This window comes from Roseibium algicola, from assembly GCF_001999245.1.
Taxonomy (GTDB): Bacteria; Pseudomonadota; Alphaproteobacteria; order Rhizobiales; family Stappiaceae; genus Roseibium; species Roseibium algicola.
Window position 1 is genome coordinate 3,315,001 of sequence record NZ_CP019630.1, and the last position, 57,671, is coordinate 3,372,671.

The 57,671-nt window shown below is 59.1% G+C and carries 47 protein-coding genes, 1 tRNA gene and 2 rRNA genes (2 of these 50 only partly in view); 33 read left to right on the top strand and 17 right to left on the bottom strand.

Annotated elements, in window-relative coordinates:
* The 3 genes from B0E33_RS15445 to B0E33_RS15455 all read left to right on the top strand — a co-directional run.
* Positions 1 to 1,481, top strand: a 23S ribosomal RNA gene (locus B0E33_RS15445) (it extends 1,242 nt beyond the left edge of the window).
* Between the two features lie 201 nt (positions 1,482 to 1,682).
* A 5S ribosomal RNA gene (gene rrf, locus B0E33_RS15450) occupies positions 1,683 to 1,797 on the top strand.
* A 249-nt stretch (positions 1,798 to 2,046) separates the two neighbouring features.
* Positions 2,047 to 2,123 (top strand) — tRNA-Met (locus B0E33_RS15455).
* 327 nt (positions 2,124 to 2,450) lie between these two features.
* Here B0E33_RS15455 and B0E33_RS15460 read toward each other — a convergent pair.
* The 11 genes from B0E33_RS15460 to B0E33_RS15510 all read right to left on the bottom strand — a co-directional run bounded on the left by B0E33_RS15460 (position 2,451) and on the right by B0E33_RS15510 (position 11,991).
* On the bottom strand, positions 2,451 to 2,798 hold the full coding sequence (locus tag B0E33_RS15460) for a cupin domain-containing protein (RefSeq protein ID WP_075284062.1): 348 nt from the start codon (positions 2,796 to 2,798) through the stop codon (positions 2,451 to 2,453).
* A 12-nt stretch (positions 2,799 to 2,810) separates the two neighbouring features.
* Entirely contained in the window at positions 2,811 to 3,815 is a 1,005-nt protein-coding gene (locus B0E33_RS15465; protein WP_077291685.1) for a quinone oxidoreductase family protein, read from the bottom strand.
* Between the two features lie 39 nt (positions 3,816 to 3,854).
* On the bottom strand, positions 3,855 to 4,733 hold the full coding sequence (locus B0E33_RS15470; RefSeq protein WP_077291686.1) for a beta-keto acid cleavage family enzyme: 879 nt from the start codon (positions 4,731 to 4,733) through the stop codon (positions 3,855 to 3,857).
* Positions 4,734 to 4,736: 3 nt separating this feature from the next.
* Positions 4,737 to 5,483 carry an SDR family NAD(P)-dependent oxidoreductase gene (locus tag B0E33_RS15475; RefSeq protein ID WP_077291687.1) on the bottom strand — a complete coding sequence of 249 codons (747 nt, stop codon included), beginning with the start codon at positions 5,481 to 5,483 and terminating at the stop codon, positions 4,737 to 4,739.
* On the bottom strand, positions 5,480 to 6,406 hold the full coding sequence (locus B0E33_RS15480; RefSeq protein WP_055661117.1) for a dioxygenase family protein: 927 nt from the start codon (positions 6,404 to 6,406) through the stop codon (positions 5,480 to 5,482). Before B0E33_RS15480 ends, B0E33_RS15475 begins: the two co-directional genes overlap by 4 nt.
* Positions 6,407 to 6,415: 9 nt before the next feature.
* Positions 6,416 to 7,210, bottom strand: coding sequence for a glutathione S-transferase family protein (locus B0E33_RS15485; protein ID WP_062486893.1), 795 nt, complete (start codon positions 7,208 to 7,210; stop codon positions 6,416 to 6,418).
* 17 nt (positions 7,211 to 7,227) lie between these two features.
* Positions 7,228 to 8,265 carry a branched-chain amino acid ABC transporter permease gene (locus tag B0E33_RS15490; protein ID WP_062486895.1) on the bottom strand — a complete coding sequence of 346 codons (1,038 nt, stop codon included), beginning with the start codon at positions 8,263 to 8,265 and terminating at the stop codon, positions 7,228 to 7,230.
* Positions 8,265 to 9,143 (bottom strand): branched-chain amino acid ABC transporter permease, encoded by an 879-nt coding sequence (locus B0E33_RS15495; protein WP_023003762.1) that lies wholly within the window; start codon positions 9,141 to 9,143, stop codon positions 8,265 to 8,267. The genes B0E33_RS15490 and B0E33_RS15495 overlap by 1 nt, the downstream gene beginning before the upstream one ends.
* 11 nt (positions 9,144 to 9,154) lie before the next feature.
* Positions 9,155 to 9,883 (bottom strand): ABC transporter ATP-binding protein, encoded by a 729-nt coding sequence (locus tag B0E33_RS15500; RefSeq protein ID WP_055661121.1) that lies wholly within the window; start codon positions 9,881 to 9,883, stop codon positions 9,155 to 9,157.
* On the bottom strand, positions 9,883 to 10,626 hold the full coding sequence (locus tag B0E33_RS15505; RefSeq protein WP_023003760.1) for an ABC transporter ATP-binding protein: 744 nt from the start codon (positions 10,624 to 10,626) through the stop codon (positions 9,883 to 9,885). The genes B0E33_RS15500 and B0E33_RS15505 overlap by 1 nt, the downstream gene beginning before the upstream one ends.
* 72 nt (positions 10,627 to 10,698) lie before the next feature.
* Positions 10,699 to 11,991 carry an amino acid ABC transporter substrate-binding protein gene (locus B0E33_RS15510; RefSeq protein WP_023003759.1) on the bottom strand — a complete coding sequence of 431 codons (1,293 nt, stop codon included), beginning with the start codon at positions 11,989 to 11,991 and terminating at the stop codon, positions 10,699 to 10,701.
* Positions 11,992 to 12,570: 579 nt separating this feature from the next.
* Between B0E33_RS15510 and B0E33_RS15515 the strand changes: the two genes are divergently transcribed.
* The 10 genes from B0E33_RS15515 (at position 12,571) to B0E33_RS15560 (ending at position 22,665) form a co-directional block, all read left to right on the top strand.
* Positions 12,571 to 13,602: a LacI family DNA-binding transcriptional regulator gene (locus tag B0E33_RS15515; RefSeq protein ID WP_023003758.1), complete on the top strand. Its 1,032-nt coding sequence runs from the start codon at positions 12,571 to 12,573 to the stop codon at positions 13,600 to 13,602.
* A 630-nt stretch (positions 13,603 to 14,232) separates the two neighbouring features.
* Positions 14,233 to 15,690 carry an NAD-dependent succinate-semialdehyde dehydrogenase gene (locus B0E33_RS15520; RefSeq protein ID WP_077291688.1) on the top strand — a complete coding sequence of 486 codons (1,458 nt, stop codon included), beginning with the start codon at positions 14,233 to 14,235 and terminating at the stop codon, positions 15,688 to 15,690.
* Between the two features lies 1 nt (position 15,691).
* Positions 15,692 to 16,570 carry a fumarylacetoacetate hydrolase family protein gene (locus B0E33_RS15525; protein ID WP_077293353.1) on the top strand — a complete coding sequence of 293 codons (879 nt, stop codon included), beginning with the start codon at positions 15,692 to 15,694 and terminating at the stop codon, positions 16,568 to 16,570.
* Complete coding sequence (gene hpaH / locus B0E33_RS15530) at positions 16,564 to 17,364, top strand: 2-oxo-hept-4-ene-1,7-dioate hydratase (protein ID WP_077291689.1); 801 nt, start codon at positions 16,564 to 16,566, stop codon at positions 17,362 to 17,364. Before B0E33_RS15525 ends, hpaH begins: the two co-directional genes overlap by 7 nt.
* A gap of 5 nt (positions 17,365 to 17,369) precedes the next feature.
* Positions 17,370 to 18,131 carry an aldolase/citrate lyase family protein gene (locus B0E33_RS15535; protein WP_077293355.1) on the top strand — a complete coding sequence of 254 codons (762 nt, stop codon included), beginning with the start codon at positions 17,370 to 17,372 and terminating at the stop codon, positions 18,129 to 18,131.
* 223 nt (positions 18,132 to 18,354) lie between these two features.
* Positions 18,355 to 19,242, top strand: coding sequence for a methylisocitrate lyase (gene prpB / locus B0E33_RS15540; protein ID WP_023003744.1), 888 nt, complete (start codon positions 18,355 to 18,357; stop codon positions 19,240 to 19,242).
* A 20-nt stretch (positions 19,243 to 19,262) separates the two neighbouring features.
* Entirely contained in the window at positions 19,263 to 20,234 is a 972-nt protein-coding gene (locus tag B0E33_RS15545) for a Bug family tripartite tricarboxylate transporter substrate binding protein (RefSeq protein WP_023003742.1), read from the top strand.
* A 76-nt stretch (positions 20,235 to 20,310) separates the two neighbouring features.
* Complete coding sequence (locus B0E33_RS15550; RefSeq protein ID WP_077291690.1) at positions 20,311 to 20,697, top strand: 5-carboxymethyl-2-hydroxymuconate Delta-isomerase; 387 nt, start codon at positions 20,311 to 20,313, stop codon at positions 20,695 to 20,697.
* A gap of 19 nt (positions 20,698 to 20,716) precedes the next feature.
* Positions 20,717 to 21,157 (top strand): tripartite tricarboxylate transporter TctB family protein, encoded by a 441-nt coding sequence (locus B0E33_RS15555; protein WP_075284051.1) that lies wholly within the window; start codon positions 20,717 to 20,719, stop codon positions 21,155 to 21,157.
* Between the two features lie 2 nt (positions 21,158 to 21,159).
* On the top strand, positions 21,160 to 22,665 hold the full coding sequence (locus tag B0E33_RS15560; protein WP_145903903.1) for a tripartite tricarboxylate transporter permease: 1,506 nt from the start codon (positions 21,160 to 21,162) through the stop codon (positions 22,663 to 22,665).
* A 31-nt stretch (positions 22,666 to 22,696) separates the two neighbouring features.
* On the opposite strand, the gene B0E33_RS15565 is transcribed toward B0E33_RS15560, so the two are convergent.
* Positions 22,697 to 23,467: an IclR family transcriptional regulator gene (locus B0E33_RS15565; protein WP_023003734.1), complete on the bottom strand. Its 771-nt coding sequence runs from the start codon at positions 23,465 to 23,467 to the stop codon at positions 22,697 to 22,699.
* A 257-nt stretch (positions 23,468 to 23,724) separates the two neighbouring features.
* Positions 23,725 to 26,484, bottom strand: a complete 2,760-nt coding sequence (locus B0E33_RS15570) for an AAA family ATPase (protein ID WP_077291691.1) — start codon at positions 26,482 to 26,484, stop codon at positions 23,725 to 23,727.
* 350 nt (positions 26,485 to 26,834) lie between these two features.
* Between B0E33_RS15570 and B0E33_RS15575 the strand changes: the two genes are divergently transcribed.
* The 6 genes from B0E33_RS15575 (at position 26,835) to B0E33_RS15600 (ending at position 37,205) form a co-directional block, all read left to right on the top strand.
* A complete protein-coding gene (locus tag B0E33_RS15575) occupies positions 26,835 to 27,977 on the top strand; it encodes a serine hydrolase domain-containing protein (RefSeq protein ID WP_077291692.1) in 1,143 nt (380 codons plus the stop codon).
* A gap of 14 nt (positions 27,978 to 27,991) precedes the next feature.
* A complete protein-coding gene (locus tag B0E33_RS15580) occupies positions 27,992 to 29,713 on the top strand; it encodes a ShlB/FhaC/HecB family hemolysin secretion/activation protein (protein WP_167579547.1) in 1,722 nt (573 codons plus the stop codon).
* 93 nt (positions 29,714 to 29,806) lie between these two features.
* The gene (locus tag B0E33_RS15585) at positions 29,807 to 31,369 is read left to right on the top strand and encodes a serine hydrolase domain-containing protein (protein ID WP_077291694.1); all 1,563 of its coding nucleotides are present in this window, start codon (positions 29,807 to 29,809) and stop codon (positions 31,367 to 31,369) included.
* 290 nt (positions 31,370 to 31,659) lie between these two features.
* Positions 31,660 to 33,048, top strand: coding sequence for a sigma-54-dependent transcriptional regulator (locus B0E33_RS15590; protein ID WP_077291695.1), 1,389 nt, complete (start codon positions 31,660 to 31,662; stop codon positions 33,046 to 33,048).
* On the top strand, positions 33,041 to 35,062 hold the full coding sequence (locus B0E33_RS15595; protein WP_077291696.1) for a sensor histidine kinase: 2,022 nt from the start codon (positions 33,041 to 33,043) through the stop codon (positions 35,060 to 35,062). Before B0E33_RS15590 ends, B0E33_RS15595 begins: the two co-directional genes overlap by 8 nt.
* A 403-nt stretch (positions 35,063 to 35,465) precedes the next feature.
* Entirely contained in the window at positions 35,466 to 37,205 is a 1,740-nt protein-coding gene (locus B0E33_RS15600) for an OFA family MFS transporter (protein WP_062491339.1), read from the top strand.
* 272 nt (positions 37,206 to 37,477) lie between these two features.
* Here the strand turns inward: B0E33_RS15600 and B0E33_RS15605 are convergent, their stop codons facing one another.
* Positions 37,478 to 37,747 (bottom strand): hypothetical protein, encoded by a 270-nt coding sequence (locus tag B0E33_RS15605; protein ID WP_077291697.1) that lies wholly within the window; start codon positions 37,745 to 37,747, stop codon positions 37,478 to 37,480.
* Here B0E33_RS15605 and B0E33_RS15610 point away from each other — a divergent pair.
* From B0E33_RS15610 to B0E33_RS15650, 9 genes are all read left to right on the top strand, one after another.
* Positions 37,746 to 38,762: a substrate-binding domain-containing protein gene (locus tag B0E33_RS15610; RefSeq protein WP_075284046.1), complete on the top strand. Its 1,017-nt coding sequence runs from the start codon at positions 37,746 to 37,748 to the stop codon at positions 38,760 to 38,762. The two genes, B0E33_RS15605 and B0E33_RS15610, sit on opposite strands and share 2 nt — an antisense overlap.
* A 115-nt stretch (positions 38,763 to 38,877) precedes the next feature.
* Entirely contained in the window at positions 38,878 to 40,395 is a 1,518-nt protein-coding gene (locus B0E33_RS15615; protein WP_077291698.1) for a sugar ABC transporter ATP-binding protein, read from the top strand.
* Positions 40,396 to 40,466: 71 nt separating this feature from the next.
* Entirely contained in the window at positions 40,467 to 41,411 is a 945-nt protein-coding gene (locus B0E33_RS15620; RefSeq protein WP_077293357.1) for an ABC transporter permease, read from the top strand.
* Positions 41,412 to 41,437: 26 nt separating this feature from the next.
* The gene (locus B0E33_RS15625) at positions 41,438 to 42,418 is read left to right on the top strand and encodes a sugar-binding transcriptional regulator (protein WP_077291699.1); all 981 of its coding nucleotides are present in this window, start codon (positions 41,438 to 41,440) and stop codon (positions 42,416 to 42,418) included.
* Positions 42,408 to 43,403 carry an aldo/keto reductase gene (locus B0E33_RS15630; protein WP_077291700.1) on the top strand — a complete coding sequence of 332 codons (996 nt, stop codon included), beginning with the start codon at positions 42,408 to 42,410 and terminating at the stop codon, positions 43,401 to 43,403. Before B0E33_RS15625 ends, B0E33_RS15630 begins: the two co-directional genes overlap by 11 nt.
* A 60-nt stretch (positions 43,404 to 43,463) precedes the next feature.
* On the top strand, positions 43,464 to 45,191 hold the full coding sequence (locus B0E33_RS15635; protein WP_077293359.1) for a glycerol-3-phosphate dehydrogenase/oxidase: 1,728 nt from the start codon (positions 43,464 to 43,466) through the stop codon (positions 45,189 to 45,191).
* Entirely contained in the window at positions 45,182 to 46,024 is an 843-nt protein-coding gene (locus B0E33_RS15640) for a class I fructose-bisphosphate aldolase (RefSeq protein WP_031270580.1), read from the top strand. The genes B0E33_RS15635 and B0E33_RS15640 overlap by 10 nt, the downstream gene beginning before the upstream one ends.
* Positions 46,017 to 47,528 carry an FGGY-family carbohydrate kinase gene (locus B0E33_RS15645; RefSeq protein WP_156912419.1) on the top strand — a complete coding sequence of 504 codons (1,512 nt, stop codon included), beginning with the start codon at positions 46,017 to 46,019 and terminating at the stop codon, positions 47,526 to 47,528. Before B0E33_RS15640 ends, B0E33_RS15645 begins: the two co-directional genes overlap by 8 nt.
* Positions 47,529 to 47,786: 258 nt before the next feature.
* Entirely contained in the window at positions 47,787 to 49,406 is a 1,620-nt protein-coding gene (locus B0E33_RS15650) for a GMC family oxidoreductase (protein ID WP_077291701.1), read from the top strand.
* A gap of 270 nt (positions 49,407 to 49,676) precedes the next feature.
* Here B0E33_RS15650 and B0E33_RS15655 read toward each other — a convergent pair whose 3' ends face one another.
* Complete coding sequence (locus B0E33_RS15655) at positions 49,677 to 51,116, bottom strand: helix-turn-helix domain-containing protein (RefSeq protein ID WP_023003698.1); 1,440 nt, start codon at positions 51,114 to 51,116, stop codon at positions 49,677 to 49,679.
* Positions 51,117 to 51,247: 131 nt separating this feature from the next.
* Here B0E33_RS15655 and B0E33_RS15660 point away from each other — a divergent pair, with 131 nt between their 5' ends.
* On the top strand, positions 51,248 to 51,550 hold the full coding sequence (locus B0E33_RS15660) for a helix-turn-helix domain-containing protein (protein ID WP_077291702.1): 303 nt from the start codon (positions 51,248 to 51,250) through the stop codon (positions 51,548 to 51,550).
* Between the two features lie 276 nt (positions 51,551 to 51,826).
* Here B0E33_RS15660 and B0E33_RS15665 read toward each other — a convergent pair whose 3' ends face one another.
* Positions 51,827 to 52,765, bottom strand: coding sequence for a LysR substrate-binding domain-containing protein (locus B0E33_RS15665; protein WP_031270575.1), 939 nt, complete (start codon positions 52,763 to 52,765; stop codon positions 51,827 to 51,829).
* Positions 52,766 to 52,993: 228 nt separating this feature from the next.
* The gene (locus tag B0E33_RS15670; RefSeq protein WP_077291703.1) at positions 52,994 to 53,797 is read right to left on the bottom strand and encodes a creatininase family protein; all 804 of its coding nucleotides are present in this window, start codon (positions 53,795 to 53,797) and stop codon (positions 52,994 to 52,996) included.
* A 172-nt stretch (positions 53,798 to 53,969) separates the two neighbouring features.
* Here B0E33_RS15670 and B0E33_RS15675 point away from each other — a divergent pair, with 172 nt between their 5' ends.
* The 4 genes from B0E33_RS15675 to B0E33_RS15690 all read left to right on the top strand — a co-directional run.
* Positions 53,970 to 54,965 (top strand): putative metalloprotease CJM1_0395 family protein, encoded by a 996-nt coding sequence (locus B0E33_RS15675; protein ID WP_077291704.1) that lies wholly within the window; start codon positions 53,970 to 53,972, stop codon positions 54,963 to 54,965.
* 178 nt (positions 54,966 to 55,143) lie between these two features.
* Positions 55,144 to 56,304: an MFS transporter gene (locus tag B0E33_RS15680; RefSeq protein ID WP_077291705.1), complete on the top strand. Its 1,161-nt coding sequence runs from the start codon at positions 55,144 to 55,146 to the stop codon at positions 56,302 to 56,304.
* A gap of 49 nt (positions 56,305 to 56,353) precedes the next feature.
* Positions 56,354 to 57,142 carry an ABC transporter ATP-binding protein gene (locus B0E33_RS15685; protein WP_062486936.1) on the top strand — a complete coding sequence of 263 codons (789 nt, stop codon included), beginning with the start codon at positions 56,354 to 56,356 and terminating at the stop codon, positions 57,140 to 57,142.
* Between the two features lie 224 nt (positions 57,143 to 57,366).
* Positions 57,367 to 57,671, top strand: partial view of a MarR family winged helix-turn-helix transcriptional regulator gene (locus tag B0E33_RS15690; protein ID WP_077291706.1) — the 5' portion only. The gene runs 238 nt beyond the window's last position; only the first 305 of its 543 coding nucleotides appear in the window; the start codon lies at positions 57,367 to 57,369; its stop codon lies beyond the right edge, outside the window.

Genomic DNA, 57,671 nt, shown 5'->3' on the forward strand with positions numbered 1-57,671 from the left:
AAGCGGGTGAGAGACCCGCTCGCCGAAAGTCCAAGGGTTCCTGCGCAACGCTAATCGGCGCAGGGTTAGCCGGCCCCTAAGGCGAGGCCGAAAGGCGTAGTCGATGGGAATGCAGTTAATATTCTGCAGCTTGGTGGTAGTGACGGATGCCGTGTGTTGTATCTCCTTATTGGATTGGGGGTGCAGCGAAGGTGTTCCAGGAAATAGCTCCACCGTATAAACCGTACCCGAAACCGACACAGGTGGACTGGTAGAGAATACCAAGGCGCTTGAGAGAACTATGCTGAAGGAACTCGGCAAAATGCTCCCGTAAGTTCGCGAGAAGGGAGACCTCACGACGGGCAACCGTTGTGGGGTGGCACAGACCAGGGGGTGGCGACTGTTTATCAAAAACACAGGGCTCTGCGAAGCCGTAAGGCGACGTATAGGGTCTGACGCCTGCCCGGTGCTGGAAGGTTAAGAGGAGGTGTGCAAGCACCGAATTGAAGCCCCAGTAAACGGCGGCCGTAACTATAACGGTCCTAAGGTAGCGAAATTCCTTGTCGGGTAAGTTCCGACCTGCACGAATGGCGTAACGACTTCCCCGCTGTCTCCAGCATAGACTCAGTGAAATTGAATTCCCCGTGAAGATGCGGGGTTCCTGCGGTCAGACGGAAAGACCCCGTGCACCTTTACTACAGCTTCACACTGGTATTCGTCACGACATGTGTAGGATAGGTGGTAGACGTTGAAGCAGGAGCGCCAGCTCTTGTGGAGTCACCCTTGAAATACCACCCTTGTCGTCATGGATATCTAACCGCGGTACAACAATATCCGGGACCGTGTGTGGCGGGTAGTTTGACTGGGGCGGTCGCCTCCCAAATGGTAACGGAGGCGCGCGAAGGTGGGCTCAGAGCGGTCGGAAATCGCTCGTTGAGTGCAATGGCATAAGCCTGCCTGACTGCGAGACTGACAAGTCGAGCAGAGTCGAAAGACGGCCATAGTGATCCGGTGGTCCCTCGTGGAAGGGCCATCGCTCAACGGATAAAAGGTACGCCGGGGATAACAGGCTGATGATGCCCAAGAGTCCATATCGACGGCATTGTTTGGCACCTCGATGTCGACTCATCACATCCTGGGGCTGGAGCAGGTCCCAAGGGTTTGGCTGTTCGCCAATTAAAGTGGTACGTGAGTTGGGTTCAGAACGTCGCGAGACAGTTCGGTCCCTATCTGCCGTGGGTGTAGGAGAATTGAGAGGATCTGTCCCTAGTACGAGAGGACCGGGATGGACGTACCTCTGGTGGACCTGTTGTGGCGCCAGCCGCATTGCAGGGTAGCTATGTACGGAAGGGATAACCGCTGAAAGCATCTAAGCGGGAAACCCACCTCAAAACCAGTTCTCCCTGAAGAGCCGTGGAAGACCACCACGTCGATAGGAAGCGTGTGGAAGTGCGGCAACGCATGAAGCTTAGCTTTACTAATAGCTCGTTCGGCTTGATCCTCTCATTAGTCAATGTTCATCTTTTGGATGCGCCCCTGGCGCATCAAAAAGATCATTTTAAGTGCGCTACCGCCCTTCGGGCTGCTTGAGCGCGTTTGAAATGATCCATACGGCCAACGTCCTGGAACCTTCGTCCCAGGCGAGGCCGACAAAAACATCAAAAAAATATATAGACCAGTTCACGCAAATTGCGCTTCGCCGGCCTGGTGGCCCTAGCGGGGAGCCCCCACCCGATCCCATCCCGAACTCGGCCGTGAAACTCCCCAGCGCCAATGGTACTGCATCTTAAGGTGTGGGAGAGTAGGTCGCCGCCAGGCCTGCCAATCGCAATTTGAAACATCTTCAACTTGTTTGCCGCTCACGCGCGCACCGCCCTAAAGGGCTGCGCTCCGCGCGGGCGGCCTGACCGGCCGGCGGCCACTCGGCCTTGCCTCCGCTGCGCTCCGGATCTCTTATCCCATATCAGCGCAGTCTTCCGGTCAAACCGAAACATAAGGGTATGCCCAAAAGGCACCAAACCCAGTTTGACCAAACGCCCAGCGCGCCAAGGACAAACAAAAAAACAACGCGGGATGGAGCAGCCCGGTAGCTCGTCAGGCTCATAACCTGAAGGTCGCAGGTTCAAATCCTGCTCCCGCAACCAAATAAAACCCCGTCAGATATCCTGGCGGGGTTTTTTGTTGCTAACCGATACTGATTTTAAACTCACCAGCGCTCCCACAAAAAGCGCTATGCCCGACGCACCGGCACAAAAACGCTCAAAGCAAACTACCGAAACAATATCAAACCCCGCCAGATATCCTGACCGGGGTCTTTTGTTATGTATGACGGGGGCTGGGCGGAAGACCCACGCAGCGGGGTAGAAAACTCTCAAATCCGGCGACGAGCCCAAACAAAAAGCCTGTTCACACAGACACCAACCTGACGGACCACTGAAACAAGAGCCACGACCGGTTAACCCAAAGGCCTTCTAGAGACTTTGGGCTGTTTCCTCCATCGCCAGAAGGATGGTGGCCGGTTGGTTTGTCCTGTTTTCGAGAGCTCTTGGTTCATTTGGAGATAGAACGCAGGAATCCAGTGGTCCAAGGGTCACCACTTCATTTCCATTTGTGATCGTGACCTGGCCGGAAATGACCACATAGATCTTCTCTTGTGGGGACGCCTTGAGAGATGTGTGGCCTCCAGGAAGAAGATGGGACAGGCCTACCCACATAGAGTGCGTTGACGTTGCTTCCTTTCCCTGAAGACGAAGGCACGCCATCGCGTCGTGTTCCGGCGCCTCATATTGCTGCGCGCTGTCAATGCGGGTTACCTGCATGTGCGTTTCCTTCTAAGGCTTGAGGATAACCCGCTCAGGCGTTGCCCGCAGAACTGAAGCGTAGGCCTTGGCAGCGTCGTCAAATCCGTAGACAGTTTCCGGATTAATCGGGAAGGGCTTCAGAACACCGGCCTCGAACTTCGGCTTGAGCACGTCGAAGATCTTCGCGCCGTACACACTGTCGAGCGCCAAGGTATCGATACCGATGAACTTGTGGCGCCCGCGAAAAAACGCGAAGATGTCGAAGTCTACCGCCCTGTCGAACGTGGAGATGAAGACCTGACGCCCCTGTTTTGCAAGCGTCTTGTTGGCCATTTCGAAATAGGGGCTTCCGACGGTGTTGAAGACGATATCAGCGCCCCGCCCCCCGGTCTTCTCGCGAACCAGTTCAGCGACGTCCTGAGAAGAGCTGTCGAACATTTCGATGGGTTGTGCACTATGGCCAAGAAATTCCATGGGCTTGTATTCGACACCGAACACTGTTGCACCAGCCATCGTTGCAAGCTGGATTGCAGCCTGTCCAACCTTGCCGTTGGCCCCACAAACCAGGACATTGTCCCATGGCTGGACGCCGCCAGCTTCCCGCAGACCTTCAAAGGCGGTTATGAAGGGAACGCCGATCGAACCGGCTTCTTCCATGCTGAAGTTGACCGGTTTTTCGCGGACGGCGGCCTGTGGCAAGGCCATATACTTGGCGTGAGAACCGTTTTGAGTGATGCCGAGTTCTCCGCCTCCTCCCCAGATTTCCTTGCCGATCAGATGTGCTGGTCCATCAACTACAACGCCTGCAAAATCGCGACCGGGAACTCTTGGCCAAACCGCATGGGGCATATGGCCGAGAGACGCCTTCACGTCTGAAGGATTTACACCAGCTGCCTTGATTTCAACCAGGACCTGACCCGGCCCGTGCTGTGGTATTGCCGGTTCGATCACGTCGATCAGAAGATTATCCAGATCCGGCGACTTCTCCGTCACCCAAAGGGCCTTGCCGGTGACTGTCTTGCTTTGAACGTTCATGGCTCTTGTCCCCGTCCTTTTCACTTTGTTGCGGCGCGCTTACTGCTGGAGGCCAAGCATTTGCCTGGCTTCGCCTGCAGTGGCGATTTCGCCTCCCAGTTTCTCTATGAAGTCACGGGCTCTGGCGGTCAGTTCGCCATTGCCCTTTGTCCGTTTGCCCTTGCCGATATAGACGGTGTCCTCCATGCCAATGCGCACGTGGCCACCCAGCAGCCAGGCTTGCACCAGCATCGGAAAAGCCCATCGGCCGACACCGAAGCCGGTCCACACCGTGCCCGGCTGCAACATTCGCGAAGCCATGGACATGGCATCCGGAGTTGAAGGCAGGCCGTATTTCACGCCCGTTACAAGCGAACACATGGTGGGACCTTCGATATGTCCGGCCTTCAGAAAATCGTTGGCCATGACGATGTCGCCGGTGTCGAACAGTTCCAGTTCCGGTTTCACACCGCAGTCGCGGATGACTTCAGCCATCACGCGCACATTCCGAGGTGTATTGATCACCACCTGCGCACCCGAGTTCATGGTGTTGAAATCCAGTGTGCAGATATCCGGACGGATCCTTGCGATATGTTCCACCCGTTTTTCTGGAGGCAGGATCGTCGTTCCCGGGCCGGCGACCGAAGGATCATGATCGGAGGGGACGAAGCGGCCGCCTGGACCGGTCGTCAGGTTGAGGATCAGATCAGTGTTCTTTTGCCGGATCAGCCTGACAACGTCTTCATACAGGCCGATCTCCATCGATGGCTTGGCCGTCTCCGGATCCCGCACGTGAATGTGGGCAATTGCGGCGCCGGCTTCGGCAGCCTCAAGGCACGCATCGGCAATCTCCTGAGGCGTTGCCGGCAGGTCAGGGTGCTGGTCACGGGTGGTCAGGTTTCCAGTCACGGCGCAGGTGATGATGGTTTTATGCGCCATGGTTCAAAGCCCCCGCCCGGCATCGACCACGATGCGCGTGCCTGTGGAGTGGGTGAGGTAGGCAACGGACGCAAAGATCGCCTTGCCGACGTCCTCGGCTTCGACAACCTTTTGCAATGGGGTCGCTGCACCAGCCTTTTCGACCTGTTCCCGTGTTCTGCCTGGAACAAAATCCGTCGCAACCATTCCCGGAGACACGGAGAGGATCCGGACTTCCGGTCCAAGTGCCAGGCCAAGCGTATGGGTCATCGAATCGAGTGCCGCCTTTGCGCCGCAGTAGGCGATGGAAGAACCGAACCCCTTGAAGGCTGCGATCGAGGACACGTTGATGATCGCACCATCGCCGCTCGCCTTGAGCAGGGGAGCAAAGGCGCGAATGGACGCGAACACCCCCCGGAAATTGGACGCGAAGACCTCGTCGATGATGGCGTCCGTCAGTCCATCCAGATCCTTGTGAGCGACCGGCGTCGTGGTGCCCGCCGAATTCACGAGAATGTCGACCCGCCCAAGTCTGCTCGCGATTTCCTCCTTGAAGGCCTCAATGCTTGGCGTGTCGATGACATCGACTTTCAGCGCAAGATGGCCGTCGCCATCGAGTGCCGTGACGACTGCCTGCGCCTTGTCTTCGCTGGAGCGATATCCGACGACGACACGCGCGCCCGCCTCTGCGAACAGTTTGGCAGATGCTGCGCCTATTCCGCCGGAGCCGCCAATGACAACGGCGACTTTCCCTTTCAATGACTGGCTCAAGACACTTTCCCCTTGATCGGCGGTTCGGGGAAACGGGGTTCGCCTGGCTTCAGGATGAAGTCGTAGGTGCAGGTGTAGAAGGGGGCGGCAACGTCGGGATATTCGGCTGAAGGTGTTTCCCGGAGTTCCAGATCACCCGCGATCTGTTCCTTCGCACCGAACACAACGTCGTTCACCATCGCTTCGTCCGTATCGGCGAAAATCTGGGTGATGAGTGTCTTGTGCTCCGGGGCGGACACTATGAAATGGACATGCGCCGGACGCATGGGTGTCCGTTTCTGTGCCCTCAACAGGTCTCCCGTGGTGGTGTGAACGGGGACCGGATAACCGGCCGGTTTCACCGTGCGGATGAGGTAGTTGCCGTTTTCGTCCGAAACAAATTTGCCACGCAGATTGAAGTCGGCCTGGTCCTTGTCCTGGTTCTCGTAAAGTCCATCCGGGGATGCCTGCCAAACATCAAGCGTTGCCCCGGCAATGGGTTCACCATTCACGTCCAGTACACGGCCCTTCAGAACCAGCGGGTCTCCCGACGTGGTCGACCGTGCGATGGTGTCGCCAAACTCGCAGTCAGGTGCAGATCCCCGATAGAAGGGGCCAAGCAAGGCTGACATCGTCTCGCCCTGCATGCCGTCATTGTTGATGAGATCGATCAGTGTCGAGGCGCCGAGAACGTCGCAGATGAGAACCGCCTCGTTGTGAGCGTTGTCGGTCTGCTGGCCTATGGCATTGAGGATCTGCAGGCCTTTTTCATATTCGGCTTCGGTCGGGCGAACCTCCCGCAGGAAGGCATGCAGGTGCCGGACGAGAGAGGTGATGATTTCCTTGAAACGCGGATCCGATGTCGCCTCCATGGCCGCCAGAACGGCAGGGGTAACATCCTCTTCCTTGCTGATCAGTCTTGTAGTCGTAACGTAGCTGTCCATGACGTTCCCTCAGGCGGACGCCGCTGTCGCATGTAAGGCCTGGTCGGCCCTGGCTGCTTTCAGGTGCGGATATTTTTCGGTGAGCAAGGAGCCGTGGTAATAGGTGGCCCTGAAGGCGGGCTCCTTGCGAATGTTGTCCAGCCATGCCGAGATCATGGGCTTGTCTGCCCAGGCATCGCCCAGGTTGATGTCGTCCATGCGCACAATGACCGGCATGATGGCGATATCGGCATAGGTGAGGGTCTGTCCCATGATCCAGGGGCCACCTCCTTCCAGAAGCCACTGGTTCATCCGGTCCACGCCCCGGTCCAGGCGTCCCTGCGCCTCGTCCATGTCAGCCTTCGGAAAACCGGTGCGGCCCATTTTCATGAGAAACTCGCGGCGCAACGGCTTGCTGTCGCAAAGTGCCTGAAATTCTTCTGCGCTCATGGCCTGAAAATGCGGCAGGAAGGCAAGATTATAGGATGGTACGCGGATCGCCGGTGTCGGCACTTCATCGATGAAGCGCAACATCGCCCGCATCCTTGCACACTCATGAGGAGCAGACGGCCGCATCGGGGCGGTGTCCGGCAATATGTCTTCCAGATACTCCATGATGACGGCGCTGTCGGTCACGGGAACCCCATCATGCACGAGGGTCGGAACCACGCCATTGGGGTTGATCGCCAGATAATCCGGCTTGAGCTGGTCGCCACTGAAGAGGTCCAGCTTTCTTTCTTCAAATGCCTGTCCCTTTGCGTGAAGGCAGAAGCGCACACGCTGCGAGCAGGTGGATTGAGGCGCGTTGTAAAGTACGAAACCCATCGGTTGAGCCCTTTCTCTCAGTCCCAGTTCAGGAAGCGGGGCAGGCGGTGTTTCGCTGCCAGGGTTCCAACGATGCCAAGGGGAAAGAATATCAGCGCCAGCGCCATGATCAGGCCGGTTGCCAGGATGTTGAATTCCGAAGAGCCAAGAGTTGCGACGAAGATCTCGTTGAAGGCGACAATCAGGATTGCGCCGATGACCGGGCCCGCGATCGTGCCCTTGCCGCCGAGAATGCACATCAGAACCATGTTCACGCTGACAAGAATGATCAGGAAGATGTTCGGACGGATGTAGGTGAGATATTCACCCCAGATAGCGCCTGCCATGCCGACAAAGGCTGCCGAGATGGCGAAGGCGAGCGTCTTGTAGGTGCGAGTATCGATCCCTGCGCTCTCGGCCTTGATCTCGTCCTTCGAAATGGCGCGCAGCCCGAGCCCGAATTTCGAATGCTTGATCTTGTAGCTGATGAAGACGGTCAGCGCCGCCAGGACGACGAAGGCGTAGTAGTACGGCAGCTTGGCCCATTCCACACTGAGGTCGTTGGCAGGTAGGGCGACGCCATTGGCCCCACCGACAAAGTGCCAGTTGTCAAACAGGATGCGGGCAATCATCACCAGCGCCAGCGAGGAAATGATGAAGCTCGGGCCGCGCGTTTTGAGCGTGATACGACCGATCAGATAGCCGACAGCAGCGCAAACGAGGCCTGCCAGAGGTGCCGTCAAAAGCGTCGAAATGCCGAAGCGTGCCAGCAGCATTCCGGCAAAGTAGCCGCCAATGCAGAAGAAGACGTTGTGTCCCAGCGAGATGTAACCCGTGAAACCGCCAAGAATGTTCCAGCCAGATGCCATGACCGCATAGCAGGCCGTGAACAGGATGAGGTGGATCACATAGTTGAAGTTGCCGACAAATTGCAGTGCCGGAACCGCCAGCAAGAGGGCCAGAAGGACGATCGGAAACCAGGTGGCCCGTGTCCTGTCGGCGCGCCGTGCAAGCTTTTCGTTGTGCTCGGCCCGGGCCTGCAGAACGTTGGACGTCTCGTTGAAAGCAAGGGACATTATGCAAGCTCCGGTTTTTCACCGAACAGCCCCTGGGGCCGAACGAGAAGGATGAGAAACAGGGCGAGAAAGAAGGTCATGGTCGACCATGTCGCTCCGACATAGGTGCCGACGAAGGCGGCAATCACGCTCAACAGGAAGGATGCGACGACCGTGCCGAGCAACGAGCCCATGCCGCCGAGAACCACCAGGGACATGAGGACCGCGATCCACTCCCAGTGTTTTGCCGGAAAGAACGAGAAGACGAAGGAGACAAGGCAGCCAGCAGCCCCGGCGAGACCAATGCCGATTGCGAAGCTGACAAGGGCAACGCGGTTGACATTCACCCCCAGCAGTTCAGCCGCTTCGCGGTTCTGGGTGGTTGCGCGGATGGCGTAGCCGAAACTGGAATACTTCAGGAAAAGCGCCAGCACGGAAATGATGATCAGCGACAGAATGCCCGCATAAAGCTGGCCGGTCGGAATGAAGACATCACCGATAAAGATCGCATCGGTCGCGTAATCCGGAGACGTCACACGCTGGGTGTTCGAGAAGAACCCTCCCAGTGCCCCTTCGACAACCATCGCGATTGCGAAGGTGAGCAGGACCGTCATTTCCGAATATTTGGCCGAGCGTGCTTCCCGTTCGAAAACCAGCTTGTAAAGCACCACACCTATGGCGGCCAGAATGACGATCGCCACGGGCAGCATCATCAAGGGGTCGATGCCGTACAGCCGGAAACCCCAGTAGGCGACGTAAGCGCCGGCGATGATCAGCACCGGATGCGCCAGGTTTACGATGCGCATGACACCGAATACGAGACTGAGCCCGGATCCCATGAGGGCGAACACACCACCAAGAGCAAGGCCCAGAATGAGAGTTTGAATAATATCAGCCATGGTTGCCCTCCTCAGGCTGCCTTCTTGCCGCCGAGATAAAGGTCCTGTATCCGCGGGTCGCGCAGGACGTCGTCCGCAGGACCGGAAAACAGGGTGCGTCCCAGATCCAGAACGACGCCCTGGTCGGAATTCTTCAATCCCATCAAGGCGTTCTGTTCAACAAGAAGGATCGTGATGCCTTCTGCGGCCATCATCTTCATGATTGAAAACATTTCCTGGACGATCTTTGGCGCCAGTCCGAGCGACGGTTCATCCAGCATGACAATGTCCGGCTTCAGGATCATGGTGCGGGCCATGGCCAGGGTCTGTTGCTGACCTCCAGACATCGTGCCTGCGTGCTGGTCGCGGCGCTCCTTCAGGATCGGGAAGAGCTCCTCGATCTCGTCGATGCGTTTTTCCAGACCGGATTTGTCGCTCATGGAAAAGCCGCCCATGCGCATGTTTTCCCGCACGGTCATTTTCGGGAACAGCGCGCGCTCCTGGGGAACGAAACAAATTCCCTTTCGAAGCACCTGGTCCGGGCGAAGGCCCTTCAGGCTTTCGCCCTTATAGAGAACGTCGCCGTTGCGCACCTTGAGCATGCCGCAGATGGCCTTCAGCAAGGTGGACTTGCCGGCGCCGTTCGGACCGATGATGCAGTGGACCTTGCCGGGTTCGACACGAAGCTCGGCTCCGTCCAGAATTGCCGGGCCGTCGCCGTAACCGGCGGTCACATTGGAAACGTGGAGAAGTTCGCTCATCACGCAGCCTCCTCCAGGACGCCACCAAGATAGGCGTCGAGAACAGCAGGATTTTCGCGGACTTCTTCGGGCTTGCCATCAGCAATGACCTTGCCCTGGGCCATCACCACGATCTTGTGGGACAAGCGCATGATGAGGTCCATGTTGTGCTCCACGATGAGCACCGTCAGGCCCTGTTCGTTCAGCTTTTGTATGTGGCCGATGATTTCCTCAAGCAGCGTCGGATTAACCCCGCCAGCAGGTTCATCGAGCAGAATGATCTTGGGGTCGCTCATCAGGAGCGCTGCCAGATCCATCAGTTTCTTCTGGCCGTAGGACAGGTTGGAGCCGTCCTCGTAGGCGATCCGCGTAATGCCGAGGAAGTCGAGGATTTCCATCGCCTTTTCGACTTCTTCCGCACCAAGGGCGGGTTTGAAAAGATCCCGCCAGCCGCCGATCCTGGATTGGCAGATGACGTTTTCCAGAACCGTCATGTCCGCCAGGTTTCGGCTGATCTGGAACGTGCGGCTCAGGCCCATGCGGGTGATCTTGTGCGGCCGCAGATGTTCGATGCGTTGGCCCTCAAGAAGAACCTTGCCGGCCGAGGGTTCGGTTGTCCGGCTTATGCAGTTGAAGGCGGTGGTCTTGCCTGCGCCATTCGGGCCGATCAGGGCCGTGATGCTGCCTTTGGGAACGGTGAACGAACAGCCGTCGACTGCGCGGATCCCGCCAAAATGCTTGGACAGGTTATCTATTTCGAGCATGGGAACTCGCTTTGCGCTTGGAATGTCAGGAGAGCTACCCGGGCGCCACGCGCCCGGGACCGGTTCGATCCGTCAGAACGAACCCTTCGGGTAGGTGAGGGCGCTGACGCCTTCAAACTCGTCCGTCGGATAGACAAACTGCAGTTCGCCATCGTTCCACTGGGTCATCAGGAACGGCTTGTCTGCAGGCAGCCCCAGTTCATCCCAGTTGAACCGACCGAGGATCGTGCGAACCGGCTCGTCCCTGGTGCGTTCCGACAACCATTTGCCCATGGCTTCATTGTCGGTTGAACCGGCACCGAGAATTGCTTGCTCGATGCCTTGGCAGACAGCGAAGGGAATGGCAGCGTCCTCATCGGGAACCGCCCCGAATTTTTCCTGATAGGAGGCGACGAAGTCGCTGTTGGAAAACGGTTCGCCGGCCAGTGTCGACTGAAACGGCGCATCTTTGTGCCAGGAGGTGTGAACCAGGACGCCTTCTGCACTTGAACCGGTGCCTTCCAGGTATTCAGCCTGTGTTCCCTGGCTGAAATAGACGAGTTTCGGCTCCGCCCGGACTGTCTTGAGTGCGCGTGTCAGCTGGACCGCCTCTTCCGCGGAAGCTGTCAGTCCGATGATCAGTTCCGCTCCGGAGCGTTTCACCTGATTGGCAAGGTTGAGCCAGTCGCTGAAACCTTCTTCAGGCCAACGCTCGGAAAAGACGACTTCGATGTTGTTTTCAGCAAGGTATCCCGGTGCGAGGTCGCGCACGAGTGAACCGTCCGCCGGGTCCATGACCTTCTCGCCCATCAGACCGGACCAGACACCGTTTGCGAAGAAGTCGTCCGCGGATATCACGGCCGCAGTCTTGGGCGTTTCACCCTCGGGGATCAGGTCCTTGATGATGCCTGCGAGGGAAGCGCCGACATATTCGGCGGCATTCGGCTGGAAATAGAAGATGTTCTTGTGACCCTGCGTATAGATGCGCAGGGCGCCACCGGCCGGCAACGGGTGAACCATGTTGTTCTTTGCCAGAATGCTGGCGACAGGGAAGGACAGACGCGAGGAGAAGGTTCCGTACACCGCCTCCACGCCGTCGACATTGATGAAGCGTTCGTACTGGTTGATGGCGGTTGCCGGGTCGGATCTGTTATCGGAAACAAGCAGCTCGACCTGGCGACCCATGATGCCGCCGCGCTCGTTAATGAGATCGACACACAGTTCATAGCCTTGCTGGTGTTTTTGTCCGGCAATCGAAAAACCACCGGTCAAGGGCAGGCTGGCGCCGATCTTGAGCGGATCAGCCGCCTGAGCCATTCCGGTATAGCCAGATGCAAGCATGCTGGCAGACACAAGAGCTGCCACCGTCCAATTAATGCGTTTCATCTTTTTCCTCCCTGAAGATGAGATCAGATCCTTTTCGGTAGATCTGCGGTGGAGCCCTCCCAAGCCCTTGCACCATACCGTAGCCATTCGTCGTGCCCCTTGCTCACGTTCGAGATCGGGGCGGCATTCACATCACCTCATGCATTTCAGCAATCGAACGTAATCGTGCAATCGATTGCACAGATATTCGCAATAATATGCGCGACGAAAATCGTCACGCTCTGATCCGGATGTGCCGGACAGGAAAAGTCTGACTCCCTCCCAAATCATCGATAGCGCCCGAAACACGTGTCGTGTTTCAGAGCGTTGGGCCGACGCCTCTCCCAAGGCTGACAGTCCCAAATCGAAGCACAGATCTTTCGCTCGTCCAACCCGCTTTGGGTTTGCCCTCGCCACAATGAACGAACCGCACGTACCGGTGCGGTGCCCATTTCAGGCAAGTCGCAGAACGCGAAATCCAAATCTCTGCAATCGATTGCATAATCGGTAACACGATCACAAACGAGGTGTCAACAGTTTTATGCAATCGATTGCGAAGAGGGCTCCATCCGGCTATATGGAGGGTGGGAGGACGCAAAGATGAGCCGACGGCCGACACTGAAGGATATAGCCCGGGAAACAGGTGTTCATGTTTCCACGGTTTCCCGTGCGCTTGATCCGCAAAAGCGCAGTTCGCTGACCGAAGAAATTGTCGTGAAGATCCGTCAAGCGGCCGACAGGCTGGGGTATCGGCCCAACCGGATTGCCTTCAGCTTGCGCAAGCAGAAGTCGATGACGGTCGGGGTGATGATCCCGGATATCACCAACATGATTTTCCCGCCGATCGTTCGCGGCATCGAAAGTGTGATGGAGCCGCTGGGTTATGCTTCCATCATCGTCAACACTGATGGTGACAGTGACCGGGAGCGCCGATTAACGGAGACGCTTCAGGAGCGCGGCGTGGATGGCATAATCCATACGGCTGTGTTGCGCAGCGATCCCAATATCGTGGAAGCGGCGCGCCAGGGTCTTCCGGTTGTCACGCTGAACCGAAAGGTCGAAGAAGCCGAGATCCCATATGTGATCAACGACGAGGAAGCCGGAATCCGCATGATTTTTGATCATCTTCATGATCATGGTCACCGGCGAATTGCGCATCTTGCCGGACCTCGGGACTTGTCGACCGGGCTGCTGCGCCGTGAAGCGTTCTGCTCGGTTGCCCGGGACTACGGACTTTCAGCCGATGCACTTGTCATCGAGGAAGCCTGCCGTTTCGAGGAGGAGGAAGGCCGCCGTTGTGCGAAAGAGATATTGAGCCGGTCACCAGAGACAACCGCAATTCTGTGCGCCAATGACAGGCTGGCCCTCGGGGCCATGGATTATTGCGCCAGAAACGGGCATCCGTGCCCCGACAAGATTTCCATCACCGGCTTCAACGACATGCCGTTCCTGGATCTCATTCCGCCTGGCCTCACAACAGTGCGCATAGAACAGTTTGATGCAGGGGCCACCGCTGCCCGGCTGCTGGTTCAGATGATTGACGGCTGTGACGGCAAGGTTCCAAGGGAAACAGTTCTTCCGGTCAGCCTGAAATGCCGAAACAGCGTCCTTCGGATAGAAACCGACCATTAGAGAGCGCCTGACCTCTGCTGGCCGGGCGATTTTTGCGCAGCAGCCTCGAGTGCGCCGTCATCCGGCCCTGGGGTGAAGAACAGTCACCCCAAAAGACTACTGACCAGGCACATCGTTCCCCTGGGACGACACTCGTGACAACGCCTGTCAGCTTCAGTTTGGACGATCGGGGTGCCTTGATCGCGAGCCTGGTTTGCTTGAGCCCGCATTTCACTGTTGGCTCCTTCCATTTGGTGAGCCCGATCGACGAGTTCAGAATGTGGTCGGTGAGCCAGATCGTTGATGTTCTTTCGGTTCTTTCGCCTTCGTTGCCGGACCGTACAGCCGCGTAAACGTTCAGTGCCCGGCTAGTGGCACTCATTCATTCGTCTTTTCAGATACTTACGAAAGTGACCGATCCGGCAAGCTGATGGTTGCTGGGTCGTCCTGCTTCTTTCAAACGCTCGGTTCGAGCCGCGGTTGGGCAGCCGCAGCTTCTGCTCTCGGCGACAAGGCTTCCCAAAAACACTGTAGTCAAGCGTCCCTTGAACAAATTAGTTCATAATGTGATTGTGATTATTGGATTTGTTGAATATATATCCACAATATGAACTTTTTGAATTAGGTGTCTGAGCAGGGGGAGATGCATCAGTGTTAAAAGACAGGAGCCTTCTCTGCGAAAGCGTCCGTATTGGTGAAGGCAACTACGAAGCGGGTATTGAGGGCCTTACCGTCACGAACCCGGCGACCAGCGCGTGCCTCGGCAATGTTCCCAACCTTGGGGGCGCCGAGACAGAGTTGGCCATCAGACATGCCAGAGAGGCACAGGCCGATTGGGCCGCACAGCCTGCGAAGGCACGGGCCGAGGTGCTTCAGCGCTGGTTTGCGTTGATTGTCGAGAATGCTGACGATCTGGCGCGCATCATCACCCTGGAACAGGGCAAGCCTTTGAAAGAGGCGAAAGGGGAAGTCCTCTACGGTGCCTCCTATGTCGAATGGTTTGCCCAGGAAGCGCGCCGCATATACGGCGAGACGATACCTGCGACGTCCCGGGACAAGCGCCTCCTGGTGATCAGGCAGCCTGTTGGTGTGGTTGCGGCGATCACCCCCTGGAACTTTCCGAATGCGATGATCACAAGAAAGGTTGCACCGGCATTGGCTGCCGGGTGCGCAATCATCGTCAAGCCCGCCGAGCAAACGCCTTTTTCAGCCCTTGCGCTGGCGACGCTCGCCGAGCGTGCAGGTGTTCCGCCTGGTCTCTTCACGGTTATCACGGGGGACGCGCGCAGGATTGGCGCAGCGATGACCTCCAGTCCCTTCGTGCGCAAGCTGTCCTTTACCGGCTCAACGGACGTCGGCAAGTTGCTGATGCGGCAGTGCGCAGACACCGTCAAGAAGATCTCGCTGGAACTCGGCGGCAATGCGCCTTTCATCGTCTTCGATGATGCCGATGTGGAAGCCGCCGTCGAAGGGGCTGTGGCCGCCAAATTCCGCAACAGCGGCCAGACCTGCGTTTGCGCCAATCGCATCTATGTGCAGTCGGGTGTTCACGACGCATTCGTTGCCGCCCTGGTGAAGCGGATGCGGACCATGAAGGTCGGCGACGGGCAGGCTGGTGATACGGACCTTGGTCCGCTGATTGACGTTTTAGCCACAGACAAGGTCCAGGCGCATATCTCGGATGCCATTGCCAATGGTGCCAGGATTGAACTGGGCGGAACGCATCATTCCCTTGGTGGCACCTTTTTTCAGCCGACCGTTCTGACAGGTGTGCACCATGAGATGCGCATCGCACGTGAAGAGACCTTCGGGCCTGTGGCGCCAGTCTTCCGTTTCGACACGGAAGAAGAAGTGATCACGCTTGCCAACGACAGCGAGTACGGGCTCGCAGCCTACTTCTTTACACGCGACCTCGCGCGCAGTTGGCGGGTCGGCGAGCGTCTCGAGTACGGCATGGTCGGCATAAACACGGGCCTGATCTCCACTGCCGAAGCACCGTTCGGCGGCATCAAGCAATCCGGCCTGGGACGGGAGGGATCCCGCCTCGGCCTGGATGAATACCTGGAAGCCAAATACCTGTGTGTTGGCGGAATCGATGAAGGAAATTGACATGACGGCATATGAGCCAGCCATTGCAGCGTTTCGGGCAGAAGGCGCCCTGCGTTATGGCGTCCTGACAGGCGATGATCTGGTGGACGTGACCGACAATCTGGAAGCCCGGTTCAGCAATCTTCTGGACGTTGTTGCCGCCGGCGCCCTGCCGGAACTGGTCAAGGCCGGCGAGGGGCGTCCGGTGAGCTATCGCGCGGCAGATGTCGCCTTCCAGATTCCGATCGCCGCTCCCCAGAAGATCATCTGCGTCGGGGTGAACTACCCGGACAGGAACGCAGAGTACAAGGATGGCCAGGCACAACAGATGCGGCCGTCTCTTTTTCCGCGGTTTGCGAGCGGGTTCACCGGTCATGGCCAGCCACTGATCCGGCCACCGGAAAGCGATCAGCTTGATTATGAAGGCGAGATTGCGATCGTCATCGGAAAAGCCGGCCGTCGCATTCCGCGCGAGACGGCATTCGACCATATTGCCGCGATTACCCTTTGCAACGAGGGAACGATCCGCGACTGGACGCGCCATGCGAAATTCAACGTGACGCAGGGCAAGAACTGGGAAAGGACCGGCAGCATCGGCCCGGCTCTCGTCCCGCTGCATTCCCCGGCCCAATTGCAGGATGTTGCTCTTGTAACCCGGGTCAACGGTGAGGTTCGCCAGCAGGACAGGACGTCGAGAATGATTTTCGACTTCCCCTATATCGTCAATTACGTCTCGACATTTGCACAGCTGATGCCTGGCGACATTCTGGTCTGTGGCACTCCGACAGGTGCCGGCGCAAGGATGGAGCCCCCTTGCTGGTTGAAGCCGGGTGATATTGTGGAAGTCGAAGCCGAAGGCATCGGTATCCTGCGCAACGGCATTGAGGACGAAAAATGCTGAGTGCCGCGCAGGTGCAGGACGTGGCGGCCGAACTTCTGGAAGCGGAAGCGACCCGGCAACAGACTGGCCTTCTCAGCGTGCGTTACCCGGACATCTCGCTGGATGATGCCTATGCCATACAGGGGGCGCAACTTGCGACCAAACTGGCAGTCGGGCGGCGCATCCTGGGGTGGAAAATCGGCCTGACATCCAAGGTTATGCAGAACGCACTCGGTATCGATACGCCGGATTCGGGCGTGCTTTATGACGACATGCTGTTCCCTGATGGCGGGCAGGTGCCACGCGGCCGATTTATCGAACCGCGCGTGGAAGCCGAGATAGCGTTTGTGATGAAGGCGCCAATCGATGGCAACGTGTCCCGTGAAGATGTGATCGCGGCGACGGATTATGTCAGCCCCGCGCTTGAAATCCTGGACACCCGCATCTTGCGTGCTGATCCGGAGACGGGAACGCGCCGGCGCATCTTCGACACCGTGGCGGACAATGCCGCCAATGCGGGCGTGGTTCTGGGAGCTCAACGGCATGACCCCGGCGACGTGGATCTTCGCTGGGTTGGGGCTATCGTCGAACAGGATGGTGAGGTCATGGCCACCGGTCTTGGTGCGGCTGTCTTGAACGACCCCGTGATGGGGCTCGTCTGGCTTGCCCGGCGGATGGCGAGCTACGGCCACCGCATCGAACCCGGCCAGATCGTCCTGACGGGATCGTTTATCGGCCCCATCGAATGTCCACCCGGCACGGCGATCCGGGCCGACTTCGGACCGTTTGGCGCCGTCTCCACCAGATTTGCGTGATCGTGATGACCTTAGCGAAAAACCTCTTCAAGGCGCGGCTTGCAAAGCCGGAGACCCAGATTGGCCTTTGGATGGCGCTGGCACATCCCGGCGCCGCGGAAATTTGCGCAGGCGCTGGCTTTGACTGGCTCGTCATCGATGCCGAACACGGACCGAACGGGCTTGCCGAAATCATGGCGCAGCTGCGGGTTCTCTCCGGCAGCAGCCATCCGGTGGTTCGCGTCCGTGAGAATGACCGTGCCCTGATCAAGCAGATGCTGGATATAGGGGCGCAGACAATTCTGGTGCCGATGATCGAAACGGCGGCGGAGGCGCAGGAAGCCGTGGGTTCGGTCCGTTATCCGCCGGAGGGCGCGCGCGGTGTCGGCGCGGCCCTGGCAAGGGCGTCGGACTATGGTCGCATCACCGACTATCTGCACACGGCAAACAAGCAGGTGTGTCTGCTTGTGCAGGTCGAAAGCTGCAAGGGCATCGATGCGCTGGACGAGATACTGGCGGTTGAAGGTGTCGATGGCGTCTTTGTCGGGCCAGCGGATCTGGCCGCGGACATGGGCTATGTCGGCAAGCCCGACGCGGCTCCGGTACAGGCGGTCGTGGTTGAGGCCCTTTCGCGGATCAGGGCCGCGGGAAAGCCTGCCGGTATCCTGACGTCCAATCGTGAACTTGCGCATCGTTATGCGCTCATGGGTGTCGAGTTTCTGGCCGTTGGGGCTGATGTTGGTGTCTTTGCCCGCGGTCTTGCGGAGTTGAGGCAGGCGTTTCCCTGATCATTTCCCGGTTACGGCCGGGTGTGTCCATATTATGAACACGCAGGCCCGTTGCGCGGAAGCGCGGCGGGCCTTTGTTTTTGGCTGTTTTCTGCGGCTGAGGCGGCTCGAAATCATCGGGAAATAACGTATTGACTTTGAAAAAAGCCATAATATGATCTTTATCAAATAAAGACTTCAAAAAATGATCATATTATGATCAGTCAAAAATGAGAGGTTCATAATGACGACACTTTCGGCAGGCGCACGGTTCCGGCAGGCCTTGAAGGAAGAAAATCCGCTTCAGGTCATGGGGTCGATCAATGCCTACACGGCGATGATGGCAGAGCGCGTGGGCTACAAGGCTCTTTATCTTGCCGGTGCAGGCGTTGCGAACGCATCCTACGGGCTTCCCGATCTCGGCATCACGAACCTGAGTGACGTGCTGACGGATCTCCGCCGCGTTACGGATGCAAGCAGTCTGCCGGTACTGGTTGATGTCGATACCGGCTTCGGGGGTGCCTTCACCATCGCGCGCCTTGTGCGCGGCCTGATCAAGGACGGCGCCGGTGCCATGCACATGGAAGATCAGGTTCAGCTCAAGCGGTGCGGTCACCGTCCGGGCAAGGAGATCGTTTCCAAGCAGGAGATGGTTGACCGCGTCAAGGCCGCCGTGGATGCAAAGACCGACGATCAGTTCTTCATTGTTGCCCGCACGGATGCGCTGGCCATCGAGGGCCTGAACGGTGCGATCGACCGGGCCTGTGCCTACGTCGAGGCTGGCGCCGACATGATCTTCGCAGAAGCCTGCACGGAGTTGTCGCAGTACAAGGCTTTCGTCGATGCGCTCGACACGCCCTATCCGGTTCTCGCCAACATTACCGAGTTTTCCAAGACGCCGAACTTCACTCTGGACGAGCTGCGCAGCGTCGGTGTTTCAGCGGCGCTCTACCCCTTGTCTGCGAATCGCGCAATGAACGCGGCAGCCCTGAAGGTTTACAAGCATATTCGTGAGGTCGGATCGGCGACCGGTGTGCTGGATATCATGCAGAAGCGCGAGGAACTCTACGACTTCCTGAACTACCACGACTACGAAAGGAAGATCGACGAGTTGTTCCAAAGTCGGAAGTAATTGAGCAAAGGGAGGAAAGAATGCTCACCAAGAGAACTTTGTTGTCAATCGCAGCGGGCGCCTTGGCGCTCACAGTGGCGGCTCCGGTTATCGCGCAGGACGCGTTTCCGGAGAAGCCGGTCCGCCTGATTGTGCCGTATTCGCCTGGAGGGGGGACAGACACTACGGCCCGGATTGTTGCCGACAACATGAAGGAGTACCTGGGGCAGCCTGTCGTCGTCGAAAACCGTCCGGGTGCGTCCGGAACGGTCGGCACGCTTCTGGCGAAACAGGCAGAGGCTGACGGGTATACCATTCTGTTCGGTATCCAGGCGACGCTTGCGCTGAACCCGTCGCTTTTCAAGTCGGCGACCTACAACTCGAAAGAAGACTTCTCGGGGATCGCGGTGATCTCCGAGTCGCCCTATGTGGTCACGGTGCCGGGGGATTCCGAAATCTCCGACTATGAAGGCTTTGCCGCGGCCGCCACGGAAAACCTGACCATGGCAAACGGAGGCAGCGCGGCGCTTCTGGCAGCGCGTTTGCTGGCCCGGCAGGCGGATCTCAGCTTCACCAATATTCCCTACTCAGGGTCCGGAGATGCAATTTCCGATATCCTGGCCGGCCGTGTGAATGCGATGATCAGCAGTCCTGTTTCGGTCCTGCCGCATGTTGAGAGCGGTGCCCTGAAGCCGATCCTCGTCACGAGCACGGACCGTTACGCCGCGCTGCCCGACACACCAACGGCAGACGAACTCGGCTTCGACGGTTTCAACGTGGTTGGGTGGTACAGTGTCGTTGCTCCGGCTGGTGTCCCCCAGGAGCGTCTGGACGTTCTGAGCGATGCCTTCAACAAGACCATTGCCAATCCGGACGTGCAGGCGAAACTCGAAAGCATCGGTGTAACGCCGTCCCGGCGTGGCCTGGATTCTGCGGCGACGACAGAATTCATCGCCTCCGAGGTCGACCTGTGGGGCCAGGAAATCAAGGACGCCGGCATCGAGCCGAAGTGACCTTTCCCTGAGCTTCCATTTCGCAACAATTGAACCTACCGGGCGAGCTTCGGCTCGCCCTTTCAAGGATGGAACCATGCCGCACGCCTGGATCGAATACTCCGGTAATATTGCAGATCAGACCGAGGTCGAAACTTTCGGTCGCTGTGTCCACGCCGCCATGACGGAAGCCGGTATCTTCCCGATCGCGGGTATCCGCATCCGCATCACCCGCATTGACGATTGCCTGGTCGGTGACATGAACCCGGACAACGGGTTCGTCCACTTGTCCCTTCGTATCGGTGAAGGCAGGGATGCGCAGACCAAACAGGAGGCGGCAGACTTGATCTTTGATCGGACTTCGTCGCATCTGAAGCCTCTCGCTGACCGTGCCCGGGTTGCATACGCAATGGAAATGCAAGAGATCCCGAGTGCTTACAGTTACAAGATGAACAACCTGCACAAACACTTGAAAGCCAGCTGACGGTTTTCTGGAGGATGGGATGAAGGCTCTCTTCAAGGCTCAGGACGGGCTGCTGGTCGCGCTCGTAGGCGCAATTTTCCTCTACGCTTCCCGCGATCTCGACATGGGCGTGCCGCGCAACATGGGGCCGGGAATGTTCCCGGTCGTCTTGAGTGCCTTGACGATTGTCTTCGGATTGCTGATCGCGGTCGTCAACGTCGTTCGTGACGTCACCCTTCCAAGGCAATTCCCCTGGCTCGGTCTCTGCGGGGTCGTTGCCTCCATCGCACTCTACGCTCTGCTGATCGAACGGCTCGGCATCGCACTCACCACCTTGTGTGCGATTTCGGTGCTGGCGCTCGTCATTCCGCGCATGAAATGGCTGGAAACGGTGCTGCTCTCCATCGGCGTTTCTGCCTTCCTGTGGCTCACATTCGTTCTGGGCCTCGGCATGCCTCTCAGGCTTTTCCCCGGGTTCTGATCATGATGGATTTCCTCTCAGGGTTTACGGTCGCACTGCATCCGGTAAATCTCTTTTATTGTTTCGCAGGTGTTCTGCTGGGCAATATCGTCGGTGTTCTTCCAGGTATCGGCGCGATCGCGGCGATCTCGATCCTGCTGCCGGTCACCTTCTATCTGGAGCCGACGACCGCGGTCATCATGCTGGCCGGTGTCTATTACGGAGCCGAATATGGTGGCTCCATCGCATCGATCCTTCTAAATCTGCCGGGCACGGCTTCCAATGCGATCACAACGCTGGACGGTTACCCGATGGCGAAAAGGGGCGAGGCTGGTCTTGCCCTGCTGACAGCGCAGATCTCCTCGCTGAGTGGCGGCACTTTCGGCATTCTGGCCATGGTCTTCCTGTCGCCGTTGATCGTGAAGTTCTCGCTCTCCTTCGGACCGGCTGAGTATTTCGCGACCTTGCTGCTGGGGCTCGTTGCCGGATCGGTTGCAGTGGGCGGCTCGGCGCTCAAGGGCGTTGCGATGGTCTTCATCGGCATGCTGCTGGGCAGCATCGGCCTTGACCTCAACAGCGGTGTTGCCCGGTTCGACATGGGCTATGCAAACCTTCTCGACGGGCTGTCGATCGTCGCCGTTGCCATGGGCCTGTTCGGCATCCCGGAGGTCATCAACAAGCTGAGGGATGACCAGGGTGACAGGAAACCGATCGCCATTTCCGCCCGCTCCATGTTTCTCGCATTCGGCAAACTCAAGAGCATCAAGTTCTCGATCCTTCGCGGAGCCTCCGTTGGTGGCATCCTGGGGCCATTGCCCGGTGCAGGGCCCACGATTTCCTCTTTTCTGGCCTATTCGCTGGAACGGTCCGTGGGGGGCAAGAAGGAAGAATTCGGCACTGGACGGATCAACGGGATCGCCGCACCTGAGGCTGCCAACAACGCTGCCGCCCAGACGGCCTTCATTCCGACCATGACGCTCGGTATTCCCGGAACGCCCACGATGGCGATCATCCTGGGCGCCTTGATGATCCACGGCATCGCACCCGGACCACAGCTGGTGGTCGATCACCCGGACCTGTTCTGGGGTCTGGTCGCCAGTTTCTGGATCGGCAACGTGTTGCTGCTGGTGTTGAACGTACCGCTGATCGGGGTCTGGGCGCGACTGGTTGCCGTGCCGAGACGGTTCCTGTTTCCCGTGATCATTGCACTGATCTGCACTGGCGTCTTCGGCGTGGCAAATTCCACCTTCGACGTCTGGGCCGTGTTGTTGATGGGGGTTATCGGGGCGATCCTGCGATTTTACGACTATTCCCCCGCACCGCTGCTCATCGGGTTCGTTCTGGGGCCGATGCTCGAGGAGCACCTGCGCCGCGCCTTGATGATTTCAGGAGGAGACTTCGGTTATCTTCTCGGATCCAGCACGGCCATCGCGATCCACTGCATCACGATCCTGATCATCGTGCTGCCGCTGCTCAACCTGCTCTGGTCGCGGATCAAGCGTAAAACCGAAAATCCCGTTGCCGATTAACAGCCTCGGTCAATCGGAAGGCGCGGCCGGATCAGGCTCTTCCTATCGGTCGCATCTTCGACAGCTTGGCGCTGATCTTCGCGACTTCCTCCCCCATGATGGCGAGTACCGATTGCAGGTGCTCGCCGGTCATGCGCGCCATGATGCTGGAAACGCTGATTGACGCAAAGGGTGTGCCGGCACTGTCGCGGATTGCCATGGCGACGGTTCTGACGCCAACGTCCGACACCCTGTCGATGTAGCCGGTCTCTCTTGCCAGTTCGACCATTTCACGGATTTTCGTGACGCCACCGGAGAACTCCTTGAGGTCGCCGGTGTTTCTGTCCAGAATCGCTTCGGCTTTTGCAGGCGGAAGGGCGGCAAGGACAGCCATGCCACCGGCGCCCAGCCCGATCGGGCGATGAACCCCGACGTCCAGAACAAAGGCCTTCACGGGAAACGCGCCGCTTTCCCGGGCAATGCAGGTCATCTTGTCACCGACGACACGATTGAGGAAAACGGTGTCGCCCGTTACCTCGACCAGACGTTCGAGTTCCGGTTTGCAAACATCTTGCAGGTCATAGGCTGGGAAGACCAGCAGACCCAGTTCGTAAATTCTGGAGCCGAGGAAAAAGCGGCGGTTTTCCGCATCCTGGTCGACGAAGCCATGTTCGATAAGCGCTTGCAGTACCCGCCGGGCGGTCGGCCGGGTCAGGCCGGACTTTGCGAGTATGTCCGCAAAGGGAACACCGTCGGGATGTCCACCCGCGACAAGATCGAGCAGCATCGCTGCGCGGTCGATGCTTTGTGTTCCTGCAGTCATCCTCGTAAGTCTCTATAATCGTATGTGTTTAAAATCTAATTCGACCGAATGTCCTAGTAGAGTGGTATTGCATGAGGGCACACGGGTCCATTGAAATGAAGGGCATTCGGGAATTTATTGGCATGGCTAAAGGCCTCGTTTCCGGATCCGATGTTGCCACTGTGTCTCCAAGTCGGAATGGGGTGACCTAGAAGCCTGTTGAACGGCTGGAGATGCGGGCTGAAGTCCTATCCGGACGCGGGTTGGAGGAGTGCTTCTCAGGTCAGTTGACCTGCAATCCGGTCCAGAAGGTCTTGCGCACGTTTTTCGTAAGTCACGGCGTTTTGGGTTCGTGCAAACCTGATTGCACGGCGAAGTGCAGATGAAGCGTTTCGGGTTCGGCCGGTCTGAACCGAGAGCAAGGCCCACAGGCGGTGGAGCTCCGCTTCATGCCAGCGTTCGCCGGTACGCCTGATGATCTTGAACGCCGACGCAAGTGCCTTCAGCCCTTCGACCGGGTTACCGCAGCGGCCGGTCGCTTCTGCGTAGAGTGCCAATCCGTAAGGACGGGTCAGCGTCACGTTCATTGCCGCCTGTGCGTTCAGACCTTCGTGAATTTGCTGAAGGCCGGAAGCGTTCCCAAGCACGACCTGCGCCCACCCGGCCAGCAGGTCGCCATAGGGGCGCCAGAATGGAATTGCGGCTGCTTCGCAGGTTTCGATCAGGGCTGTCGCCCGTTCCAGCACACGCACCGGGTCTTCACGTTCACGAGCGATCAGAGCTCCTGCCCAAAGCATCTGCGCTCGACCGAAAGGCTGCTCCAATGTGTCCGTCAACGTCATGCCTTCGGCATAAAGGCGTTCGGCATGTTCGCTTTGGCCGAGCAACTGATGAACGCAAGCGGCATACTGGCGGCAGACGATGCCGGGGTCCTCGCCGAAGAGAACGGATGCCTCTGCGCCGTGGTTCGTGTCGGAGGCGCTGCAAACAGCGTTGATATGAGGCAGACAGGCGGCAAAATCACCACGGAAGAACCGTGTTTGCCCGACAGCATTGTGGGCCACCATTGCATAAAGCGCTGGTGCATCCTCTGCCAGGTCATCGAGACCCTTGGCAAGTTCGTCGGCGGCTGCAAGGTCTGCCTTGGTCAGGTGGTGGTTCCAGAGCCCCGCAAGTGCGGGCACAATTGTCGTCGGGTCATTGGTTCGGCCTGCAAGTGCCGCGGCGCGTTCGTAAACGTCCCGAAGTTCGTCTGTGGTGAAGTGATCCCCGACGATAAGTGCCGCTCCCAGACCCAGTAGCGTGCGGCATTCCGCCGTGTGCGTTTCGGGGTCAGGCTCGCAGGCGGCGAAGGAGACAAGCGCCTGCCGGAACTGGGCGGCCGCATCGGTGATTGCGCCGCGTTCCAGCGCGGTCAGGCCCGCAAGCCCTCGATGGACGGCAGCACGTTTCCAATCGGCGGCACGCTCGAAATGATCGGCGAGTGTGGACGCGATTTCGCCAGTGCGGGATTTGAACGCGGTTTCAAGCCGGCTGCCGATGCGTTGGTGAAGTCCTTGCCGATTTGCTGCCGGAATAGCGTCGTAAAGAGCCTCCTGATAAAGCGCGTGCCGGAAGACGTAGCGTGTTGCCTGCGTGCCGTCCGGCCAGACCATGACGCCGGCCCGTTGAATAAAGCGCCTGACGCTTGCAAGGCGGTCGAGAACCGCTTCGCCTTTTTCCACCTCGAACCGATCATCGCTCAACATGGCAGCGGAAAAGCGAATTCCGGCAACGCTGGCAATGTCGAGTAACTGCCGCTCATATGGGTCCAGCCAGCCGATTTCGCCCGCGATGAATTTTCCGGCTCCGCGTGAGATTGCCGAAACGATTTCAGTGATGTCCTGTTCGGGTGGCTGCCGATTTTCGGAACTCTCCAGGACCCCGTCCCGATGCCACTGGTCGATGATCGCATCGACCAGGATGGCATGCCCTTCCGTTCTTCGCCTCAACTCGCCGGCAAGGGTGGCAGGCAGTCTGTGGTCCGGAAAGCGTCGCTTGAGAAGGTCCGCCACGGCTGTTTCGTCGAGGCCGTCCAGCGTGATCGGGCTAAAGTCCTGAACACGTTGAAGGTAATGCAATGTCGTTTGAAGATCTCCGGACTTGTCCAGTTCATCAAACCTGTAGGTTCCAACCACAAGGGTTCTGGCAGGAGCGCGGCGTTGAGCCCAGGAAAGAAGCCATGCCAGCGTGCTCTGATCGGCCCAGTGCAGGTCTTCCAGAATGATGACACCGGGCTGCTGCTGAGAGAGACGCTCCATGAGTGCGGTCAGCTCCCGCAACATTGAGTCCGGGTGCGTGTCCGTCAATCTTGTGGGCAGGGGAGCGGGCTCCCGGCCAGAACGAAGCTGCGGCAGCAGGTCTCGCCAGGACGGTGCGACATCCTCAAGAAGCCGCAAGACCCGTTTTCGTGACGCACCTTCGGCGAGCTGTGTCACGATCTCGATCAGTGGGCCATAGGGTTCCCGGGCACCTGGATGGGGAATGCACTGCCCCCGGGCAGACCAGAAGTCTGCCGTGCGTGGCAGCGTGGCGGCGAATGTCTCCACCAGCCTTGATTTGCCCGATCCGGCTTCCCCGGCGACAAGGCTCACAATGCGCTTGCCAGCGCGCACTGCCGCTGCGCAGTCCGCAAGGGACTGCAGTTCCGTGGTTCGGCCCACGCAAAGAGGGGCTGTTCCGGTGGTGTCCGTGCCGGAGTTCAGAACCGTGATCTTGCCGACAAGGCGGTAGCCCTGCCTGCCGACCGTTTCGATGAACCCGGGTGTTTCGGCGCTGTCCCCCAGCAAGCGTCTAAGCTCGCGGATACACTGCTTTGGACCGGTCTCGCGTCCATGCTGCTGTCCCCAGATCAGGTGCCTCAGTTCTTGCTGGCTGACGACCTGTCCCTCGCGGGCGTGCAGCTCGACCAGCACGGCGAGAGTCTTGGGGCGCAAACGAACGACTTCCCCGTCACGCAGCAGTTCACCGCGAGAAACATCAAGTTCGACTTTTTGCACTGGGACGCAGATTCCGATGTTCCGGTGAGGCACGAGGACCGTGCCTCTATGAAGAATTACACTGATTGACGAACTACTTATACCATTTTTGCACCGTTGCCGACTTTGTTTGCCATCCTGATTTCCCTACCACCAGTCCTCATGGAGACGCGCCCCTGCGGCATGCCCCGCCGCAAGCGCGATCTCCCGTCTGAAACCGGAAAAGAGGACAGCCCAGTTTGACAAGATCGGTCACAACATGCCCGGTGACAGCACGGGCCGTGCAATTGCTTGCGGTCCTGCTGATGTCGGTATGCAGCGTTAACCCCGCCGCAGCGACCGTAATATGTGTTGAGGATTTTGACCGGGTTATGACTTCCGCGGCAAGGGACGCCAGGCCCGGCACGCCGCTCTCCGCAGCACTCTCGCAAAAGCTGGATGATGCGGTGCTGGCCGCGCTTCCACTTGCCGAAACGCCGGGCGTCATTGTTGGTGTCCAAACACCTCACGGCACATGGAAAAAAGGGTACGGCGTTGCCGACCCGGCAACCGGAACTCCGATGGAGCCGGGCATGCACACGCGCATCGGGTCCGTGACGAAGACCTTTACCGGAACAATGCTGTTGCAGCTTGCAGAAGCCGGACGGCTTTCTCTCGATGACACGATCGACGCCTATGTCGAGGGAATTCCCAACGGAGACAGGATCACGCTGCGCCAGCTTGCGGACATGACCAGCGGTGTGGCGAGCTACACCGCTTCCGAGCGGTTTGTGGAGTTGTTTCTCGATCAACCCGGTGTCGCGTTTTCGCCCGAGGACCTGCTGACCTTTGCCGTCGAGAATTCGCCGCTCTTCGAGCCGGGAACGCAATACGATTATTCCAACACGAACACGATCCTCCTTGGCATGGTCATTGAAAAGACCACCGGGCAGCCCTTCGAGACGTCTTTGCGGAAGATGGTCCTGGAGCCTCTCGGACTGGAGAAAACAGTCTGGCCGGGAAGCAGGACCGAACTACCGGAGCCCTACGCGCAGGGCGTTACCCTTCAGGGCGTCGATGCAACGCCGGAAGCACCTCTTGTTGCCACACACTGGAACCCGGCTTCGCTCTGGACAGCGGGGGAGCTGATTTCCAACCTCGACGATCTGCTCGTCTACGGCCGAGCCCTTGGGTCCGGCCAAGGGCTTCTCGGCACCGAGATGCAGCAAGCGCGGCTGCGATCCTTCCGTCCGCCTGATGGGTACGGCCTGGCGCTTCGGTGCAACGGAGAGTGGGTCGGCCACACGGGTGAAGTGCCCGGATACACCACGGTCGTTTTCCATAGCCCGCGGACCGACACGACCCTTGTTGTCCAGGCGAACAGCGACATGCCTTCCGGTGACTGCGAGGAGGGAAAGGCGGCTCAGGACGCCGACGAAGCTTCGGGTCTGTCCTGCTCGCTGCCTGCCATGCGCATTTTTAACGCCGTCGCTCCGTTACTCGGCGAAACGGCTCCCCAGAACACCGCTGAATAAGAACGGAGCCGTCCGTGACAAGACAGGTGCTGCCTCCCCCGGCAACAAAAACCCTGCGCGGTGCTGCCGCTGCTAATTCCAAATCTGCCTTTCGGCTTCGGGCTGCTTCGGTTCTGGCCGTCTCTTTCGTGGCCGCGGTGTTTTCTCATTCTGCACCGGCTCAAACGCTGGATCAGGCCGTCGCCGGGCAAACCGTCATTATTGAACGGTTCACGCCGCCTACAAGGCCGGGCACGGTCGACATCACGGTGCAGGATCAGCGCAAGCGTGTTTCAGAACAAGATGCCGAGAGGGTACGCTTCACGCTCCGGTCGGTATCGATTGCCGGTGCTCATTCGGTTTCGGACACCGATCTGGCGGCCATCTGGCAGGGCAAGATCGGCAAGAACATATCTCTTGCGGATCTCTACCGGATCGCCGAGGCGGTTGATGCCGCCTATTTGAGAGCCGGCTATTTTTCGATGACCGTCGTTCCGGTGCAGGACTTTGCGTCCGGTGCGGTCTCGCTCCGGGTCTACGAAGGCTATGTTGAAACCGTCGAGATCACCAGTTCCATCCCGCGCATCAGGGAGCGCCTGGCGCCCTATATCAACCGCCTGACCTCCATGCGGCCCATTCGGATCAAGGAAGCGGAACGCGTCCTGCTGCTGATGAGCGATCTTGCCGGTCTGCAGATCGAGGGAACAATTGTGCGCCCGGAAACGCCCACAGGTGGCGGTACGCTGAAGCTCGCGGTTGATTTCAGCCGATACAGCGCTGGCGTCGGTCTCGACAACCTTGGAACAGATACGGTCGGTCCGCTGGAACTTTCCGGAAATGCCACGGTCAACGACATCTTCGGGTTGTTCGAAACGACAAGCCTGGTTGGGGTGACCGTTCCGGACGCGCCCGAGGAAATGGTGCTGCTGCAGGCTTCGCGGTCGGTTCCAATCGGGTTCAACGGGCTCTCCGCGGGCTACGACCTGACCTATGTGACCCAGAAGCCCGGTGCAGACCTGAAAGAGCAGGACATCCACATCGAAACCGTTATCGGTTCGGCTCATCTCCAGTATCCGCTCATTCGCACCATCGACCAGAGCCTTTACGGCAAGGTGGAGATCAATCTTCGGAACGACCGGATCGACGTGATGGGCGCGCGGGCTGCCCGTGAGCAGGCGCGTTGGGCGACGGTGTCCCTCAGGTACGACGTTGATGCAGGTCCGGCCTCATTTTCCGCTGGAGCCGAACTGGGGCAGAGCCTGAACCACAAAGGTGAAATGGAAATTGACCCGGACGACTATCGCTTTGGCCGGTTCAACTTCGGCGTCTCATATGATTTGGCGTCCATCGCTCGGCTTCAGCTGCGCACGGCCAGCCAGTATTCGCCGACACCGCTGCCCGGTGCGGTCCGGTTCGCTCTCGGCGGCGACCCCTACGGCTGGGCGTTCGATGGCGGCAGCCTCTCCGGTGACAGTGGCTTTGCGTCGGCGTTTGAAGTCAGTCACGACATCGAAACCGGATGGTCTGCGCTTCCCGGTCTCACCCTGACGGCCTTTGCCGATTATGGCGTCGTCTGGAACGTGGATGAAGCCGCCGACTTTGCCCGCGACGAACTCGGTTCAGCCGGTGTCGGTGTCAGTGGCATGGTTGCCGACCGGGTGAATTTTCAGGTTCTCACCGCCACACCCTGGCATCGGCCGGAAAACGCCGAGGATCCGGGGACCCGGGTTTTCTTCAGGCTGGGGATGGCGCTTTGACAACACCGGAAAGTATCGCCCCGGCCGGACCGGCCGAAACCCATCTGCAAAGACCTGCACGCGCGAACAGCAAGACTGATTGAGAGGTTACACATGTCGTTCTTCCAGCTCACACGGCGCCGGTTCCTGGCGTCCGCGTCTCTCGCGGTTCTGGCAGCACCAGCCCTTGCCGAGGACCTGCCGCCATCCAGAACGGCGGGAACCGATGTTCCGCCTGGCCAGATCGACAAGGCGATCGCCGGGCTTGACGGGATCGTTGAAGACATCAAGGCGCGCAGCAAGGTGCCGGGCCTAGCGGTTGCCGTCGTAAACAAGGGAGAGACTGTCTACGCGAAAGGCTTCGGAAAGCGGGGCGGCGAGGGCGATCAACCGATTGACGCCGACACCGTTTTCCAGATGGCTTCCGTGTCCAAGTCGATCGGGGCAACAGTCGTCGCCCGGCAGGTCACGCGCGGCGTTGTTTCGTGGGACAGCAGGATGCGCGACCTGCTGCCATGGTTCAGCCTTGCCGATCCCGATATTTCCGAACGTTTGACAGTGGGGGATCTCTACAGCCACCGTTCCGGTCTGCCGGACCATGCCGGCGACGATCTGGAAGACATCGGCTTTGACAGGCAGACGATCCTCGAACGTTTGCGCCTGCAGCCCCTGCGCGCCTTCCGGACGAGCTACGCCTACACGAATTTCGGCCTGACCGCTGCTGCCGAGGCGGTTGCCGAAGCATCCGGGGCTGAATGGGCCGACCTTTCTGACGAGGCCCTGTTTCAGCCGCTTGGCATGACCAGGACCAGTGCGCGGTTCGATGATTTCATGGCACGGGAAAACCGCGCGGTGCCGCATGCCAGAAGCGGCGACGGTTTCGAGGCTCTGTACCAGCGGCAGCCGGATGCCCAGTCGCCCGCCGGCGGGGTGAGTTCCTCCATCAACGACATGGCAAGATGGATGAAGATGGTTCTGGCCGATGGTGGAGAGCTTATTTCTCCCGAAGCCTTGCAGCCTGCAATCAGTCCGCAGAGCTTTTCCAGCCGTCCCCATACGCCTGACGAACGCGCCGGGTTTTACGGCTATGGTTTCAATGTCGGCACTGACCCGTCCGGCCGGGTAATCCTCAGCCATTCAGGTGCTTTCATCCTCGGTGCGGCGACCTATTTCCTGATGATCCCCTCGCTCGACATAGGGATCGTGGTCCTGTCGAACGCAGCTCCTGTCGGTGCCGTTGAATCCATCGGCGCATCCTTCTCCGACATGGTGCAGTTCGGGCGTGTGACCCGTGACTGGTTCTCCGGATATGAAGGCCTGTTCGCTTCCTTTTATACGCCTGCCGGTTTCACTGCCGGTGAAACGGCACCTGCCGCTGCCGCACCTGCTCCTGCGGCTGACTATTGCACCGGTCGTTACGGCCACCCCTACTTCGGCACGGTCGAGGTGCAAGAGGTGGATGGCGGGCTCGTCCTGCTTGCCGGTCCCCAGCCAATAAAGCTGCCGCTGCATGCCTGGGACGGATCAATGATGGTGTTTGACATTGCCAACGAAAATGCCGTGGCGGGTTCGCGCTCGACGGTGACATTCTCAGGCGATGGCAAGGAAGCAAGCACCCTGGAAATCGAGCTCTTCGTGCTGAACGGGCCTGCGCGGTTCGAAAGGCTTGCGCAATAGAGTGAGCTGATTCTGCGACGCACATTCAAACCCCGCAGGGACATCCTGCGGGGTTTTTGCTTTCACACACCCTCAGCGCCTGATCCGCAGAGAGAATAAGCGGAAGACGTCGGTATACTTGAGAGCTCCGGTGCTGAGGCTGCTTCCTGTCTGGGCAATTGGTCGCGCGATTTCAGATAGTTGCAATTGCACGTGCGTCTCCGGAAGACATTGCATACTGGAATATGCAATGCTCCGGGCCGGAGGATGGACCATGACAAAAGAACGGATGAAACTGCCGGGGAGGGGCTATGAAGAGCGGTGTTTCCAAACGTCCTGAAGAGGCAGATTCACAGCCGGAGTTCGGTCCCTGGCTGCCGCAGGCGTCGATCCTGATCGTCGACGACGAGCCCGGCATGCGCAATTTTCTGGTCCGCACGCTCGAGCCTTATTGCAAACGCATCGAGCAGGCCGCCGACACGCTCGAGGCCTCGGCGCTTCTCGATACCCACCACTATGACGTGGTGATCCTCGACAATATCATGCCAGGCAAATCCGGTGTGGAATGGCTTGGTGAACAGCGGCGGATCGGGTTTTTCGCCGATGCGATCCTGATGACAGCCTATGCGGATCTGGAAACCGCGATCCAGGCCTTGCGGGCAGGTGCGGTCGATTTCATCCTCAAGCCCTTCCGGTCCAACCAGCTGCTGAACGCGGTTGCCAGATGTCTCGACCGGGTCACGCTGCTGCGGGAAAACCAGCTGTTGCGCCACCAGTTGCAGGCAACATCCGACCATCTTCTTCTGCGTGACAAACTGATCGGACATTCGCGCCAGATCGGCGAGATCCGCGAAACGATCTCCCGCGTCGCGCCGCTGCCGACATCCGTTCTGATCACGGGGGAATCCGGGACCGGAAAAGAAGTTGCTGCCAGGTCGCTTCACGATCTTTCCGATCGGGCGGACAAGCCCTTCGTTCCGGTCAATTGCGCCGCCATTCCAGGAGACATGATCGAAGCTGAATTGTTCGGGCATCTCAAAGGCGCTTTCACCGGCGCCGGGTCCAGCCGCGACGGCCTGTTCATGCACGCGCATGGCGGTACGCTGTTTCTGGACGAGATCGGCGAACTGCCAATGGCACTACAGAGCAAGTTGCTGCGGGCAATCGAAGACCGGAAAATTCGGCCGGTCGGGTCCGAGCGTGAAGTGCCTGTCGATCTGAGGTTCGTGTTCGCGACCAACGCAAATCTGGAGCAGGCCGTGGAGGAGGGCCGGTTCCGGGCGGACCTCTACTACCGGGTCAACGTGCTTCAGCTCGAAATGCCGCCGCTGCGCGAGCGTGGTGACGACATCCGTGAACTTGCGTCGCTGTTCATGCAGAAGCTGTCCGTTCAGCTTGGAATGCCGCCGGTACCTTTTACGGATGAAGTGGTCTCCGGACTGCTGGCTTATGAATGGCCGGGCAATGTTCGCGAACTGCGCAACACGATCGAACGAACCTTGATCCTTGGCCGCTTTCCGGCGGAGTTCCACAGTACGCAGAGCCTGTTGCTGCCCGGCGGAGAAACGCTGCAGGACATGGAGAAGCGTCATATCCTGATGGTGCTCGAGGAAGCCGGTGGAAACCGTGCCGAAGCGGCGCGGCGGCTCGGCATTTCGCGCAAGACCATCGACAGGAAGCTGATGGACTGGAATGGCTGAGGAGAGACGACGCCGGAAATCGGGAAGCCGCCTGTCCGTCAGAGTCAGGCTTCTGGCCATCGCCCTGTTGCCGACACTTGTGGTTCTGCCACTCTTTCTCGGCTGGGCGATGGTGCGCTGGAACGCGAAGTTCGATTCCCTGTTGATCACCAAGGTCAATGGCGACCTGACCATTGCCCATCAGTACTTTTCGAGAATCCTGGAAAATTCGGGTGAAAAGATCGATGCGCTGGGCCAGTCGGCCTCCTTTCGCGACGTTGCAGACAGTGGTGATGCTGCACTTCTGGCAGGGCTTCTGGAGCGGCGGCGTGAGGAGCTGGGTCTCGATTTTCTGTATGTCGTGCGCAGGGACAGGACAGTTGAGGCGGCCTCTCCGCCAAGTGCCGTTCCGCCGGTCTCCAAGGACTGGCCGGTCATCGAACAGGCCTTTGCAGGATCTGCCGCCACAAGCGTGGATATCTTCGAAGCCGGTGATCTGACGGCGATTTCTCCGGCACTAGCAGATCGGGCCCGGCTGGATCTCGTCCCGACACCCAATGCGGTGCCGACCGAAAGGGCCGCGGAAACACGCGGCATGGTGGTTCACTCCGCAAGCCCGGTCACCGTGCCGGGTGCGCCCGTGGCAGCTCTGGTCGGTGGCATCCTGCTCAACCAGAACCTCGTCTTCATCGACACGATAAACGATCTCGTCTACCGCGAGGCGAGCCTTCCCGAAGGCAGCCAGGGCACCGCGACGCTGTTTCTGGAAGATGTCCGCGTCAGCACCAATGTCCGTCTGTTCGAAGACAAGCGCGCGCTTGGGACGAGGGTGTCCGCCGCCGTTCGCCAGAAAGTGCTGGGCGAGGGTCAGGTCTGGCTGGACAGCGCCTTCGTCGTCAACGACTGGTACATCTCGGCCTATGAACCGATCGCCGACAGTTTCGGCGAGCGGGTGGGCATGCTTTATGTCGGCTTTCTGGAGACGCCATTCCGGGAAGCCAAGCTGGCGACACTGGTCGCGCTGCTGCTGGGCTTTCTTGTCGTGACCGCTGGCAGCGTGCCGCTGTTCCTGAGGTGGGCTCGCGGTGTCTTCAAGCCACTGGAAAAGATGACGGACACCATTGCCAGCATCGAAAAGGGAGACCTTGGCGCCCGCACGCGGTCCGAAGGCAGCGGTGACGAGATTGCGCGTGTCGCCCAGCATCTCGATCATCTGCTCGATCTGGTTCAGGAAAGCGACCGGCAGCTCAGGTCCTGGAACGAGGAGCTGAACACCCGCGTCGAGGAACGCACGCGCGACCTCAAGATGGCGAACAGGCAGCTGGAAGACACCACCAAGCAACTGATCATGTCGGAGAAGCTCGCCGCCATCGGCGAGATCACCGCCGGTGTTGCCCACGAGATCAACAATCCGATTGCAGTGATCCAGGGCAATCTGGAAGTGCTGCGCATGCTGCTCGGTGATCATGCAAAGGTTGCCAGTACGGAAATCCGCCTGATCGACGAGCAGGTGGACCGGATCAACCAGATCGTCATGAAGCTGCTGCAGTTCGCCAAGCCGGACGAATATGCAGGCTATGCCGATCGGCACGCGCCGGACGAGGTGATTTCTGACTGTCTTCCGCTGGTCCGCCATCTCCTGCGCAAGACCGATATCGAGGTTGTCCGCGAGGCCACTGCCTCCCGTCTGGTGCTGATGAACCGGACGGAACTGCAGCAGGTGCTGATCAACCTCATCGTCAATGCCATCCATGCCATGCCCGGTGGCGGCACGCTGACGATGAAAACCTGGGATATGAAAAAGGAAGATGTCGCCGGAGTGTCGATCGAGATTTCGGACACCGGTGTCGGCATGAGCGCGGATGTTATCGCGCGAATATTCGACCCCTTCTATACGACGAAAAGCCGGCAGGGCACCGGATTGGGGCTTTCGATTACCCAGACGCTGGTCAGCCGTCAGGGCGGCGATATCAAGGTGGAAAGCATCGAAGGGGCCGGGACCGTTTTCACAATCTGGTTGCCTGAAGGCACTTGACGTTGCGGGTGGGCTGCCCCTGAGTTGCTCCCGGCCTCTAGGCCGTTTGGGCGGTCAAGGGCTTCCGGACAGATTGTCCCAAACGGCTAGAAAACAACTTTTGAATGTGGACAAAATGTCCACTCGTCTTTCTTCCTGAAAATCTAACTGTCTGAAATTCAACAGAAAAGAAACTGGCCCCGAACTTGCCATCAGTAAGGAGCTGCCGGAAGGCGCGGGACGGTGCAACCGTTCCTGCGTTGCGGACCTGAAGCGGGAGGCTTCGACAGGTGCGCGTCTGCCGGGAGCGGGGCATCCGGCTTTGTCTTGCCGGACCGGGGGAGACATGACAGGCCGGCCGCAAAGGGACCGGCACCTTCCCGGAGGAATGCCCGACAACCGTGCATGGGAGGAAAATAAGTGCATGTTTGATCGGTTGAAAAAGGAACATATCGTCGCAGAGGACGGATTTAACCGCTGGAAGGTTCCGCCAGCATCCATCGCCATCCATCTTTGTATCGGCTCCGTCTACGCCTGGAGCATCTTCAACCCGCCTCTGATCAAACAGTTCGGGGTGGTTGCCGCAGCGCCGGAAGACTGGAGCCTGTCTTCGGTCGTCTGGATCTTTTCCGTTGCCATCGTGTTTCTCGGGCTTGCGGCCGCCTTTGGTGGCAAGTGGCTTGAGGAAGTCGGCCCTCGCATGGTCGGCGTCGTTGCCGCCTTCTGCTGGGGCGGCGGTTTCATCATCGGCGGCTTCGGTATCATGACGCACCAGCTCTGGCTGCTTTACCTCGGTTACGGCGTGATCGGCGGCTGCGGTCTGGGGCTTGGGTACGTATCACCCGTTTCCACCTTGATCCGGTGGTTCCCGGACCGGCGCGGCATGGCCACCGGCATGGCCATCATGGGCTTTGGCGGTGGAGCGATGATCGCAACGCCGATCAAGGAATATCTGCTCGGTCTGTTCTACAAGGCGCCGGAATACCTGGGGCCTGAAGGATCTGTTGCCCTGATCACCGAAGGCGGCAAGCGCCTTGCGGAAGTCAACGGCCAGATGGTGGAAGTGGTTATCGCAGGCGCCAAGCAGGTGGCAGCAGCGCCCGTTGCGCTTCAGGAGGGGATCTATGTGGTCGGTACCGGTAACACCGGGGCTGCAGGGACCTTCTTCACGCTTGGCATCGTCTATCTGGTCGTGATGATCATCGCGGCCTTCTCCTACCGGGTTCCGCGCGAAGGCTGGCGTCCGGCCGGCTGGACACCGCCAACTGCCGATGCTGCGTCCCGCAAGATGATCACCCACAACAACGTTCACATCGATCAGGCGCTCAAGACACCGCAGTTCTATCTGCTGTGGATCGTGCTCTGCTTCAACGTGACGGCGGGTATCGGCGTGATCGGCGTTGCCAAGACCATGATGACGGAAATCTTCGGCACCACGTTGCCGCTGATCGTGAATTCGGCCTTTGCGGCAACCTATGTGTTCATGATCTCGGTCTTCAACATGGTCGGGCGGTTCTTCTGGGCTTCCACTTCGGACTTCATCGGCCGCAAGAACACCTACCACTGCTTCTTCGTGCTCGGGATCATTCTTTACCTGTCGATTCCGTTTGCAGCAGAGCAGGTGAGCGTCAATCCGGCCGTCACCTGGCTCGTGATGTTCTATGCAGCCACCATGATCATCTTCACGATGTATGGCGGCGGCTTTGCGACCATCCCGGCGTATCTCGCTGATATCTTCGGCACGAAATATGTCGGTGGTATCCATGGGCGTCTGCTGACGGCGTGGAGTACGGCAGGCGTTCTGGGGCCGCTGGCGATCACCCAGCTGCGGAACATGTCCCTCAACAATGCGATCACGGATCTTGCCGCCAAGGTGGACCCGAGTGCCTTTGCCGAGAAATTCGGTGCAGGTGTCGATCAGCTCGACCAGCTGGTGGCCGCAAAGACGGTGACTGTTGCCCGGCTGATGGAAATCGCTCCGGCCGGCACGGTGGATCCCACACCGAGCCTCTACAACACCACCATGTATGCCATGGCAGGCTTGCTCGTGATCGCGTTGATCGCGAACTCGCTGGTGAAGCCGGTGCACGACAAGCATCACATGGAAGCCGGTGCCGACGGGACCAGCCCGGTTCCGGAAGGTGCGGAGCCGGCGAAGGCCTGATCAAGGCTTCTGTCATCACGATCAACCGGCCCGGAAGCATCCGCTTCCGGGCCTTTTTTGTGTTCATATGCATCACAAAGCTGAGGGACTGGGGGTCGGATTTCGGCCCCGTCAGGGGCGTTCCGTCAGTTTCCCGGCACGTTCATGGTGAGCGTTTTCGAGTGGTCAGATGCAATGCCTTCCACGAAAAGATGTTTTCTCTCAATGGCTTGTGTTCTCTCTCGGGTCTTTACTCGGCAATGTCTTATTTGAGGCGCTGGTTGAAATAAATTTCAGAAAAAGAAATAAATACCAAAACAGTTTGACGGCTTTCGGGGGCTGCCCTTATCCATGGTCTCGCTGGGATAAAAACCAGTGTTTGAAATTTCTTGCAGTGAGCTGGTCTCTTTGACAAGGCTGACCTGCAAGACCGGGAGGAGCAGCGTCAGGCTCCCTGCGTTGAGAGGAACGCAGACTGGATGTCCTGACAATCTGAAATCGATCACCCATCGGGCATTCGACCGTTCGCGGTTGGCAGCCCGTTGGTCCAGGGAGGAAACCATGGGCACTTCTATCTTCAAGGGAATTCTCGCGTCGACCATGCTGTCGGCTGCAGTTCTGACCGCAGCTCCGGCCGCGGCAGACGGTTTGAAATGCGAGCCGGGCGAAACCTACATCATGAACGTCATGGTTTCCGGCCATCCCTACTGGGTGCCGGTCTATCAGGGCTTCAAGCAGGCTGCGGCCGCATTCGGCTGCGAGACGATCTTCTCCGGCACGCCGGACTATGACATCACCAAGCAGATCGCTTCCTTCGAGCAGGACATGGTCAAGCAGCCGGCTGGCGTCTTGCTGCACCCGATGCAGTCCGATCCGTTTATCGAGCCGATCGACCGGGCCGTCGACAACGGCACGCAGGTCGTGACCTTCGCGGCGGATTCTCCGAAGTCCAAGCGCAGTGCCTATATCACCTCCGACAACCTTGCCGAAGCCAAGTTTGCTGCCGAAGAAATCGTCAAGCAGGTTGGTGACAGCGCGGAATATGCGGTTCTTGAAAACCCGGGTCAGTCGAACCACGATCTGCGCGTGACCGCGCTGCTCGACTACATGGGAGAGCACTACCCGAACATGAAACTGGTCGGCCGCCAGGCGACCAACCAGGACAGCAATGCCGCCTACCGGGCAACGGCCTCTATCCTTCAGGCCAACCCGAACCTTGCCGCTCTCTGGATCCCGGAAGCAGGCTCTGCGGAAGGAGCTGTCGCAGCGGTGCTGGAAGCGGAAGCGAAAGTGCTGATCATGCATGCCGATGTGACGCCGACCACTCTTGAGCACATCAAGGCGGGCAACATCCACATGGCGCTTAATCCGAACCAGGGCATGCAGGGGTTCATGGGCTTCATGGCCGTGTTCCTCGCCGCACATTCCGACGTGTTCGATCCGTTCAACGACTACAAGGTGTCCGGCTACAACCCGGTTCAGATCCCTTACGTCGACAACGGCTTTGCCGTGATCACCAAGGAAAACGCCGACAGCTTCGACCTCAACGCCTACATGGAAGGCCGCGACCCGAGCTGATGAACAAACCGGGGCTCCTTTGGAGCCCCGTGTGATACGGCGGGCTGCCTGCAATCGATGCAGCAGATCAGGCAGCCCGTTCTTTCTCCGGAATTGCGAGCAAATCGGCCCTGTCATGACTGACGATGTGATCCTCAAGATCTCCAACCTCTCGAAATCCTTCGGGCCGGTTCAGGCGCTCAAGGGGGTAAGTTTCGAATTGCGCAAGGGCGAGATCCATGCGCTAGCCGGGGAAAACGGTGCCGGCAAATCGACGCTGATGAATATCATCGACGGCATCCTGCAGCCGGACAGCGGAGATATCCGCTTCGATGGCGAACCGGTGGTCATTTCATCTCCGGCGATGGCGCAGAAGCTCGGCATCGGCTTCGTTCACCAGGAGATTGCCCTGTGCCCCGATGTGACGGTTGCCGAAAACATCTTCATGGCGACGACCAACGTCAGCCGTTCGTTCCTGATGAACTATCGTGCGCTTGAAAAGAAGGCCGCTGAAGTGCTGGGCCAGCTTGGCGACATCGATCCGACGACACTCGTGCGGGATCTGTCGATTTCCCACCAGCAGCTCGTCGAGATCGCCAAGGCCCTGACACTCGATTGCCGGGTGCTGATCCTGGATGAGCCGACAGCGGCGCTGACAGAGAAAGAAGCGCAGATCCTCTTCAAGATCATGCGCCGTCTTGCCGACAAGGGCATCTCGATCATCTACATCTCCCATCGCATGGTCGAGATCTTCGACAACTGCGACCGGGTCTCCGTTTTCCGGGACGGCACCTACATCACTACCCGCAATGTTGCGGAGATCCAGCCCGATGACGTGGTCAATGCCATGGTCGGCCGGGTGATCGATGAGCTTTACCCGCGCAAGCAGTCCGAAAGCGAAAAGACGGACGATATCATTCTGGACGTTCAGAACCTGAGTGAAAGGACGCGTTTCAAGGATGTCTCGTTCCAGCTCCGCAAGGGCGAGATCCTCGGGATTGCCGGGCTGATTGGTGCTGGGCGCAGCGAGATCGTGAAGGGCATCTGCCGGCTTGAAGGCGACGTGACCGGGGAGGTTTCGCTCAATGGTCGCAAGCTGTCGCTGAAGACCTATCGCGACAGCATCTCCGAGGGCATCGTCTATTTGTCCGAAGACCGCAAGGGTGACGGCATCTTTTTGGATATGTCCATTGCCGCCAATGTCTCCGCCCTGAAACCGGAACAGGTCGCGAATTCTTTTGGTCTGATTGCCGGAAGCCGGGAGGTTGCGCAGGCAGACACGCTTGGCAAGCGTCTCAATCTCAAATGTGGCTCGCTGTCGGACCCGGTGTCATCGCTTTCCGGAGGCAACCAGCAGAAGGTTGCGATCGCGAAAATGCTGTCGGTCAATCCGAAGCTGATCTTCCTGGATGAGCCGACGCGTGGTGTCGATGTCGGCGCAAAGGCCGAGATCCATCGCATCCTGCGCAATCTCGCCAGCAGCGGGGTCGGAATTCTGGTGATCTCGTCGGAGTTGCCGGAACTGATCGGCGTTTGTGACCGTGTGCTGGTCGTCCGGGAGGGACAGATCAGCGGCGAAGTCACGGGCGATCAGATGACCGAAGAAAACATAATGCACCTGGCGTCCGTGGGCGCCCAGGCAACCATAAACTAATCGTGGGGGAAACCATGGAAGACGCCGTCTCCCTGACAGACGCGCCGAACGGCAAACCGGCAGACGTATCGATGATCCGCAAACTGTTGCGCATGCGTGAAACGGGACTGATCGCGATCATCCTTGTGCTGTTCATCGTGATGTCCTTCGCCTCGCCCTACTTCCTGACCTGGGTGAACATGCGCGCCATGGTCATGGCCTTTGCCGTGGAAGGCATCGTGGTGGTCGGCATGACCATCCTGCTGATTTCCGGCGGGATCGATCTTTCGGTTGGCTCGGTGACAGCGCTGGCCATGGTGATTGCCGGCTGGCTGTTCCTGAACGGGGTCGACCCCTGGGTCGCATCGGCGATTTCGATTGCCGCCTGCACGGCCATCGGGGCGTTCATGGGGTTCTTTGTCACCCGCGTCGGCCTTCATCATTTCATCGTGTCGCTGGCGATCATGGTGATCGCCCGGGGGGCGTGTCTTCTGGGCACGGGCGGGCGTCCGCTCGGTCTGTTCACGCTGCCGCCCGAGTTCAAGTTCATCGGCCAGGGGTCCATCGGACCGATCCCGGTCGTGATCCTGATCTTCCTTGTGGTGGTGATCGGCTTCGACTTCCTGCTGCGCCGCACGACGATGTTCCGCAAGGTGTTCTATACCGGCAGCAACGAGAAGGCCGCAGCCTATTCCGGCATCCGCACCAAGCGCGTGGTGTTCTTCACGACCACCCTTTGCTCGGCTCTGTGTGGTGTGGCCGGCATCATCTACATGACCCGCTTCGGTTCTGCCCAGCCGACCTTCGGCATCGGCATGGAACTGAACGTGATTGCGGCGGCCGTTATCGGCGGGGCGAGCCTCAAGGGTGGTTCGGGTACCATTTTCGGAGCGATCCTGGGGGCGGTGCTGCTTTCGGTTGTCTCCAGCTCGCTCGCGCTTCTGGATGTCTCGGTCTATTGGCAGGACATCATCCGCGGCTCGATCCTGCTGGCGGCGGTCTCCATAGACCACTATCTCGTCAAGAAACGCGCCTGACCCGGCTCCAGCGAAGAGGCAACCAGATGGCGGACAAGAAAAACGATATCGAGCTGATGCGCCAGATGCACACGGTTCTCGTGCTGCATTTCCTGGAAGGCAAGAAACAGTCGGAAATCGCCGAACTGCTCAACCTGTCGACGTCCAAGGTGAACCGTCTGATCACCCAGGGCCGCAAGATGGGCATGATCAAGATCGATATCGAGAACCCGTTCCAGCGGTTGACGGATCTGGAAAACCTGCTGGAACAATCGACGCCCCTTTCAAAGGCGCTGGTTACATCGTCCGTCGAAGGCAGTCCGAACACGACGCTGAAGCAGGTCGGGCTTGCCGCTGCCAACCATCTGGTGGAGACCATCCGCGATGGCGACATCATCGCCATCACGGGTGGCAAGGCCGTCGGGGCGGTGGTGCAGAACATCGAGACCGACCGGAAGTTCGAAGTCACCGTGGTGCCGCTCACTGGAGGGGTGCAGGGCAAGTACCACACGGATGTCAATCATCAGGCCAGCCTGATGGCCGAGAAGCTGGGCGGCAAGGCGCTGCAGCTTCATGCGCCGCTCTTTGCCGAAAGCCGGGAACAGCGCGACATGCTGATGGAAGTCGGCTCCATTCGCGAGGTCCTGGACCTGGCACGGCAGGCAACGATCGCTCTGGTCGGCATCGGATCCATCGCGACGCCCGGGTCGAGTTACTACGATCTGCATCCGATGCCTGAATCGGACCGCAAGATGCTGGTTGGCAGTGGCGTCAGCGCCGAATTCCTGGCCTACCTGATGCGCCAGGACGGGACGGTTGCCGACTACGCCCTCAATTCGCGGCTGGTCGCACTGGCGCCAGAAGAGCTGCGGCGCTTCAAGCGCGTCATCGGGGTGACCTCGGGCGATGAAAAGATCTGGCCGATCCGGGCCGTCCTCAACGGAAACTATCTGAATTCACTCATCTTGGACGAGGACACCGCGGGAGCGGTCCTCGCAACCATGGAAGGCAAACAGAATGTTGCATGAAATGCTGACACGCGAGATCGGACGTTCAGGCATCGAGGCGTCGGCTATCGGGCTCGGCACCTGGGCCATTGGCGGCTGGATGTGGGGCGGCACGGATGAAGCCAAGTCGATTTCCGCAATTCAGGCTTCCATCGATGAAGGCATCAGCCTGATCGACACTGCTCCGGCGTATGGCCAGGGGCTGTCGGAGGAGATTGTCGGCAAGGCGATTGCAGGCCGCCGCGAAAAGGTGGTGCTGGCAACCAAATGCGGTCTCGTCTGGCACACCCAGAAGGGCAATCACTTCTTTGATTACGACGGCAAGCCGGTGCACCGGTATCTCGGCAAGGATGCGATCGTCCATGAGGTGGAGCAGAGCCTGAAGCGGCTTGGGACCGATTACATCGATCACTACATCACCCATTGGCAGGATCCGACCACGCCGATTGCGGAAACCATGGAGGCGCTGGAAACCCTGAAGACCCAGGGCAAGATCCGCTCCATCGGTGCCAGCAACACGACTGCCGACGATGTGAAGGCCTATGTGGCGGCAGGGCAGCTGGATGCGATCCAGGAAGAATATTCGATGATCAAGCGCGACATCGAGGACGCCCTGGTGCCGCTCTGCCTCAAGGAAAAGGTTTCGGTGCTGAGCTATTCATCGCTGGCGCTGGGCCTTCTGACGGGCAAGATCGGTCCTGACAGAACCTTCGAAGGTGATGATCAGCGCAAGGACAATCCGCGGTTCTCGGTCGAAAACCGCCGCAAGGTTGCCAGATTGATGGACGCAATCGCACCGATAGCGGAGACACATGGAGCCACCAAGGCCCAGGTGGTGATCGCCTGGACGCTGCAGCAGCCGGGCATCACCTTCTCCTTATGCGGAGCCCGTGATCCGGAGCAGGCGCGGGAGAATGCCAAGGCGGGGCGCCTCAGGTTGACCAGTGAAGAAATCGGGCTCATCGGCGATGCCGCCGCGACCCATCTGACCGAACTCGCCGCTTAAGAGACTTCGAAATTGAGATTGGAAAGGGCACCGGGCATCCGTCCGGTGAACGGGGAAGGCATGTCCGAACAACGGCAAGGAAAATGGGACCGTATCGCGCGTGACGGCGCGTTCGACGCCGTTGTCGTCGGCGGCGGTATCAACGGGATCGGGGTCTACCGGGATCTGGCGCTGCAGGGTGTCAGGGTGCTGCTGGTGGAACGGAACGACTTTTGTTCGGGGTGCAGTTCTGCCTTGTCGCGCATGATCCATGGAGGATTGCGCTATCTGGAAAACGGCGAGTTCGACCTGGTGCGCGAATCCCTGCGCGAACGCGACGCGCTGCTGGTCAATGCGCCTCATCTGGTCCATCCGCTGCCGACCGTCATTCCCATCGGCTCGCTCTTTTCGGGACTCTTGAACAGCGCGGCAAGTTTCTTCGGCTTTTCAGGTCAGCCTTCCAGCCGGGGAGCGGTCCCGATCAAGCTCGGACTGACGCTTTATGACTGGGTGACACGCAAACGCCGACTGTTGCCGAAACACCGTTTCCGCGGAGCGAAGGCGACCCGGGATACCTGGCCTGGACTGACCGGTGCCATCCGGTGTTCGGCCACTTATCACGATGCTTGGATCAGCCACCCGGAGCGGCTTGGTCTGGAACTGGTCAGGGAAGCGGAAGAAGTGGCTCCGGACTGTGTCGCCCTCAACTATGCCTGTCTTGAGCCGGCCGGGAGCGGTTTTGTTGTGCGAGATCAGGTGAGCGGCCGAACGGAAGAGATCTCGGCGAAGATCCTCGTCAATGCCACTGGCGCCTGGCTGGATGATGCCATTGATGAGCTTGCCGGCAATTCCAGCCACGAACGCCTGGTGTCGGGTACAAAGGGATCGCATCTCATTCTCGACAATCCGGCGCTGGAGAAGGCGCTTGGCGGCCATATGGTCTATTTCGAGAATTCGGATGGCCGGGTCTGCATTGTCTTTCCGTTCTTCGGCAAGGTGCTGGCCGGGTCAACGGATATCCGCGTCAAGACGGCCGAACGTGTGCGCTGTGAGCCGGAAGAAGAAGCCTACATTCTGGGCTCGCTCCGGCTGGTCTTTCCGGAGATCGACTTCAATGCGGATGATGTCGTTTTCAGTTACAGCGGCATTCGGCCGTTGCCGAAGAGCGATCATGATTTTACAGGCCGGATTTCCAGGGGCCATTTTACCAAGCGTATCGAAGGACCCGTTCCGCAGATCTGCATGATCGGCGGCAAGTGGACAACGTTTCGTGCCTTTGCCGAACAGGCAACGGACGAAGTGCTCAGCGAACTCGGCCGGACCAGGCGTGTCGGCACCCTGTCGCGCCCGATCGGCGGCGGAAAGGATTTTCCTGATGCTGCCGTGATCCTGGAGCGCGACCTGATCTCGAACCATGGCATTGGTCCCGCGCGCGCAGCGCACCTGGTGGCGACCTATGGCACCGCAGCGACGGAGCTGCTGGCCTTTTGTCAGGGCAGGCCGGACGACGAGGCACTTTCGCCGCAGACAGAAATCACAGCGGCGGAGATTGCCTTCCTCGCCTCCCGCGAAAGCGTGGTGACCCTTGCCGACATCGTGTTGCGGCGGACGACGCTCGCCATCCAAGGACTGATGAGTGAAGAGCTGCTCGATAAGCTGGCGACTGTCGCCGGTGAAGAACTCGGCTGGTCCGACGCAGAGCGCGGGCTTCAGCGCGACCGGCTGATCGAAGACCTTTCCACCTATCACGGCGTTTCGTTTGAAGATCGCCGGAACCAAGACACAAGCAGGAGCAGAATATGCGTTTGAGCCCCAAAGCCCGGATGAACCGGATGTTCACCCACGGCGGCTGCCTGGATGTTGCCGTTGATCATGGCGTGTGCAACGAACCGAGCTTCATGGTTGGTTTGGAAGACATGGCCGGGGTTGTCGACACCCTGGTCAAGGCCGGGCCTGATGCGATCCAGATGGCCTATGGCCAGGCGGATCTGTTGCAGTCGCGTCCGGAGAAGGACAAGCCGGCGCTGGTGATGCGCATCGACATGGGCAACCCCTACAATGACCAGCGCCACCGGGTGATGTGGTCGCTGCTGCAGAATGCCGATGAGCCGATCATCGGGGCTCTGGAAATGGATGCGGCTTGTGTCGTGGTGAACCTGTTCATGTTGCCGGACGAGCCGGAGCTGTTTCGCCAATGCGTGGAGAATATCTCCAGGGTGCGCGCTGCCTGCCACAAATACGGCATGCCGCTGATGATCGAGCCGCTGGTGATGCTGCCGAACGACATCCGGGGTGGCTATCAGGTTGATGGCGACGCAGACAAGATCGTGACACTGGTTCGGCTGGCAAGCGAGATGGGAGCTGACATCATCAAGGCGGACCCGACCGACAACGCGGAAGATTTCCACCGGGTGGTCGAAGCGGCGCGCGTTCCGGTTCTGGTGCGTGGTGGCGGCAAGGAAGACCTGAAGACCGTGCTCCGGAAATCCGCTGCACTGATGCGTCAGGGTGCCAAGGGCATGGTCTATGGACGCAACATCTATCAGCACGACAACCCGAAAGCGGTGGTTGCGGCACTCATGGCAATGATCCACAACGGTGCCGACGGTGACGAAGCATGGGACATCTATAACCGTGGCTGACGACAGGACTTATCTGCTGGGGCTTGATGCCGGCAACACGGTGATCAAGGCTGTCCTGTTCGATCTGGCGGGCCGCCAGGTGGCGATGAGCGCGCTGGACGGCCAATCGTTTTCACCTGCTCCCGGACATGTTGAACGCGATCTCGGCGAGTTGTGGCGCAATGCGCAAACGGTTATCCGCGAGTGCCTTGAGAAAGCCGGTGTCGAGCCTTCGCAGATCGCGGCAGTTGGTTGTGCCGGGCACGGCAACGGTCTTTACCTGCTGGACAAGGACCATGAGCCACTGCTGGGCATCCAGTCGCTGGATACGCGCGCCGCGGATCATGCAGGCAAGCTGCGTGAGGCGCATGGTGACAGGCTGCACGCCCTGAGCCTGCAGGAGCCCTGGCCGTCCCAGACCCCGACGCTGCTTGCCTGGATCAAGGGCAACCGGCCGGATCTTTATGCCCGGACCGGAACCGTGCTCCTGTGCAAGGACTTCATCACCTTCAAGCTGACCGGAGAACGCGTCAGCGAGATTTCCGACATGTCGGGGTGCGGTTTGCTGAGGTTGCCGGACAATCTCTACGACAGGGAGCTGCTGGAACTTTATGGCCTCGGCGAGGCAGAGCCGATGCTGCCGCATCTGGTCGAACCGGCGGATGTTGCCGGGCATGTCACGGCAGAAGCCGCGGCTGCGACCGGACTGAAGGAAGGGACGCCGGTTGTCGGCGGCTATTTTGATGTGATCGCCAGTGCGCTCGGGTCGGGCGTTGTCCATCCCGGCGAAGCCTCGATCATTGCAGGCACCTGGAGCATCAATCAGGTCTTTTCGGAGGCCCCGATCGTCGACAAGGCGATGTTCATGGCCTCGGGTTTTGCCCCCGGCCGGTTCGTCAATATCGAATCGAGCGCAACATCGGCCGCCAACCTGGAATGGTATGTGCGAGAGCTGGTGGAGCGCGGGAAACATCACGACGATCCGTTCGGCTATTGCAACGCGAGGATCGCGGAAGTCACGCCCGCGGCGGACGACCCGTTCTTTCATCCGTTCCTTTACGGCTCGCGGCTTGGGGCGGACTTCCGCGCCGGGTTCTATGGTCTCGCCGGCTGGCATTCGGAAGGACACCTGCTGAGGGCCTTGTTCGAAGGGGTTCTCTTTGAACATCGCCGCCATATCGAGGTGCTCGGGAGAACCGGTGTCACGTTCGACCGGGCAGTGCTCTCCGGAGGCGGGTCACGCAGCCCGGTCTGGCCGCAGATGTTTGCCGATTGCCTGGGCGTTCCGATCACCGTTGCGGAAGCCCGTGAGACGGGTGCGCTGGGTGCGGCGATTGGAGGCGGTGTTGGTGTCGGTCTTTTCGCCGATTACGAGACGGCTGTTGCAGCCATGACGAGGACGCAGAAGGAATACCTGCCGGTAACTACGATGAAATCGCACTACGACCGGCGCTACCGGACCTACTGCAAGCTGACAGATGCTCTTCGGTCCTTCTGGGCCGATATGCATGTCATGGACGAATAGTCCTCTTGGAGGAATTGCCGAAACGTCAGGATCTTCTAGTGTGAGGGAAACAGCCAGGCGAATTCGCATCGGCGAGCGCCCACATATGTCTCTTTTCGAGTTTGCGAAGAAACAGAAAACCTGATCAGGATGAGGGTGTTAAAGGGTCTCATCAGTGCTGGCGGAAGATTGCCTGGTCCGGCATGATGCAGATCATCGAAGTTTGGACCGCAGCAGGAAAGACTGCGGACAGGGAATGGGCAGGAAACGGGAAACGACATGAGCGGTCCGACTTCACTCGATGGAACCTACGATTATGTGATCGTCGGGGCCGGAACGGCCGGCTGTGTTCTGGCAAACCGGCTGACCGAGGATCCTTCGGTCAAGGTGCTGCTTCTGGAAGCAGGCGGTTCGGACAATTATCACTGGGTACATATCCCGGTCGGGTATCTCTTTTGCATTGGCAATCCGCGCACCGACTGGATGATGAAGACAGCCAGCGAGCCGGGCCTCAACGGACGCAGCCTGGTCTATCCGCGTGGCAAGGTTCTGGGTGGCTGTACGTCCGTCAACGGCATGATCTACATGCGCGGCCAGGCGGCGGATTACGACCATTGGCGTCAGCTTGGCAACGTCGGCTGGTCCTGGGATGATGTGCTGCCCTATTTCCTGAAGTCGGAAGACCATCATGCCGGAAAGTCAGGTTTGCATGGCGGTGGCGGTGAGTGGAAAGTCTCCAAGCAGCGCCTGAAATGGGAAATCCTCGAAGCCGTTCAGAAAGGCGCACGGGAGTTCGGTGTCGAACCGCGTGCGGATTTCAATGACGGCAGCAACGAAGGCAGCGGTTTCTTCGAGGTCAACCAGAATGGCGGCGTTCGCTGGAACACGGCGAAAGGTTTCCTTCGCCCGGCACTGAAACGGCCGAACCTGCGCTTGATCACCCATGCCGAAACCAAGTCGATCCTGCTGGAAGGCAAGCGCGCAGCCGGTGTTACCTTCACCGTGAAGGGGCAGGAAAGGATCGCGCGGGCGGAGCGCGAAGTTCTGCTGGCTGCGGGGGCGATCAATTCACCCAAGATCCTGGAGCTTTCCGGCATCGGCAATGGCGCGGTGCTGTCGCAGCACGGCATCGAGGTGAAGCATGAACGTGCTGGCGTTGGCGAGAACCTGCAGGATCACCTTCAGATCCGAACGGTCTACAAGGTCAAGAACGCCAAGACCCTGAATACCATGGCCAACAGTCTTTTCGGAAAAGCCTCGATTGCGCTTCAATACGGGTTGATGCGATCCGGACCCATGTCGATGGCACCCAGCCAGTTCGGCATGTTCACCAAGTCAGATCCGTCGCTTGAAACGCCGGATCTCGAATATCACGTCCAGCCTCTCTCGACCGACAAGCTCGGCGACCCGCTGCATCCGTTCCCGGCAATCACGGTTTCGGTGTGCAACCTTCGTCCGGAAAGCGTTGGTGCGTCACATATCCAGAGCCGTGATAGTGGGCAGCAACCCGACATCAAGCTGAATTACCTGTCGGCGGAAAAGGACAAGCTCATTGCCCTCAAGTCCGTACGTCAGGCGCGGGAGATCATGACGGCCAAGGCCTTGCAGGCCTACCAGCCGGAGGAAATCCTGCCGGGGCCTCAGGTCGACAGCGACGAGGACCTTCTGAAAAAGGTCGGCGATATCGCCACCACGATCTTCCACCCGGTTGGAACCTGCCGGATGGGTCCGGACGAACAGTCGGTTGTCGATCCTCAGCTGAAAGTTCGCGGTCTCGATGGCCTTCGGGTTATCGATGCCTCGATCATGCCGAAGATCGTTTCCGGCAACACGGCTTCGCCCGTGGTGATGATCGCCGAAAAGGCGGCGGACATGATCCGGATGGAGCAACGGGGCTGAGGGGCACTGGTCGGAGAAATTGGGTGTGGTTGGTCCATTCTGCTGAAATCTGCCCACCCACTGCCTCATCCTGAGGAAGCGCCTTGGCGCTGTCTCGAAGGATGGGCGGCATATTCTGGGCAAGCGGCCCATCCTTCGAGACGGACCTGACGGTCCTCCTCAGGATGAGGGGGAAGTTGGTTGGGCTGAACTGAGTCGCGCTAACTTCAGCTGAGCAAACCTGAATTGAGTTGCTTGCGGCGTGTCCGGCAAGCCTCTGAAATTTCACACCTAATCAGCCGCCTTCACCCGATATGGCACAATGCCGCGCTGGCCTGAATCGATGAAAGGTTCCTTGTCGACGGCCGGGAAGGCGCGCTGGTCGCAATTGTCCCTCGGGCAGATGCGGCAGTTGACGCCAATGGGCTCGGGCGAGGAGATCTCGTCGACCGCAAGCCCGTCGGCATAGACGACCGCATCGGCATATTGCACCTCGCAGCCGATACCAAGCGCGTAGCGGCGCTCGCCGCTGCGGTAGTCCGGCTGGTGTTTGGTGATGCTGGTCGCCACGCAAAGATAGCGTACTCCGTCAGGCATCTGGGCGACCTGCGAGGTGAACTTGTTGGAGTTCTGTTCAAAGGCCTGATGGACGTTCCAGCGCGGGCAGGAGCCGCCGAAGCGGGCGAACTGGAACCGGGTTGCGCTGTGGCGTTTGACGACGTTGCCGGCCCGGTCGATCTTAACGAAGTAGAACGGCAGACCTTTGGCGCCGGGGCGCTGCAGGGTCGACAGACGGTGGCAGACGGTCTCGATACTGGCGTCCAACCGGTTGGACAGAAGCTGGATGTCGTGCCGGGTTTCCGCAGCGGTTTTCAGGAAGTCGTCATAGGCCAGGATCAAGGCGCCCGCGAAATAGTTCCGCAAGGCCAACCGCGCGATGCTTTCCGCCGACTTGGTCTTGAACCTTGCCTTGGTGACCTCTTCCGAAATGAGGTCTCGTACACACAGTTCGGCGACGACTGACCCAAGCAGGAAGCTCTTGGTCGATTGCGGAATGGCACTGTAGAGCGCGATGGTGCGGGCGAAATCGTCCTGACGGATCAACGTGCCTCGATAGTCCGGAAATTCCGTGACTGATATACCGAAGCGTTCCTGAAGCCAGGTGGTCAGGGCGGTGAACTTCGAAGGGGCTTTCGAAAGTCCGATCTCCAGCGAGAGCTTCTCTGCGGCCCGGTCGATGCTGTCGACGTAATTGTCCATGTAGTGGAAATAGTCGCGGACCTCTTCATAAGCGGATTTCCGAGGTCCGGGACCGCTTTCCGGACTGCCGCCGAGCTGGACCAGATCGTCCTCGTTCGCTTCCCGGTCGTGATAGGTCCGCAGCGCGCCGTAAAGATCCATGATCGCCTTGGTGACGCCTGGTGCCCGAGTGACCAGCTCATGCACTTCCTGCCGGCCGACGGAGGCTGTCAGAAACTGGGTGTCGGCGAAAATTTCCTGAAGATCCTGCACCACCCGGTCGAGGTCGTTCTGCTCGAAAGCCGACAGATCGACGCCAAAGATCCTGTTAATCGTTAGCAACACCGAGGCGGTGACCGGGCGGTTGTTGTTTTCGATCTGGTTCACATAGGCGGTGGACAGGCCGATTTTCTTTGCAAACTCCACCTGGGAAAGGCCGAAATCCGAGCGGATTTGCCTCAACGTGTGGCCGGAATAGAGTTTTTTGCTCACGCTTGGCATCCTTCAGGATCAAATTGCAAAACTTTAACATTATGCAGTATGCATTTTAACATTTTACAATAGCCGGATAATCATGAAAAGTCCTGCCACCACGGAGGAATACAAACCCAAGGAACATAGTGATGACCGCTCATTTCGCCTTGCCGACAAGTTCCGCAGTCAATGGTAGCGCCGGCCCGTTCGCCGCAGGCATCCGTTGGCCGATCAACCTCACCGACCTGGTGACGCCGCGCCAGCTGGAAATCATGGTGAAGCTGTGCGAAGGCAAGGTGAACAAGCAGATTGCCTATGAGCTGGACGTGTCGATTGCGACCGTCAAAGCGCATATCCGCAATGCGATCACTCGTCTCGGGGCGAAAAATCGCACCAATGCGGTTGCCATCGTCGCTGCCAACAGCGCGATTTTCCAGAACGCAGCCGCCTGATCTGGTGACAGACCAGCCTTCCGGACATCCAGCCAGAAACTTGTGGGTGTCCGGAGGTGGGTCAAACTGAAATACCGGTGCAGCCAGCTCGACTTTGTTTGATCAGGCGTGCGTCTGACAGATTGTGCAAGCCCCATCGACCGCGGCATAACGCGAGAAAATAACCGCGAACCGCAGCCAGTCTGACGGCGAGACCGCCGTCAGTCGCTCGCATTTCGTCGAAAACCTGCTCCCCGACACCACTGAACTTACGAGCCGGACGTTTCCGGCAAACTATCAGGCTGTCCGCTTGATCATGGATGTGCGGATGCTTTCCACCTCCGCGGCGAGGAAGTCGCAAAAGTCCTTGGCGACAATGGAAATCGGCCGGTGGGTCGGTGTGAGGATCGACAGGCTGTTCTGAATGCGCGGCCGGAACGGACGAAAGACGATCATGGGCGGGCCCATGCCGAGCCGACCTTTTTCCTGCGCGTTGTAGGCCGTGATCATGTCGCACATCAGGGCGCAGAGGCCTGCTTCGACGAAGCGGAGCCCAAGCCAGGCCGTCTGAAGTTCGAAGCGCTGGTTGAAACGAACTCCGGCATCGCGAAAACGGGCGAGTGTCTGCCGGTGGCTGCGATGTTCTGAATGAAGCAGCGCCAGCGGATATCCATCCAGTTCAGTCGGGGTAATGACTTCCTTCGAGGCCAGGGGATCGGTCGCGGGGATCGCGCACATGCATTCCAGGTCGAAGTCGATCTGGTCGAAGGAATTTCGGGCTCTCGGTGTTTCTGCAAATCCGATATCGAATTGCTGCGCGGCGATCAGTTCCTCGATTTCGGCTGACGTTCTGCTGGCCAGGGCAACCTTGACGCTTGGCTTGTCGGCAATGAACTTCGACAGGCTGTTGGGCAGGAAATCGGCCGTCGCTTCCGGTATGCCTGCGACCCGCAGTTGGCCGTGTTCCCGGTTGGCGAGACCGCGCAGGGTGCGCTTGGAAATTTCCAGCCGCTTGAGAATGGCTTCCGCTTCTTCCAGGAAGAATTCCGCTTCCGGTGTCGGAACCAGTCGGCCTTGCTCGCGAACGAACAGTTTCAATTCCAGTTCGGTTTCAAGACCCGCGATTGTGGAGCTGACTGCAGGTTGCGTCCGGCCAAGCGTACGCGCGGCTTCAGAAATCGAGCCACTTCGCATGACCTCTCGAAAGGTCGCCAGTTGCCGAATAGAAAGATTCATGGTTCTGCGAGAACCGCCCTCTCAAATCTCCACCTTTATTAATGTGTCGCCTAAACAGGTGCAGGTCAACACATGCAGAGAATTGTTGTGTATTCTTGTGGGTTTAGCTGAATAAACGCAAATAATACCTGCTTCGATTCCGTAATATTGCTATATTACGAAATCGAATGCTTCCCTTTGCGTAAGCTCAAGCCGTCCCGACAAGCTCGGGACGATTTCCGGCTGGTCTCAAGGTGCCGGTGACCAGAGCCTTGCAAGATCGAAGTTGTTGACGTCCTCAAGCAGCTCGATAAAGCCGCGTGCTGCGTGATCGAGCGATTGCCGACCCTTTTCAGCCGTGGCCAGCGAGGCGTTGCCGAGCGCGCCCGTTTCGTTTAGATCCTGCGCCTTCCATCCGTATTGGGCTTTGCCGTGGCCACGCAGATGCTTGAATTCCTGCAGGTAGGTTTGCTGTTCCGACGGAAAATCGGTGGCAAGCTCCATGCGGACAAGATCAGGACGCAGATGTAACATCAGTGATGTTTCGATGTCGCCGCCATGTATGCCGTAGGTGAATTCCGCGTCGGCATACAGCCCGTCGGGCTGACCGAACCGCAGCCAGTTGGTGGCGGTGACGAACATGTCGTGTTTCACGCGCAGCTCCCGCGCCACGATATCCAGAACAGGAACGTTGCCGCCGTGGGAGTTGATCAGCACAAGTTTGCGAATTCCGGCACGAGCGACGCTTTCGCCCAGCTCTAGCCAGGCGCGTGTGACCGTGTCCCAGGCTAGGGTCAATGTGCCGGGTGAAGAGATGTGTTCGTCCGATTTGCCGACGGCCTGTACGGGTAGGAAAGTGACAGGCAGACCAGTGGGCAGAAGCTCGAGTACCCGCTTGACCTGACCTTCTGCAATCGTCGTGTCCGTCGACAGTGGCAAATGCGGGCCGTGCTGTTCGATGGCCGCAACGGGAAGAACCGCGATCCAGTCTTCAACTCCTTGCGACTGAAAGTCGAGGGTTGTCATGTCTTGCCAATAAGGCTTGGGCAGCATGGATCCGTTCCGCTTTGAAGATACGTCACTTTCTCCTTTGCATAGCGTGTCCGGGCAGGCAAGAGGCGGTAGCAGAACGGCCATTGAGCGAGTGGGTCTTCACGAACTTATGATGCTGGATTCTTAACCGGTGTTTAGAATTTGCTGACGCCTTTTTGGGACAATTCGCGCCATGATCGGCGCAATCCTGTCAAATACGCCGGCAACGATCCTAAGAGGAAGCGGTGTCGCGGCCGAACGCGATCCTGGTTCTGGGGAAAATACCCAGGGCCGGGACCAGGCTTCTGCGCGTGCAAGCCAGGCAAGTGCCCAGGCAATCTCTGCCCGTGCCGGCAATACGCCGACCTTGACCGCACAAGCCGTGATCGCCCTGCAGGAAGTCGACGGTTCTGCCGATGCGCCAGGTAGATCCCGCCAGGCAACTGCACCCGGAACTCCCGAGAGCGAAGAGACCGAGACCGGAACGCCCGCAAATTCGGCGCCTGCTGGCGACAGTGCTGATGCTGAGGCCGAAGCCGCCAGCGGTGGAGCTGGTCAGGCGCAGGATGATGCTGCAAAGGACGAAGATACTGATGGCGACGGCCTTGACCAGGCCGAGGAAAAGCAGGTCGACAAATTGAAACAGCGTGACCAGGAAGTCCGTGCCCATGAGCAGGCACATGCCCGTGTTGGCGGTGCTTATGCCGGGGCGCCCAGCTACACCTTTCAGCAGGGACCGGACGGCAAGCGGTATGCCATAGGGGGCGAGGTCCAGATCGATACCTCCAAGGAACGCACACCGGAAGCCACGATCCGCAAGATGCAGGTTGTCATTCGCGCTGCGACCGCACCTGCCGATCCGTCTTCTCAGGATCTGAAGGTGGCGCAGCAGGCAAGGGCCCAGATTTCCGAAGCGCAGGCAGAAGTCCGGCAGAAGAAGTCGGAAGAACTGTCCGGGGATGATGACGACGGGAATGTCAATTCCGCCTCCGGTCCCGATCTTGAGACTGTCGGTGCGGACAGCACGACTGGCCGGAACAATTCTGGCGGCTCGGATAGTGCCGAGACTGTTGGCGGAACGAGCGGGGACAGGGCCCGGGCGGAAACCGCTGCAGCCATTTCCGCCTATCAGTCCGCAGTGGAGCGGACCAATGAAATCCAGTCCCGTCTGTCCGGGCTGGCCACTTGAGCCAGCAATCCTGGTCCTGCACAGAATCGAGACCTGGCTGCAGGCATTTTTTCCTATCGCGGAAGCTGGTTTAAGGCGCTGCTTATTTCACCCGGAATGATGCTTGTCAGGCTGGCACTTGCGTGACAGAAAGACGGCTCCCTTTCGGGCGCTCGCCCTCCCAGAAAATGTTAGCTCCATGTCAGTTTCAATTCAGCGCCAAGCCATTGCCGCGCGTCGTGTCGTTTCGGCGATCTTCTTCATGTGCGGAACCAGTATCGGTACGTGGGCATCGCGAATTCCCAATATCAAGTCTGCAACCGGGCTCGATGAAAGCGGCTTCGGCATTCTTCTGCTTGTCATGGCTTGCGGTGCGTTTGTCGCCTTTCCCATTACCGGAATGCTGATCGACCGCCTGGGCGCGGCCCCCATGACAAAGTTGCTGGCGGTCGCCAACATCATCAGTTTCGTTCTGATCGGTCTTTCGCCCAACGTGGCCTTGCTGACAGCGGCATTGTTCCTGGCAGGGCTGAGCATTGGTGCGCTGGATATTTCCATGAACGGCTGGGGTGCTGAAGTGGAAAAGGCGCTGGAGCGTCCGATCATGTCCTCCTATCACGGGCTGTACAGCCTGGGTGCGGGTGTTGCTGCCCTGGCCGGCGGGCTTGCGATCATGGCGGATCTCAGCGTGCTGTCGCATTTTGTCCTGTGGGGCATCGTCGCGGCGCCATTCCTTGTCTGGTATTGGCGCCAATCCTGGCCGCAGACCAAGACGGAAAACGAAGATGGCAGCAAGGCACCGCTTTTCGCTCTGCCCAAGGGGGCTCTGGTGCTGGTCGGGCTGATGGCGCTGGTGGCAGCGCTGGGCGAAGGCGCAGTTACGGACTGGGCCGCGCTCTATCAGATCGAGGATCTTGGCATTGCCGAGTCGATCGCGCCCGCCGCTTTCACGATTTTCTCTATCGCCATGGTGATCATGCGCCTGTCCGGTGACAAGGTGATCGCCCGCTTCGGGCCGGTGCCGACAGCACGGGTCAGCGGTATCGTCGCGCTGCTCGGGTGCATCCTGCTGGTCTCCGGCGCAGGTCTGTGGTCTGTGTGGGCCGGCTGTTTCGTGATGGGCCTTGGATATGCGGTGCTGTTTCCGCTTGCCATGTCGCGGGCAGCCAGTGATCCGCACATGTCGAAAGGGGCTGCCCTTGCGGCCGTTGCGACACTTGGCTATGGAGCTTTTCTGTTCGGTCCGCCGCTTCTGGGCTTTGTTGGCGACTATCTCTCGCTGAGAGCGTCGTTCATCACCGTTGCGGTGCTGACGGTTGCCATTCCGCTGCTTGCAGGGGCGCTCAAGGTCAAGGACTGACGGGCACTGTGGAGACGGTTCACATAACGGGAACGCTGGAAGCGATCACATGACGTCACACAAGAAGGCCCCCGTCGTCGTATCCCTGAACGGTATCGGCAAGGTTTTCGAAAACGGCACAACCGCGCTCGACGATTTCTCCCTGGATGTGCGTGAGGGCGAATTCGTGTCCCTGCTTGGGCCATCCGGGTGCGGCAAGTCGAGTGCGCTCAGGATCATCGCCGGATTGTCCGATCCCAGCACGGGCACCGTTTCCTGGCCGGCGGAGCGAAGCGGGCAGGAGGAACATGAGCTCGGGTTCGTGTTCCAGGAGCCGACCCTGATGCCGTGGGCAACGGTTTTTGCCAATGTCTGGTTGCCACTGCGGTTAAAAGGCGTATCTCGCCAGGCTGCCCGGGACAGGGTGATGGAAGCACTTGCGACTGTCGGACTGGCCGACTTTGCCGAAGACTTTCCCCGTCAGTTATCCGGCGGCATGAAGATGCGGGTCTCGATTGCCCGGGCGCTTGTCACCCGGCCAAAAGTTCTTCTGATGGACGAACCCTTTGCCGCGCTCGATGAAATCACCCGGTTCAAGCTTAACAACGACCTGCTGCACCTGCAGAAGACCTTCGGCTGGACCGTGCTTTTCGTGACGCATTCGGTATTCGAATCCGTCTATCTCTCCAGTCGCATCGTGGTGATGGCCGCGCGGCCAGGCCGGGTGATACGCGAGATGGAAATCGACGCACCTTACCCGCGAGAAGACAGTTTCCGGACCTCCGCCGAATACAGTCAATATTGCCGTGAGGTTTCCGATGCGCTGCATGGTGCACTGGAGCCGGCTGACGCGCTTTGAAAGGCGTCGGATGTCCGTTAGTGGTCTGTATCACCGTTCGACAGAGGCACTTCAGCGGTCGGTGCATCAAAAGTTAGCTGGATAACAGGCGCCAAGTCTGCGCAGTCTCAGTAAAATCGACTTTTCCCGGGCGAGTGTCATTTGACGGTTAAATACTCCCGCTAGGGTTCCGCCGCATCATTGATGAACGTGATTCGAGTTGATTGGAAGACGGGGTTGCTGCGATGGCTTTTAATTACAAGAAAAGCATAACGTTTCGACTGGTTCAGGCGGCGAAGGCGCAGCGGGCCCGGTCCGGGGCGCATCTCATGCGAATCGGGCTGCACCCCGGCCAGGAACTGGTGCTGAAGGTTCTGGCAGATACGGACGGGCGCACAATGAGCCAGCTGGCTCTCGCGCTTGGTGTGCAGCCGCCCACCGTCACCAAGATGGTGACCCGGCTTTCCAGTCAGGGATATGTTCGCCGCCAGGTTTCCGACACGGACGGCCGTCTTGCCCGCGTTTATCTGACCGATGTCGGCCGTGAACT

What these genes read in the sequence shown, in the direction of transcription:
- B0E33_RS15535 (WP_077293355.1), top strand. Translation starts at nt 17,370, where the DNA reads ATGACCTTAGCGAAAAACCTCTTCAAGGCGCGGCTTGCAAAGCCGGAG.
- B0E33_RS15490 (WP_062486895.1), bottom strand. Translation starts at nt 8,265, where the DNA reads ATGTCCCTTGCTTTCAACGAGACGTCCAACGTTCTGCAGGCCCGGGCC.
- B0E33_RS15625 (WP_077291699.1), top strand. Translation starts at nt 41,438, where the DNA reads ATGGCGGACAAGAAAAACGATATCGAGCTGATGCGCCAGATGCACACG.
- B0E33_RS15670 (WP_077291703.1), bottom strand. Translation starts at nt 53,797, where the DNA reads ATGCTGCCCAAGCCTTATTGGCAAGACATGACAACCCTCGACTTTCAG.
- B0E33_RS15660 (WP_077291702.1), top strand. Translation starts at nt 51,248, where the DNA reads ATGACCGCTCATTTCGCCTTGCCGACAAGTTCCGCAGTCAATGGTAGC.
- B0E33_RS15605 (WP_077291697.1), bottom strand. Translation starts at nt 37,747, where the DNA reads ATGGTTTCCTCCCTGGACCAACGGGCTGCCAACCGCGAACGGTCGAAT.
- B0E33_RS15470 (WP_077291686.1), bottom strand. Translation starts at nt 4,733, where the DNA reads ATGGCGCATAAAACCATCATCACCTGCGCCGTGACTGGAAACCTGACC.
- B0E33_RS15675 (WP_077291704.1), top strand. Translation starts at nt 53,970, where the DNA reads ATGATCGGCGCAATCCTGTCAAATACGCCGGCAACGATCCTAAGAGGA.
- B0E33_RS15610 (WP_075284046.1), top strand. Translation starts at nt 37,746, where the DNA reads ATGGGCACTTCTATCTTCAAGGGAATTCTCGCGTCGACCATGCTGTCG.
- B0E33_RS15620 (WP_077293357.1), top strand. Translation starts at nt 40,467, where the DNA reads ATGATCCGCAAACTGTTGCGCATGCGTGAAACGGGACTGATCGCGATC.
- B0E33_RS15650 (WP_077291701.1), top strand. Translation starts at nt 47,787, where the DNA reads ATGAGCGGTCCGACTTCACTCGATGGAACCTACGATTATGTGATCGTC.
- B0E33_RS15685 (WP_062486936.1), top strand. Translation starts at nt 56,354, where the DNA reads ATGACGTCACACAAGAAGGCCCCCGTCGTCGTATCCCTGAACGGTATC.
- B0E33_RS15615 (WP_077291698.1), top strand. Translation starts at nt 38,878, where the DNA reads ATGACTGACGATGTGATCCTCAAGATCTCCAACCTCTCGAAATCCTTC.
- B0E33_RS15680 (WP_077291705.1), top strand. Translation starts at nt 55,144, where the DNA reads ATGTCAGTTTCAATTCAGCGCCAAGCCATTGCCGCGCGTCGTGTCGTT.
- B0E33_RS15640 (WP_031270580.1), top strand. Translation starts at nt 45,182, where the DNA reads ATGCGTTTGAGCCCCAAAGCCCGGATGAACCGGATGTTCACCCACGGC.
- B0E33_RS15515 (WP_023003758.1), top strand. Translation starts at nt 12,571, where the DNA reads ATGAGCCGACGGCCGACACTGAAGGATATAGCCCGGGAAACAGGTGTT.
- hpaH (WP_077291689.1), top strand. Translation starts at nt 16,564, where the DNA reads ATGCTGAGTGCCGCGCAGGTGCAGGACGTGGCGGCCGAACTTCTGGAA.
- B0E33_RS15635 (WP_077293359.1), top strand. Translation starts at nt 43,464, where the DNA reads ATGTCCGAACAACGGCAAGGAAAATGGGACCGTATCGCGCGTGACGGC.
- B0E33_RS15555 (WP_075284051.1), top strand. Translation starts at nt 20,717, where the DNA reads ATGAAGGCTCTCTTCAAGGCTCAGGACGGGCTGCTGGTCGCGCTCGTA.
- B0E33_RS15505 (WP_023003760.1), bottom strand. Translation starts at nt 10,626, where the DNA reads ATGCTCGAAATAGATAACCTGTCCAAGCATTTTGGCGGGATCCGCGCA.
- B0E33_RS15600 (WP_062491339.1), top strand. Translation starts at nt 35,466, where the DNA reads ATGTTTGATCGGTTGAAAAAGGAACATATCGTCGCAGAGGACGGATTT.
- B0E33_RS15630 (WP_077291700.1), top strand. Translation starts at nt 42,408, where the DNA reads ATGTTGCATGAAATGCTGACACGCGAGATCGGACGTTCAGGCATCGAG.
- B0E33_RS15595 (WP_077291696.1), top strand. Translation starts at nt 33,041, where the DNA reads ATGGCTGAGGAGAGACGACGCCGGAAATCGGGAAGCCGCCTGTCCGTC.
- B0E33_RS15510 (WP_023003759.1), bottom strand. Translation starts at nt 11,991, where the DNA reads ATGAAACGCATTAATTGGACGGTGGCAGCTCTTGTGTCTGCCAGCATG.
- B0E33_RS15545 (WP_023003742.1), top strand. Translation starts at nt 19,263, where the DNA reads ATGCTCACCAAGAGAACTTTGTTGTCAATCGCAGCGGGCGCCTTGGCG.
- B0E33_RS15465 (WP_077291685.1), bottom strand. Translation starts at nt 3,815, where the DNA reads ATGAACGTTCAAAGCAAGACAGTCACCGGCAAGGCCCTTTGGGTGACG.
- B0E33_RS15525 (WP_077293353.1), top strand. Translation starts at nt 15,692, where the DNA reads ATGACGGCATATGAGCCAGCCATTGCAGCGTTTCGGGCAGAAGGCGCC.
- B0E33_RS15550 (WP_077291690.1), top strand. Translation starts at nt 20,311, where the DNA reads ATGCCGCACGCCTGGATCGAATACTCCGGTAATATTGCAGATCAGACC.
- B0E33_RS15500 (WP_055661121.1), bottom strand. Translation starts at nt 9,883, where the DNA reads ATGAGCGAACTTCTCCACGTTTCCAATGTGACCGCCGGTTACGGCGAC.
- B0E33_RS15665 (WP_031270575.1), bottom strand. Translation starts at nt 52,765, where the DNA reads ATGAATCTTTCTATTCGGCAACTGGCGACCTTTCGAGAGGTCATGCGA.
- B0E33_RS15565 (WP_023003734.1), bottom strand. Translation starts at nt 23,467, where the DNA reads ATGACTGCAGGAACACAAAGCATCGACCGCGCAGCGATGCTGCTCGAT.
- prpB (WP_023003744.1), top strand. Translation starts at nt 18,355, where the DNA reads ATGACGACACTTTCGGCAGGCGCACGGTTCCGGCAGGCCTTGAAGGAA.
- B0E33_RS15590 (WP_077291695.1), top strand. Translation starts at nt 31,660, where the DNA reads ATGAAGAGCGGTGTTTCCAAACGTCCTGAAGAGGCAGATTCACAGCCG.
- B0E33_RS15495 (WP_023003762.1), bottom strand. Translation starts at nt 9,143, where the DNA reads ATGGCTGATATTATTCAAACTCTCATTCTGGGCCTTGCTCTTGGTGGT.
- B0E33_RS15575 (WP_077291692.1), top strand. Translation starts at nt 26,835, where the DNA reads ATGACTTCCGCGGCAAGGGACGCCAGGCCCGGCACGCCGCTCTCCGCA.
- B0E33_RS15460 (WP_075284062.1), bottom strand. Translation starts at nt 2,798, where the DNA reads ATGCAGGTAACCCGCATTGACAGCGCGCAGCAATATGAGGCGCCGGAA.
- B0E33_RS15560 (WP_145903903.1), top strand. Translation starts at nt 21,160, where the DNA reads ATGATGGATTTCCTCTCAGGGTTTACGGTCGCACTGCATCCGGTAAAT.
- B0E33_RS15585 (WP_077291694.1), top strand. Translation starts at nt 29,807, where the DNA reads ATGTCGTTCTTCCAGCTCACACGGCGCCGGTTCCTGGCGTCCGCGTCT.
- B0E33_RS15480 (WP_055661117.1), bottom strand. Translation starts at nt 6,406, where the DNA reads ATGGACAGCTACGTTACGACTACAAGACTGATCAGCAAGGAAGAGGAT.
- B0E33_RS15485 (WP_062486893.1), bottom strand. Translation starts at nt 7,210, where the DNA reads ATGGGTTTCGTACTTTACAACGCGCCTCAATCCACCTGCTCGCAGCGT.